This window comes from Lentzea kristufekii, from assembly GCF_033949925.1.
Lineage (GTDB): Bacteria > Actinomycetota > Actinomycetes > Mycobacteriales > Pseudonocardiaceae > Lentzea > Lentzea kristufekii.
Window position 1 is genome coordinate 169,376 of record NZ_JAXAVV010000002.1, and the last position, 57,671, is coordinate 227,046.

Below are 57,671 nucleotides of genomic sequence, written 5' to 3' on the forward strand. Positions count from 1 at the left end.
GCGGAGTCATCAAAAAAGAAAGAGCTGGCTGGCGCAGCGTTCAACCTCCTTAAAGATCCTCCTTTTCCCATACCGGACTCGTGGGCTTGGACCACTTTGGGCGTAGCGGGAAATGTTGTCGGTGGAGGTACGCCACGCTCAGGGCAAGATGGTTGCTTCACTTATGATCCATCGCTCGGCCTGCCTTGGTTCACGCCTGCTGATCTGGGCGGAAACGCCTCTATGTACGCGCCGGCTAGCAGGCGATTCCTGACCGAGGCCGGCCTCAAGTCGTGCTCAGCGCAACCGCTACCCGCCGGGTCGGTACTCTTCTCAAGCCGGGCACCTATCGGCTATGTCGCGATTCTCGAACAGCCGGCATCCACAAATCAGGGTTTCAAGTCGTTTGTGCCTCGTCGCGGACTCGTGTCCGAGTTCGTCTATTTTTGGCTACGATACTGGGCGCCAGAGATAGATGCGGCCGCGCCGTCGGTGACCTTCCGGGAAGCTAACAAGAAGGCTATGGAACGACAGCCCATTCCCGTGCCTCCTGTAGAAGAACAGCATCGCATTGTTGACAGGGTTGTCCAGCTGATGGCAGTGGTAAGGTCGCTACGTGATCATATCGCAGCATAATTTTGCGGTTTTGAAGCTCGTTTTCGCTAATTCTTGGGTGCTCGACGCGCACCCGTGATGTCGAAGTTCTCGTCGCGGCCCATTGAATGCCAAAAATGCTTAAGAGCGTGTCGCAGAAACTCGTTCCCTGTGTCACCCTCGTCCGAGACGGTCCGGCGGCCTCAGGGCCGTCTCGGTGCCTTCGGGTGATCCGCGGGTCTAGCCAAAGGGCAGCGTGGTCAGCTCTCCGAAGATGCCGCGCGGCTCGTCGGCTAGATGCAGGAGCATCTCCCGCACCGGCGTGCTAAGCGACATCGTGTTGGCATCGACGTCGAGGCCGCCAGCGAACGCCGCTGTGTCGAATACCGTCTGGCGAACACCGATCTGGTAATCGTGGCGAAGTCCGGCGAGCGCCGCGGCCTGGTGGCCCTGTAGGGCTTTGGCTTCCACTACGAGAATCCGGGGCAGGTCGTTTGGAGAGACGCACACCTGGATCGTGACAGGACGGCTCACACCTCGGAGACATCGGCAAGCAGCGCGCTGTCCACGCTGTGCGGCAAGTCAGGTCGTTACGGCCGGACGTGCGGTCGCAGAGCGCGGTATTCGTCGGCTGGTTCTGGGTTTTCGCCTTCGTGATCCCGGCCAGATGCTGCTCGTTGCAACCGCAGCATGCCGATCCGGTACGAGCCGCCCAGCCGTGAGCGGTCAAGTCGGATCGGTGCGAAACGCGTTGGCTGGGGCGTTTGTCAGGTGAGCAAAGCAGTAGCCATGCGAGCGCCCTGTGGCCGACCGCATGGCGCGCGGCCTGTCGCGCCGGCTCGCAGGCAGCGCCGTTTCCGGTCCGATACAGCCAGGACTGGTTGGGCCGGCAACGCCCCGATGTCCGGGCCATCTGTGATTCCCACTCAGGGAGTCACGTCGTCACAAGCCGTCGACGTGCCTTCTGAGCGGCGCGGCGAGATCCGGGTGATCGCCTCTGTCGACGCGGTGCAGCAGACGGGCGGCCACGTAGAACTGGGCGAGCAGTCCGGCGTCGGTCGCCAGCACGTCAGCGAACGTGTCGCGCACTCGCTCAGCGGTCTGCGGCACGAGAAGGCTGTAGCTGAGCAAGGTGGCCGCGTCCGTTCCAACTGGACCGCGACCCCACGATTCCCAGTCCAGCAGACCGAACTGCGGGCCCATCAGGTTCGCCCAGTGCAGGTCACCGTGCACCGTTTCCCATTCGCGCACAACGGGGTTCACCGAGTTCCCGAACTGCTGCTGCATCCGGCCGGTGACCAAGGCCTGGTCGGCGTTGACGCGGTCGGTCGGCATCGCCGCGATCAACTTGCTCGTTCTGCGCAGTTCGGCCCACCACTCGTCTGGGAGGTCGGCCGTGTGGCGCAGGGCGTCGGTGCGGGAGCAAGGTGAGCCAGGCACCAATGTCATCAGCTCGGCGCGTTGGTGTCGTCCGTGTTCCCACTCGAAGACGTCGACGACGCGCGGCTTGGACAGGGCTGTGAAGGCGTTCGCTTCGAGATTTCCGGTCCAGAACTCACCTGCGATCCACTGCCTGTCCTCGGACACCACCCGTAGCCACATCTGCTCGTCGATTCGTCGCACAGGCGCGCTGATCGATCGGTCCAGCCAGCCGAGCGAGGGTTCCCCGATGATGGTGAGGTTGAAGTGCGTCGCGGCGCGATCCAGGTTTTCGTGCATCCACTCCCGGAACTGCGCGTCGGCCTCGCTGAGTTGCGGGCTCAGCGTGTGGCCGCGGTGTCCGAGGACCGGTGAGCGGTCAGGTTGTTCTGGCACTGGATCCCTTCACCTTGGGCGCATCGAGCATGCTCCGCTGTTCGTTCTACTGCTTGGAGTTGCTCTAAGCGATGCGCTGCAAAGTCATTACGCCCTTCGGGTAAGGCATCACACTTCCTGCCGCAGGACTCTCAGATGGGCGTCCCGCAGGTCGCGTCGGGGCTCGACGCCGAGCTCGGCCGCGAGCCGGTCGCGGACTCGCTCGAACAAGCGCAGCGCCGACGCCTGCTGTCCGGTCCTGGCCAGCGCCAGCATCAGCCGTGCCTGCAGGCCCTCGTGCAACGGCTCGTCGTGCGCCAGCGTGATCAACGATGGCGAGAACGGCTCGCCCGGGGTGCGCAGCACCAGATCGGTGTGTGCCAGCACGGCGGCGATCCGGCGCTGGTGCAACGCGATCGCGCTGGGGTGCAGCCGCACCTCGGCGGGCAGGTCGGCGAGCACCGAGCCGCGCCACAACCTGACCGCCTCGCTCAGCCCGGCGAGGTCCGAGCGCAGCAGGAGTTCGTTGAAGCGCACCAGATCCAGCCCGTCGCTGTCGGCGACGAGGCGGTAGCCGCCGTGCGCCCGTTCCACCGTGCTGAACGTCCGCAGGCGCGCGACGTAGTTGTGCACCAGGTGGATGTGCGAATGCGGTGGCGACTCCGGCCACAGCACGTCGATGATCTCCTCGCGCGCCACGATCTGGTTCGGGTGCATCGCGAGCAGCCCGAGCAGACGGCGTTGCATCAGCGGCACCGGCACGCCCTCGACCTCCAGCGGGCCGAGGATCCTGATGCGCGCCGACGGTGTGCGGGTGAAGACCGCCGAGTCGAGACCTACGGTCGACGCCAGCCGGTGCAACAGGTCCGAGCGCGGCGCCGACCCGTTCTCGATGTAGCGCAGCGCGCGCACGCTGACCCGTGCCCGGTCGGCGACCTCGCGCTGGGTCAGGCCGAGCAGGGCCCGCTGGGCGCGCAGTGCCGCGCCGAACGTTCTCGTGGATTTCCCCATGGTGAACACCCCGGTTCCCATGAAACCGCGTCGTCCGCGGATTTTCAGCCCATTCGCTCGGACGGCGGCATGTCATCGGAAGCTTGCGGACTTGCCGGTCGTGTCAACGCAACGCGGCTGGTCAGGGCGTTGTCGCTGGTCAGCTGGCTCGGCTCACCAATAGAGGGGCCAGCTTGCCGGTGGAGAATTGATGGAGAGTCCGCTGAGTCGTTCCTCCTAGCATTCCCCGTACGTCGGAAATCCACAGAAGGGGGAGAACAGCATGCTCGCGAGGAAAGCAGCGGCGTTGCTCGCCGCGGCCGCCGCCGTGGTCGTGTCGGTCGTGGTCGCCCCGTCCGCCAGCGCCCACGTGCCGAACCGGTGCAGCGGCTGGCGCGTCGGCGTCTTCGACCTGCACAACTACGCGGGACAGCACGCGTGCTTCAACACCGGTGCGGGTGATCTCCGCCAGTTCTCGCTCAACAACAGGATCAGCTCGGCGTGGAGCCACGACACGGTGCCGTGGTGCCTCTACGACGGCTTCAGCTTCCGTTCGCCGTTCTCGCAGATGGCTGCCGGCGGCCACTACCCGGTCTTCGACGCGTTCGCGACCAACCGGGCGAGCTCGATCCGGCGCGGGGCCTGTCCGGCCGGCTTCGGCGTGCTGCCTGAGCCCGGTGCCTCTGTCAGTTAGAGGTCAGGACCCTCTCGTAGAACGTCGGCTGGGCTCGTCCCAGCCGACGTTCTGCGGTGACCTTGGTCTGTGGGGAACGAGGTCACCCCAGCGCGGCGACCGTTGCGCAGCATGCCGCCAGCACGAGGCACAGCGGCGAGTAGATCCGCTGGTCGAGCCGGGCGAACTCGGTGTCCTGCCGCGACGACACCACCAGGCCACCCGCGCCGCGCAGGAGGAACACCGCGGCCACGCAGGCCGTCCCCACGACCGCCAGCCAGCTGGGGCCCGGCACCGGCACCACGCCTGCGCGGCCCGCGACGAGGTACGCGGCCAACGCGAGCAGTACCGCGACCGCACCTGTCGCCGGCCCCGTCGGCAGCTTCTCCACCGGAACGCCCACCACTCGGCTGGCGAACTCCTCGGGGGTGCGCAGAGGCCACGGCGAGAACATCCACACCACGTGCAGGGCGCCGACCAGCGTCAACACCGTGGCCGTGACCGAACCCAACACCATCATCGTGCGCCTCCATCGTTCCGTACACCCCTGCACGGTTGACCGTACAGTACTGTACGGACGTGGCTCGGCTGTCGAAGCAGGACTGGCTCACCGCGGCACTCGTCGCCCTGGCCGAGGGCGGTGTGAGCGCAGTGGCCGTGGTGCCGCTCGCCCAGCGGCTCGGCGTGACGCGAGGCAGCTTCTACTGGCACTTCACCGATCGGACGGCGCTGCTGCGCGACGCTCTGGATTGGTGGGAGCAGCAGGGCACCATCGCGGTGATCGCTCGGGTGGCGGCCATCGCCGACCCGCGGGACAAGCTGCGCCGGCTCTTCCGGATCGCGATCACCGAGGATCCGGCGAGCGGACTGGAACCCGCGCTGGTGGCGCATGCCGACGACCCGGTGGTCGCGCCGATCCTGCGGCGGGTCACCGAACGCAGGGTCGCGTTCCTGGCCGAGGCCTACGCGGAACTCGGACTGCCTCCGGAACGCGCCCGGCAGCAGGCCGTTGTCGCCTACTCCGCCTACGTCGGCTGGGTGCAGCTGAGACGGGCGACGCCCGACGTGCTGCCGGAGGTCGTCGACGACCCGGAGGCCCTGGCATACCTGGTGGACAGCCTCACCAGCCTCGACGGACCCGGTGGTGGTTAGGGTCGGGTTGTGGATCGAATCGCGGGATCGTTGTACGGGCTGGCTTTCGGGGACGCGCTCGGCCGGCCGACGGAGTTCCTGACCGTGGGGGAGATCGATCGGGAGTTCGGTCCTGCCGGGCCGGATGACCTGGTGGGCGATCCTGCGCTGGTCACCGATGACACGCAGATGGCGCTCGCGGTCGCGTGGGCGCTGCACGGTGTCGACCGGTACACCGCTGACGTGCTCGAGCCGCGGTTGCGGGAGCGGTTCGTGGCCTGGGCGCACAGCCCGGAGAACAACCGCGCGCCTGGGATGACGTGTCTGCGCGCGTGCGGGGGACTGGCGGAGGGCGCGCCGTGGGTGGAGGCGACCATCGCTGGGTCCAAGGGATGTGGCGCGAACATGCGCGTGACTCCGGTGGGGCTGGTGCCCGGGCTCGACCTCGACGTGCTTGCCGGGGTGTCGCAACTGCAGGCTGCGATGACCCACGGCCATCCCACGGCCCTGGCCGCGTCCGAGCTCACCGCCTGCGCGACGCGGCTGCTGGTCGACGGCTTCGAACTGGCCGACGTGCCCGCCGCGCTGCTCGCGCGCTGTGGTGAACGGCGCTCGGTCTACCTGGAGGAGTGGCTGGGATCGCTGTGGCAGATGCCGGGCGCGACCACTCCCGCTGACTTCATCGCCCGCGGCTGGGACGAGTGTGCCGTGGTGCTCGAACGGCTGGTGGCTGCTCTTGCCCGGCCTGACGACGGCCTGGACGCGTGCCTTGCCACCGGCGAGGGCTGGATTGCCGAGGAGGCGCTGGCCACCGGCCTGTACTGCGCGGTCCGGCACGCCGACGACCCGGTCCGTTGCCTGGTGCGGGCGGCTCGGACCAGCGGTGACTCCGACTCGATCGCCGCGCTGGCCGGGGCGTTCGTGGGGGCTGCGCACGGCCTGGCCGCCTGGCCGGCGGACTGGGTCGCACGCATCGAGTACGCGGACCAGCTGGCCGCGCTTGCAGCCGGGGCGCACGAGCGGACGTCCGGACAGGACAAAGCCCGGCCGGATGGACCATCCGGCCGGGCTCTGTAGGTCCTTCGTGCCGCGGGCGGCAGGGCGGGACTAGGCGGGGACGATGTTCTCCGCCTGCGGGCCCTTCTGGCCCTGCGTGATGTCGAAGGAGACCTTCTGGCCCTCCTGGAGCTCACGGAAGCCCTGAGCGGCGATGTTCGAGTAGTGGGCGAAGACGTCAGCGCCGCCACCGTCCTGCTCGATGAAGCCGAAGCCCTTTTCAGCGTTGAACCACTTGACGGTTCCGGTGGCCATGGTGCACTCCAAGCATGAATTTGGCGCCCGCACTGTGCGGGGCCGTGTGATCCGTCATGGCCGGAGACGCTGAACAGCAAAACGCCCGTGACCTGCGATCACGGGCGAACGGTACTTCGGAACCATGACAGATGCCACTACCGTACACCGGCTGGCCGCCACGTCCAGCATCGCAACGCCTAAACATCGAAGATCGTGTCGAAGATCGCGTTCCGGCCTGACGACGACGACCGGCGCGCGGCTGGGCAGCGAGGTGGCCGGCAGCAGGAAACGGGCAGGTCACGCTTTGCCGTGGCGGTCCAGCAGTGCGCGCAAGGCGGCCATCTCGGCGGCCAGCGCCTTGCGTCCCGCGGCCGTGACGCTGACCCAGGTCTTGGGCCGCTTGCCCTCGTAGCCCTTCTCGATCACCGGCAGACCGGCCTCCTCCAGCACCGCGATGTGCCGCGAGAGGTTGCCGGCGGTGAGGTTGAGGGTGGACTTCAGGTAGGCGAACTCCACCCGTTTCACCTCGCCCGCGATGGTGAGGATCCCCAGTCTGTGCCGCTGGTGGACGACGTCGTCAAGCGCCGCCGTCGGGTGCTCCGTCACGACGAGGTCCTGCTCGTCGCGAGTGCGCCCAGTCCGCCGAGCACGAGGACGGCCGCGAGCAGCAGGACGCCCATGGCGCCGCCCAGAGCGTCGTTGTCCATGGATGAATTGTTGACGATCAACGCACCGGCCGTGAACACCACCGCGATCACCGAGCACAACACGCTGCGCTCGATCCACGCCAGCGTCAGCAGGCCGGCCGCGATCGCCATGAACTGGGCGCCGCCGCCCATCCCGAGGTCGATGCCGACGTCGGGCAACTGCAGCAGCGACAAGGCGACCGACGCCAGCAGCAGGCCGGCGGGGACGAACAGCGGCCGCATCCGCCGAGCGCGGAACGCGAGCACGGCCAGGCCGAGGAGCACAGCCATGACGATGGCGGCAACGTGGGGCAAGGGGTAGAACAAGGTGTACTTGAGGATCACGCTCGTGCTCAGCGGAATCCCGAACAGCACCGCGACCAGACCGAGCAGCGCGACCCGGACGTACGAGCCGGTCGGGGTCTCCACGCCGACGCGCCGGGCGCGCCGGCGGTACCACCACACCGTGGCCAGCACGGCCACGAGCAGCGCGCCGAGGCAGTAGAGCGACAGCGCGAGCGGGTGCACGACCTCTGTCTTCAGCCTGAGGTGTGCCAGCGGGCTGATCCACGGGCCCGGCCCGCCGTCGACGAGGTGGTCGGTCGGGTGGGGATCGGCCTGGGAGAGCGGCAGCGAGAGCAGAGACAGGATTCCCATGAGCAGCAACGGGAACCCAGTACCCGTGCCGGTCGTCCCGGGTGCGTTTGCGCAGACCGGCCAGTTCGTCGAGCAGTTCGCCCGGATCACTCGTCATCTCGTTCCCCCAATGTGCTTGTGACGCAGTCTGGTTTGTGGCGAGTGGACGGCCACCGATCGCGCCCGAGGGGAAGCTGGTCCGGGACCAGGAGCTGGGCCGGGGGTGTCCTCCAGCGCGAGCTCCGCGACGAGTTCAGCGGCTTTGGGGACGGCGTTGTCCACCGCGGGAGGCTGGGTGTGGCTGAACCGGCTTTCGAAGTGGGTGCTGGGCAGCGCCGCCGTGAGCTGGCCGAGCGCGGGCAGGACGCCGGTGATCAGCCGGCCAGCCGCAGTGAGCGGGCGATGGGCTCGGCGTGGCGCGTGTCCCAGTCCTCGGAGTCGTAGTCGACCGGGTCGGTGTCGAACCCGGCCTCTCGCATCAGCGGCAGCAGCGGGTCCAGGCCGTCGCCGGGGTGCGGGTCGGGCCAGCTGGGGTTGAAACGGGCGTGCCGTTCACGACGTGGCTGAAGCACGGTGAGGCGTAGTCGTGCCGCAGGATCCCGACGGCCTCCGTGCCCCGGGACAGGGCGTCGACCAGGGACTCGACCTCCCAGCCCGTCGGCTGGGCCAGAACCGTCCACTCGCGAGCGCGAAGATCTCGCTCAGGAAGGGCTCCTGGCCGGCAAGGGCGTCGGCCCAGGACAGGTCCTGCTGCTCCACGTGGTTCCCCAGAACGGTGAGTGACGCTCGTCGCCATCCGCCGATTCGGGTTGGAGAGGGCTCAACGCCTAGGGTGCTGCATGTGTCGCAGTGCGGCCTCGCCCGGTTGCCTGGGTGCTTCCACGAGCGCGGTCGCTACCGGGGACAATTGCCCCCGACCGTTCAGCTCCAGGAGGATTGTTGATCCACAAGTTCTCGGTTCGCTCCGCGGGGGTAGCGGAGCCCGACATCCGTGAGCTCGGCCGATCGTGGGAGCTCGACGACCTCGAGGTGTGGCGCGACTACTACGTCGAGTTCGAGACCTCGCCCGGCGCCGCCGCGCTCGCCGAGGTGGCCGCCGTGCTCGGTGACCAGCTCGACGTCGAGGTCTTTCTGGACCAGCCGCTGGACGCGGGCGCCGTTCAGGTCGCCTACAAGCGCGGTGTGGTCGACAACGAGAGCGACTCGATCATCACGGTGTGCGGGCTGCTCGGCGTCGAGGCCAAGGCCGGCAAGGTCGCCACCAGCTACAGGTCCGCGTCGCCGCGGCTGCGGGACCTGGTGGTCTCCACGCGGTTCAACGCGACCATCGAAGAGCTGCACGACGAGGAACCGCACTACGACACCCTCGTGCCGCAGGGCCACTACGAGTCGGCCGTGCAGTACGACCTTCGTGGGCTCGACGACGCGGCGCTCGCCGAGCTCGGCACGGCGGGTGGGCGCAACCTGTCGCTCGCGCAGATGAAGCACGTGCAGCACGTGCAGAACGCGCTCGGGGACGAGTTCGTCACGGACGTCCTGCTGGAGGCGCTCGACGCCCGGTGGAGCGACCACTGCGCGCACACCACGTGGAAGTCGCTCGGCAGCCTGCTCGGCCGGCTCGTCCAGGCCGCCAAGGACGTCGACAACCCGAACGTGCTGAGCATGTTCCACGACAACGCCGGCGTCTGGGACTTCTACGACGGTCACGCGATCGCCATCAAGGCCGAGACGCACAACGGGCCGTCGGCGATCTCCGGCTACTTCGGCCAGCTGACCAAGCTCGGCGGCGTGTTGCGAGACATCCTGGGCACCGGGCTCTCCGCCGACCCGATCGGCAGCTTCGAGTACACGGCCATCGGTGAGCCCGAGGCGCCCGCGCCCATCAAGGGCCGGCCGGACGCGCGCAGGCTCGCCGGCGAGACGATCCGGGCGATCAAGGAGTACGGCAACACCTTCGGCGTGCCGATGATGTCGTCGCGCATGACGTTCCACCCCGCGTACCGCGCCAAGCCGTTCGCGCTCGGCGGCAGCATCGGCCTGCTGCCCGTGTCGGCGGCGCAGCGCGGCACGCCGCGGCCCGGTGACTTCGTGGTGCTGATCGGTGGCCTGACCGGTAACGAGGGCATCCACGGCGCGTCCGCGAGCTCCGCCGGTGCCGTCATGGACACGGCCGCCGTGCAGATCGGCGCGCCGCTGGAGCAGGTCAAGTTCCGCAAGGCGCTGATCGAACTGCGCGAAGCGGGTTGCATGAGCGCGCTCACCGACGTCGGTGGCGCGGGCCTGAACAGCGCCGTCGGCGAGATCGGCGAGGCGTGCGGCGTGTGGATCAACACCGCGCTGGTGCCGTTGAAGACGGCGGCGCTGCCGATGTGGCGGATCCTGCTGTCCGAGTCGCAGGAACGCATGCTGCTCGCCGTGCCGCCGGAGCACCAGGAGCGGGCGAAGAAGATCCTCGACCGCCACATGGTGCGCTCGACGGTCATCGGCCGGTTCGCGGACACGGGTCGCTACCACGTGTTCCACGCCCCGGACCTGACCGAGGAGGCGCTGATCGCGGGCGCCCCGGACGTCGTGCCCGCCCACCAGGGCGAACTCGGCTTCGACGTGGCGTACGACCTGCTCGACATCGAGGTCGAACGCCAGGAGGTCGGCCCGCCGCCGCGCCCGACGGGTGTGCCCGAGTGGCCCGAGCTGGCGCCCACGCAGCTCGCCGGGCTGCTGGAGGAGGTCGTCGCCGACGCGGAGGTCGCCTCGCAGCACTTCGCCGACTCGCAGTACGACTCCACGGTCCAGGGCAACACCTGGTACGGCCCGCACTACGGCACCGAGCACTCGGTCCGCACGGCCTACTGGGCGGGCACGCCGGTCGCAGGTTCGCCCGCCGCCGCCGTCGTGAACACCGCGTTCAACCCGTGGATGTTCGAGGCCGACCCGGTCGCCGCGACGCGCCAGATGTTCTGCTCGGTGCTCGCTGGCCAGGTGCTCGCCGGCGTCGCGGTGAACGACGTCTGCATGTGCGACAACTTCTACACCCCGCACCTGTCGCCGCACTGGCGTGAGTGGCTGGTCGGCATGGTCGACGAGCTCGCCGTGCTGGTCCGCCACTTCGGCGTGCCGCTGATCTCGGGCAAGGACTCGTCCGCGGGTTCGGTGCACACCGACGAGGGCCTCGTCAGCGTGCCGCCCGCGGTGTTCCTGAGCGCACTGGGCAAGGTGCCGCACACCGACGCCCTGCTGCGCGAGCAGTGGACCACGCCGGGCAACGTGCTGGTCCGCGTCGGTCTGGCCACGAGCTCGCCGGTCGGCACGGTCGCGGCGCGCAAGCTCAGCCTGCCGGCCGGTGCGCTCGACGACCTGGCACTGTCCGATGTGGACAGCTACCTGAGCGCGCTCACCGCGAGCAGGAACCTGCTGCGCAGCGGTGCCCGCATCGGTGCCGGTGGCGTCGCGGCCACGCTCGCCCAGGGCGTGCTGGCCAGCGGTATCGGCGTCAAGCTGGAGTCCGCGACCACCGAGTCGCTCTTCGCCGAGCACCGCGTCGGCGCTGTCGTCGAGGTCGCCCCCCACGACGTCGCCGCCCTGCCCGCCGAGCTCAGCCCCGTCGTCCTCGGTGTCCTCGAAGGCACGCTGGAAGGCACCGGAATCGTGCTCGACGGCATCGACCTGTTCGCTCCGGCCGCGCGCGACGGCTGGCTCAACTCGTTCACGGCGAGGATCGCATGAAGCCGACCGTCAACGTCCTGTACCTGCCCGGCACCAACTGCCAGGAGGAGACCGTCCGAGCGTTCGCCGAGGTGGGCGCCGAGCCGCGGATGCGGTTCGCGGCCGACCTGCTGGCGGGCACCGAACGGCTCGACGACGCCGACATCCTCTGCATTCCGGGAGGGTTCTCGTTCGGCGACCACCTCGGCGGTGGCGCGGTGGCGGCGGCGTTGCTGCGCAGCCACCTGGCGGACCAGTTCGAGGCCTGCCGCACGCGTCCGCTGATCGGCATCTGCAACGGTTTCCAGATCGCCGTGCGCGGAGGCTGCTTCGGCAAGGTCGGCCTGAAGGTCAACAGCGCCGGGACGTTCCGCAACGAGGAGAACCAGCGGCACGTCGTCGACGGCGACAACGACAGCCCGTGGCTCACCGGCCTGGGCGGTCAGACCCTGTCCTTCCCGTGCGCGCACGGCGAGGGCCGGTTCGACCCGGGCAGCGAGACCGAGGGGTACCGCGTCGCACTGCGGTACGAGAAGGGCTTCAACCCGGACGGGTCGTTCGAGGACATCGCGGGCATCACCAGCGCCGACGGTCTGGCGTTCGGGCTGATGGACCACCCGGAGCGCGCGATGGACCGCGAGGTCCGGCTGGCGTTCTTCTCCAACGGCGTTCGCGCGGTTCGGTAGCGGCAGAACGACTTGGTGCTGGCCCTACCGCGAGCGCGGGGGCCAGCGCCATGGTCGCGGCCTGATCACCACGGCACCGTGGTGATCATGAAATCACTTCTGATCGCGGCCATGGTCGCGCTCTCGCCCTTACCTCCGCTGCAGCCGGAACTGCTGCGCGCGGCCATCGCCGACCTGGACAACCCGGCGGCGACGTCCGCGCAGCTGCGCGTGTCGGGTTCGGCGGGGTGCTGGTACGGCACCGAAGGCGTCGCGGACCGGCGGACGCAGCGCCCGGTCCGGCCGGACGACAGGTTCCGGATCGGCAGCGTCACCAAGGTGTTCGTGGCGACGGTCGTGCTGCAACTCGCCGCCGAGCAGAAGATCGGCCTGGAAACGCCTGTCCGGCACCACCTCCCGGACCTGCCGCCGACGCTGGACGAGGTGGAGGTCGGCCAGTTGCTCGACCACACCAGCGGAATCCCGTTCGAGGTCGGCTTCTCCGACCTGAGCACGCCGGAGAAGGTCCTCGAACACCGCTACGACCGGTACGCGCCGGACCAGCGCCTGAAGATGATCCCCGCCACCGAGCCGAAGTTCACCCCCGGCACGCAACAGGAGTACCGGGGCATCAACTACGTGCTCGCTGCGATGATCATCGAAAAGGTCACCGGCCACGGCTACGGCCACGAGGTCGACAAGCGCATCGCACGGCCCCTCGGGCTCACCAAGACCTATGTGCCCGGCCGCAACGAGACGAGCATCCGCGGGGCCCACGTCCACGGGTACCTGGACGTGCCCGGTCAGGGCCTGGTCGACGTCTCCGACTTCAACACGTCGAAGTCCTACGGCGAGGGCGACATCATCTCCACGACCGGTGACCTCACCCGGTTCGCTGAGGCGCTGTTCGACGGCGACCTGCTGCCGCCTGCCTTGCAGGAGAAGCTGTTCACGCGCCCGAACGTGTCCATGGTGGACGGTCGGCCCGCCGCCTACAGCACGGGACTGCAGACGTTCACCATCAACGGCGTCACGGTCTGGGGGAAGACGGGGGAGCAGTACGGGTACAACGCGGGCCTGTTCTCGACGCGGGACCAGCAGCGGCGCATCGCGTACTCGTTCACGCCGACGGCTCGCAACGACGCCCAACAGCTGATGACCTTGCGCATCGCCAACGCCGTCACCAGCCCCGCAGCTGGTCGGCCTTGATGCCGTACTGCGCCATCTTGCGGTAGATCGTCGCCCGCCCGATGCCGAGCTCGGCGGACGCCTGCGCGATCGTCGCGCCCGGCGCGGTCAGGCAGCGCACGATCTCGTCGCGTTCCAGGGCCTGCAGCCTGCTCAGCCGGTGGCCGACGCTGGTGAACACCTCGGCGGGCAGGTGCTGCACGTCGATCACGTCCGAACGGCCAGCGACGAGGCCGCCCACGCGGGCAGCGCGTCCACGTCCGAGACGACGACGCAGGTGTCGGTCTTGCCGAGTTCCGGGGTCCACAGCCGCAGCCACGAGCCGACGTCGTCGGGGGCCGGCGGACGGGCGTTGAGCAGGCGTTCGCGGGGACGGACGGTGCGCAGGGCGAGGGTGGCCAGCGCGGTCTTGCCCGCTCCCGGTTCGCCGACGACGGCCACCACCCGGTCGTTCCGCATGGCCTCCACCGCAGTGATCGTGCACCCGCTGATCACGTGCGGCCTGTGCCGGGCCTGCCGCAGCGGCGACGACGACGTGCACTGCACCGCCTCGCAGTTCCCCGGCATCGACACCGCCGGCGGCTACGCGGAGTACCTGAGGACGTCGGCGCGGTCGGTCGTGAAGATCGACGACGCGCTGGAACCCTCCGACGTGGCCGCGCTGGCCGACGCGGGTCTCACGGCGTACCACGCGGCGGTCAAGGCGGCACGCAGGCTGCGGCCGGGGGACCGGTGCGTGGTGATCGGCGCGGGCGGCCTCGGGCACATCGGCGTGCAGGTGCTCAAAGCGCTGACCGCGGCGGAGATCGTCGTCGTGGACCGCAACCCGGACGCGGTGAAGCTCGCCGAGACGATCGGCGCGGACCACGGCGTCGTCGCGGACGGCTCGCACGTCGCGGCGGTCCTCGACCTCACCGGTGGGAACGGCGCCGAGACCGTGATCGACTTCGTGGGCGAGGGCGGCGCGACCCGCGACGGCGTGGCGATGCTGTGCAGGGCGGGTGACTACCACGTCGTCGGCTACGGCGAGAACATCGACGTGCCGACGATCGACATCATCTCCACCGAGATCAACCTGATCGGCAACCTCGTCGGCTCCTACAACGACCTGTGCGAGCTGATGGTGCTGGCGGCGCAGGGCAAGGTGACGCTGCACACCCAGAAGTACCCGCTGGACCGGTTCCAGGACGCGATCGACGACCTGGACGGCGGACGGGTGCGGGGCAGGGCGATCCTCACGCCCTGATTCCACCCGGGAAGGGCCCATTAGAATCGGGCCGTGGACTTGGCGCGGGTGCGGAAGCGCTGTGAGGAAGAGATCCGGCGACTGCGCATCGGCACACCGCTCGACGTCACGGCCCTGTGCGAACGGCTGGCGGAGCAGCGCGGCAGGCCCCTTCACCTGCTCGCGCTGACTTCGCGCACCTCCAACCCGTCCGGGCTGTGGGTGGCCGCGAAGAAGGCGGACTACATCTTCTACGACGAGTCCGTGGGCGAGGCGCATCGCGCGCACATCGTCCTGCACGAGATCGGGCACATGGTGTTCGAGCACGCCGGGGTCGCCGAGCTGGACGACCTCACCGCGCGCCTGCTCGCACCGAACCTCGACCCGAAGGTGGTGCGGCAGCTGCTGTGCCGTGACAGCTACGACAACGAGCACGAGCAGGAGGCCGAGCTGTTCGCCACGCTCGTGCTGATGCGGGCCGGGTTCGAGGTCGTGGGCACCGTGGAGCCGGACGTCGAAGAGGACGCCGCGCTGGCCCGGCTGCGTGAGGTGCTCAGTGCTTAGGGCCTTCCACATCCTGGTCGTGGTGCTGTTGTGGGCGAGCACCGCCTACCGCGTCGTCGTGCTGCTGCGGCGGCCGTCGAGGAGCTTCGGCAACGCGGCCCTCTGCCTCGCGCTGTTCTTCCTGGCGCTGGGGTTCACGGTCGGGCTCCCGCCGCTCTACCTGCGGATTCCGTGGCTGGCCGAGGGGGCGAGCCTGGTCCGGCTGGTCCAGCACGGCCTCATCGTGGTCAGCCTCTTCTGGCTGCACGTGTTCGTGGCGCACTCCGGGGGCCGGTCGGTGCGCGGGACCGTCGTGCGCGCCGTGACGGCGTGCGCCTCCCTCGCCGCGATGATCGTGCTGTTCCTGCTGGCGGCGCCCGGTGACGACGCGGAGGACTTCGTCGGGGCGTACGCCAAGGCGCCGTTCGTCACCGAGTACCTGCTCGTGTACCTCGGTTACATGGCGTACGTCCTGGTGGACGTCTTCCGGCTCACCCGCCACCTCGCGGGCAGCGCCGCGGAGGGCCCGATGAGGTTCGCCCTGCGCCTGTGGTCGATGGCCAGCCTGGTCGGGTTCGTCTACGCGGCGCACAAGGCCGCGTACGCCCTGGCGGCCCGCCTGGACGTCCCGCCGCCCTGGTCCGAGGGGCCGGTGTCCACCTCGACGGGCGGCATCGTCCTGGTGCTGTTCCTCGTGGGCCTGACCGCGTACCGGTGGGGCCCTCAGATCGAGCAGTACCGCACGTACCGGGTTCTCCGGCCGTTGTGGCGGGCCTGCTACGACGTCATGCCCGGTGTCGCGCTCATGCCGCCGGACGTCCGGGTGCCGATCGACCTGCGCCTGTACCGGTGCGTCATCGAGATCCTCGACGGGCGGCTGGCGTTGCGGGCCTACTGGGACACCCGGATCGCCGACCAGCGAGGTGAGGCGGCGGCGCTGGTGGCCGCACTCGCGGCGAAGGCCAGGGAGGAACCCGTCGAGGCGGGCCCGGCCTCCCTGCCCGCCCTCGACGTCGCCGGGCTGACCGCCCTCGCCCGCGAGTTCAGGACTCTTTCGGCGGCAGGCCTTCCAGCTCGCGCACGCGGTTGATGACCTCGGTGATCGTGTCGAGGCTGCGGTCCGACAACCCGGCCGCCCGCATCGCGACCTCGCGTACGCCGTTGTCCTTCAACGCGGTGACGAGCGCGATCTCGCCCTCCACCTGCTCGCGCACGGCGTCGTCGAAGAAGTACGCGGCCGGCACGCCGAAGAACGTCGCCAGCGCGGTGAGGTGCTTGAGCGTGGGGTTGTCGCGCTGACCGGTGCGCAGGTACCAGAGGTAGGACGCGGAGATCGTCACGCCCTGGTCGCGGGTGATCGCCTCGGCGACGTCCTCGTTGCTGTACTCGCGCTGCCCGGACGCCCGGATCGAGCGGAACAGGTACTCCAGCCGTGCGGCCAGGGTGTGCGGCTCGGGCTTCTCGCGCTCGGTCATCCAGCCCACCTCACGTTTTGACTGGTGTGAATCGAGACGATACCGCATTCACGCCTGTTGACGACCAGGGGTGGTTCAGGCTTAACTTGCCCCCGCCTCAACTGATGTGGATCTGCCCGACTCGCGGTTCACCTCAGTCAACGGTGCGCCAGGACGGCACGGCCGGCCCTGGACCAGCGGCGGTGAGGCGGGGCCACGTCACTGGGGGTGGCGTGGCCCCGCCCCCCGCCGGGGCCACGCCGGGCATCTACAGCCGCACCAGGTTCGACGGTCGTCGTGGCGGTTCGGCGTCCGCGGCGGGGAGATCGTCCGGCAGCCAGGAACGCAACGCCCTGCCGAACATCAGCAGCGTGCGCCAGGTGTCCCAGAGGGCGATCAGCGACGCCGACAGCACCACGGCCACGGCGACGGCCAGCACTCCACGGGCCTCCAGCAGCACGATGACCGCCACGATCGCCCACAGTTCGACGACGGTGAAGACGACGGCGAGCACCACCTGCTCCGTGTGCTTGCGACGCGCCCGCAGGACCTGAGTGCGCGAGTCGGGGTCGGGCAGTGAACGGCGCTTCATGACGGCTCCTGCGGGCTCGGCGAACTGAGCATCCAGGAAATCGTCAGAGGCCGCGGATGTCTGCGTCAGATGCCACACAGCGTCAGATCCCGCAGAGCGTGCGCAATTCTTCCTCACGAAGAATTTCTATGCCGTTGCGGCGGGTGAGGATGATTCCGCCTTCGCGCAGAACTTTCAACGTGCGGGCGAGCGTTTCGCGGGAAATACCCGCAATTCCGGCCAGCTCGCGCTGGGAGAGCGGCACGGTCGCGATCAGGTCGTCCGCCTCCCGGTGCGCGAGGTCGAGCAGCATCGCGCCCACGCGGTGCAGCGACGGGCCGGTGCGGAGGTCCTGCTGGCCGACCATCGCCCGCTGGCGGGACGCCACGACGCGCAGGATCGCCCACGTGATGCCGGGTCGCACGTGGCACAGCGACTTCAGCGCACGAGGGGAAATCACCAGGCCACTGACGTCGTCCACCGCGGTCAGCGTGGCGGAACGACGGCGGCCGTCCACGGCGGAGAGCTCGCCGATGATCTCGCCGGGGCCGCGGACGGCGAGCACCGTCTCCTCGCCGGTGACGGTGAAGCGGCTCACCCGGACCCTGCCCCGCGACACCACGAGCACGTTGCGCGACTGGTCTCCCTGATGGCAGATCACCGAACCGGATGCAAATTCGACACGAGTCGCGGTGTTCCGCAACGCTGTGCGATCGGCCTCGTCGAGCATCCCCCAGAAAGACCGGTCGATCATCATGCTTCTCATGATTCCGGCAACCGCACGCCCCTGACTGCCCCGATTGATCTAAATCAGGCCGGAATGCACCCACATTCAGATCAACTCCGGATAATGGACCCTCGCCCATGCCGGTAGGGAGAACCCGTGGAACAGACACCACGCGCCGAGCCGCGGGCCGTGCTGGCTGTCGACGTGGAGAAGTTCAGCGACCCCAGCCGGACCAACCACCACAAGCTCGTCGCCCACGGCGGACTCTACGACGCGCTGCACGCCGCGCTGCGCGAAAGCAACATCGAGGAGCACTCCTGGCACCAGGAGGACCGCGGCGACGGCGCGATGTTCCTGTTCACCCCCGAGGTGCCCAAGCAGGTGCTGTCCGAGTTCCTGCTCCGCCGGCTGATCGCGAACCTGCTGCGCTACAACGCGACGGTCACCCAGGAGGCGCGCATCCGGCTGCGGATCGCGCTGCACTTCGGTGAGGTCACGTTCAACGCCAAGGGAGCGGTCGGCGACTGCGTGAACCTCACGTTCCGGTTGCTGGAGGCCGACCCCCTCAAGTCCGCGCTGGCCGGCTCGTCCGCGGTGCTCGCGGTGATCGTGTCGAAGGCGTTCTACGAGGAAGTGCTGTGGCACGACCCGGCGGCCGAGCCGCTCGCGTACCGGGAGATCGAGGTCGCGGTCAAGGAGACCAGGACGTCGGCGTGGATCCGGCTGTCCGCCGAGTCGATGCACGCCGCCGCCGCGCCCGCGCCGGCCCCGGTGGCACCGGCGGAGATCGACGACGGGGCCGTGGCCGGCGGCGGTGAGTCGCTCGGCGTCCTGGCCGAGCTGATCGCCAGGATGCCGCTGATGGGGCGGATCGAGGGCCGGAGGTTGTGCCTCCAACTCGTCAACAGCGCGCTCGAACCGCGGCTGCGGGTCGCCGAGTTCGACGACGCCCGGCTGCACGTCTTCGCGATCGTGCTCGCCTGCGGACGCAGGCCGGGTGCGGTGCGCACGTTGCTGCAGGCCCTCCGGCAGTTGCAGCCCGAAGCCCAGGAGCTGCGGCAGATCAGCCGCCTCGTCGAGGACATGGCGACGCTGGAGCTCTTCGGCGACGAGGACCGCCGCACGATCACCGATCTGTTGCGCGACACCGACTTCCCGCAGCTCGCCGAGTGCTACCGGGTCGCGGCGGGAAGCCAGGCCGCGCCCCTGCCGCCCGGCCGGCACGACACCGTCGACGTGCTGAACAGGCTGGAGCGGATGAACGCGCGCCCCGACGGCGTCCCGCCCGCGCTCGCGTTGCTCGAACACCTCGCGTTGCACGCGGGAGACGTGCTCTCCCAGCGCCTCTGGCAGTTCTCCGAGGACCAGGCGCGCGCCATGGGCCTGCACGCGGACCTGCTCGCGTTGCGCGGGTCGATCTCGGTGGAGACCACGGAGACGGTCGCGCCCGCCGAGGCGTCCCTGGTGCTGCGGCTGCAGCCGCACGGCGTCGAACCCGGCCGCTACCTGCTCTCCGAGTGGTGGCAGGTGAACTCGGCGACGTGGGCCCCGCAGCGCGGCCGCGACTACACCGGCAGCCTCGCCGAGCTGCAGGCGCGGGTGGGCGAGCTGGTCGGCCGGATCGAGGGCTGGGCGGAGAACGCGAGCAGCGTCTCGATCGAGATGATCCTGCCGAAAGACCTGCTCAACCTGCCCGTCGACCAGTGGATCTCGTTCTCCGACGAGGTGGCTACACCGATCGGGGTCGACTACCTGGTGTCCCTGAGATCACTGGAACGGAGCAGGGAGAAGACGAAACACCGCCGGTGGAAGCGGCGATGGACAAACCTGCAGAACCACCTCCAGGCAGGGGACAGTCCCATCGACGACGCGGTGCACCGCAGCCAGCTCGACGGCCCCAGACACCTGCAGAAACTCGGTGCGAAGCTCGCACTCGCCGAGAACGTCGTGCTGCTCGTGCTCGCCGACCCGCCGTCCGCCCGCGACAGCGTCGGCAGGATGGAGGTGGCGATCGCGCTCAAGACGGGTGTGCCCGTGCTGGTCTGGCACCGGGAGGACTGCGCCGGCAAGGCGTTCCGCACCGCCGTCGACGACCTGCTGGCGGACGGCGGGCTCGGCAAGCTGCTGGAGAACGTGAAGAAGCTGCGCGGCCAGGCCCAGTACGCCGACGACTGCGACGTGCACCCCGGCAGCCACATCAGCGTCCTGTGGGACGACCCGGCCCGGCAGGTGGAACCCCTGCCGCAGGAGGTGGTCGCGCCTTGACGCGGACCGACGACTGGCACATCTACACCGGCACCGGGCAACCGGGCGCCGAGGTGGACCTGCGGACCGACCTGCCGGAACCGCCGCCGTGGCGGGTGTTCCGGGGCGGTCCCGCGCTGCCCCTGCCGGCCGGCGGGGAGAACGAGAACACCCGGCGGATCGGCGCGCCCGGCGCCGACACGTCCTACCCGGCGGACCGGCACGAGATCGACATGGTCAACGCCGCCCTGCTGCTGCGCAGGCCGTTGCTCGTCACCGGCGGCCCCGGGACCGGCAAGACGTCGCTCGCGTTCCGGGTGGCCAGGGAGCTCTCGCTGGGACCGGTCCTGACGTGGCCGGTGACGTCGAGCACCAAGCTCCGGCAGGACGGCCTCTACGAGTACGACGCGATCGGCCGTGTGCACGCTTCCAGCGCCAGGGCGAGCGGTGTGCTCGACGAGCCGACCGACATCGGCGACTTCATCCACCTGGGACCGCTGGGCACGGCGCTGCTGCCGTACGAGCTGCCGCGGGTCCTGGTGGTGGACGAGGTGGACAAGGCCGACCTCTCGCTGCCGCACGACCTGCTCGCGGTGCTGGAGGACGGGGAGTTCCTGATCCGCGAGCTCGCCCGCGTCGCACGCCGGACGCCGAAGGTCGTCGTGCACACCGCGGATCCCGGTGGCAGCGCGGAGATCACCGAGGGACGGGTGGTGTGCCGCGCCTTCCCGTTCATCGTGTTCACCAGCAACCGGGAACGCGAGTTCCCCCCGGCGTTCCTGCGCAGGACGCTGCAGCTGGAGATGCAGCCGCCGAACGAGGAACAGCTCGCGAGCATGGTGGCGGCGCACTTCCGCGACGCGTCGGGCGGTTCCGCCGAGCTGATCCGGAAGTTCCTGCGCCGCAGCGAGTCCGAGGGCGGACTCGCGATCGACCAGCTGCTGAACACCATCCAGCTCGCGTCGTCGAGCGGGCTCACCGCGGACCGGGTCGCGTGGGAACGCCTGCGCGACGCCCTGTGGCACCGGCTTTCCACGACGGGGTTCGAATGAGCGCGGCGGAGCGCGACCTCACCGCGAGGGAGCTGGCGGACGCCCTGTGGCTCGCGAGCCAGATGTGGAACGCGAGCAGGGAAGTGGCGGGACCGGCGGCCGTGCCGGCCACGCCGGCACGGCAGCACGTAGTTCTGCCGATGGCACTTCCGCCTCCCGAGGACGTTCCACCGGCTCTCCGGTCCACCACGTCTCCGCACGTTCCCACCGGAGCCACACGGTCCACAAAGGACGATGTTCCGCCTCGGTTCGCTCCTGGCACGCGACCACAGCACGAACCGGGCGCCGCACGAACGGTCACCGAGAACCTGCCCCACACCCGCGCGATCTCCCGGGCGCTGCGACCGCTGGCACGGCTCGTGCCCTCGGACCACGAGGTGGAGTTCGACGAGGAGACCACCGCGGTCCGCGTCGCCGAGACCGGCGTGTGGCTGCCCGCCTTCCTCCCCGCGCTCACCCGGCCGTTCGAGATCGCGCTCGTCGTGGACACGGCGTCGCTGGAGATCTGGCAGCGCGAGATCGCGGACTTCCGCGCGGTGCTGGAAACTGAGGGCGCTTTCCGGACCGTCCGGCTCTACTTCGTCGACTTCGACCAGGAGAGCGCCGGCGACCTGCTGGTGCGCGTCGGCGCGCCGGACGGCCCGTCCCGCGGCCCGGCGGAGCTGCTCGACCCGTCCGGCGGCCGCCTGGTGCTCGTGGTGACGGACGGGGTCGGCAGGGCGTGGCACACCGGCGCGGCCGACCGCGTCATCGGCTACTGGGGCCGGTCGATCCACGTGTCCGTGATGCACCTGCTCCCGCACGAACTGTGGAGCTGGACCGGCCTCGTGACGACGAGGGTGCAGCTGCGGATGCCCGACGCGGGCGCGCCGAACGCCCGCATCCGCTACCGCCTCGCCGACCCCTCCGACGAACGACCACCGGACACCGCGGTGCCCGTGCCCGTGCTGGAACTGCGCCCGGACTGGCTCGGCCACTGGACCCGGCTGGTCACCGGCGACGGCCCCGCCGTCCGCCTCACCACGTTGTTCGCCGACCCGAGTGCCAAGGAGAGCACCTTCGAGGTCGACCCGTTGCCACACCTGAGCCCCGCCGACCGGGTGAGCCGCTTCCGCACCATCGCCTCCCCGCCGGCGTTCGCCCTCGCGGGCCTGCTCGCCGCCACCCCGGTCCCGCTGAAGCTGCCGGTGATGAGCGCGGTGCGCCAGACCGTGCTGCCCGGCACGAAGCTCTCGCACCTGGCCGAGGTGCTGCTCGGCGGCCTCGTCGAACGCGACGAGAGCACTTCTTCTCCCGGCACCTACGAGTTCCGCGAGGGATTGCGTCAGGAATTGCTCTCCACCTGCTCGCGAGCCGACACGGCCCGCGTTCTGCGCACCGTCGCCGACTTTCTGGGACCCAAAGCCGAAGCGGCGCGCGGCATCAAGGAAGCGCTCGACGACCCGGACTCCGCCATTTCGGAGGCGACCCCGGAAAGTCTCCCCCATCTGCGCCTGCAACAGGTGATCTTTCGTGCGATGAGCGGGCCCTACGTCAAACGGTCTAACCGTATCAGGGCGATGATCACGGATCTCACGGCCGACCGGGTAGAACCGGAGACCGAGTCCGCTGATTCAATCGCGCGCGTGTCTGCTCCCGCCGAAGAGGAATCTCCCTCACAAATATCGACGATCAATGCAGCTGACCCAGGAGGGACAGTGACGGTACGAGATGAGGCCTCGTCCACGATCCTGAGTCAGCAAGGTGACGCTCCACGCGCGTGGTCCGTCCCTCCGCGCAACTTCAACTTCACCGGGCGAACCGCCATGCTGGCGGCCCTCAACACCCGCTTGACCTCGGGTGACGCGAACCCGACCGCGGTGCTCCCCGAAGCGCTGTACGGGCTCGGCGGCATCGGCAAGTCGCAGGTCGCGGTCGAGTACGCGTATCTGCACGCGGACGACTACGACGTCGTCTGGTGGATTCCCTCGGAAGACCCGACGCACATCCGCTCGGTTTTCGTGGAGCTGGCCGCACAGCTCGGAATCCCGAACACCGGCGCGGTCAACTCCGTCATTGCCGCGGTACGGGAATCATTGCGTCGCGGACATCCCTATCGGCGCTGGTTGCTGGTGTTCGACAACGCGGACAAACCCGAGGACGTCCGACCTTTTTTCCCCACCGGTGGATCGGGACACATCCTGGTGACTTCACGGAACACGCATTGGTCCAGCGTCGCGCAGACGGTCGAGGTCGACCTCTTCAGCCGAGCCGAGAGCAAACAGCTCCTGCAGCGGCGCAACCAGGGTTTGACCGACTCCGACGCGGAACAGGTCGCCGATGTGCTCGGAGACCTGCCCCTCGCGATCGAACAGGCGGCGTCCTGGCTCCGGGAGACCGGCATGAATGCCGGCGAGTACCTGTCGCTCTTCGCGCGCAAACGCGCGGAACTGCTCGAAGCCGGATTGCCCGTCGACTACCACGTCCCCGTCGCCGCCGCGTGGAACGTGTCGTTCGACCGGCTGAGCGAGGAGAACCCGGCGGCCCTGCAGCTGCTGCAGGTGTGCGCGTTCTTCGCTCCCGAGCCGATCAGCCGCAGCCTCTTCATCGAGCTGCAGGGAATCCCGGTGCCGGACGAGCTCGGCGAGGCGCTGCGCGACCCGTTGCTGCTCGGCAAGGCGATGCGGCAGATCAACAAGTACAGCCTGGCGCAGATCGACCAGAGCAAGGGCACGATCCTGCTGCACAGGCTGGTGCAGGGTGCGTTGTTCGACCGCATGACACCGCAGGAACGCGCGCAGATGCGCCACGCCGCCCACGTGCTGCTCGCCACGGACGACCCCCGCGGCCCGGCCACCCAGAACAACTGGCCCAAGTACATCGAACTCCTGCCGCACGTGCGCGCGTCGAAGATGCAGGAGTGCGACGACCCGTGGGTCCGGCGCACCGCGTTGCACAGCGCTGTCTTCCTGGCGGCGTGGGGCGACGACCAGAGCGGTCTGGACTACGGACGCGAACTGCTCGCCTACTGGAGCGAGCGGTTCGGTGAGGAGAAGCCGGACACGCTGTCCACGGCGAAGCAGGTCGGCGTCTGCCTGCGCGCGCTCGGTCGCTACACCGAAGCGCTCGCGGTCGACGAGCGCGCCTATGCGGTGGCGCGGGAGAACCTCGGTGAGGAGTCCGAGAACACCCTGGTGCTCGCCAACATGGTCGCTCAGGACGTGCGCGCGCTCGGTGAGTTCACCAAGGCGTGGCAGCTCAGCGATGGCGCGTACCGCACCGCGAAGGCGGTCTACGGCGAGGAGGACGGGCTTTCCCTCGCCGCGGCGGACAACCTCGGGATCGCGCTGCGCCTCGTCGGGCGGTTCGCCGAGGCCCGTGACATCGACCAGGCGACCTGGGAGCACCGTGCCCGCATCCTCGGAGACGAGCACCGGTTCACGCTCTCGATGCTCAACAACCTCTGCCTGGACATCCGTGAGTGCGGTGAGTACGTCCAGGCCAGGGACATGCTCGAGACCGCGGTGGCGAAACACCGCAGGCTCTTCGGCGACGACCACCCGGACACCTTGCGGGCCATCAAGAACCTCGCTGTCGCCCGGCGCAAGGCGGGTGACCACGCGGGAGCGCTGCGCCTCTCGGAGGAAGCGGTGCTCAGGTACGCGAAGCGGTACGGCGACAACTACCCCGGTTCGCTGGCCGCGTCGCTGAACCTCGCGGTGGACCTGCGGCAGGCGGGTGCGCTGACCGAGTCGAGGGCACTGGGCGAGCAGGTGCTCGCGGCGTACGCGGAGACGCTCGGCGAGAACCACCCCTACGTGCTGGCGGCCAAGACGAACCTCGCGGTGACCCTGAGGCTCATGGGAGAGCTCGAAAGGGCCGCCGAGCTCAACGAGGACGCGTTCGTCACGATGCAGGACGCGCTGGGCTACGACCACCCGTTCACGCTCGTCTGCGCCACGAACAGGGCGAGTGACCACGCGGCGTCCGGCGACTTCGAGAGGTCCTACGCGCTCAACCAGAGGGTGCTCGAACGCTCCCAGCGGGTGCTGGGCGAAGACCACCCCTCGACGCTGGCGTGTCTCGCCAACATCGTCCTGGACCTGCGCGGACTGGGCCGCACCGCGGACGCCGAGTCGCTTCAGATCGACGTGATCAGCAGGTTCCGCCGCGCGCTCGGCAAGGACCATCCGGCGACCGTCGCGGCCGCCAGCAGCACCCGAGCGGACTGCGACCTGGAAGCACTGCCGACGGGCTGAGCGATCACCTCCCGACCCACGTGGCGAGCACGCGTGGGTCGGGGAACTCACCGGTCCGGTGGAGGATCTCGGCGTGCACCGCCATGACCACGGCGGGTACGCGCAGCAGGGCCCGCGACGACGGATCGGCGAGGCCGAGACCGATCCACGCGGACACGTCGTCCGGGCGCGCGGCGATGTCGGCGGCGTAAAGGTGCGCGGCGGCCTCCTGCTCGCCCGCCAGGTGGCGGAGGTCGGCTGCCGTCACACCGGTGAAGGCGTCGCTCGCGAAGCCGGACGGTGCTCGCAGCTGGAGTCGACGCAGTTCCATGCGCGGCAACGGTGACGCCGGCCGGGGCGTCAACACCGGGACCGGCAGTGCTCCGCGGGGCCGCCCGGCCAGCCAGTCCTCCGCGAGCCTCTCGACGGCGGCGGGCTCCGGTGTCAGGTGGCGAGCCAGCCACGTGGCGCGGTGGTCCTGTGCGGCGAGCCGTGCCGCGTGATCGGCGGTGCCGCCGACACGGATCCGGCTCCACAGCGCCAGTCGCGCCGCCATGATCGTGGCGAAACGGCGCCCGGCCGCGGTCAGTTCGTCGCAGTCACGCAGAAACCGGGCCGCGTGCGCGGTCTGGCGGCACCAGTAGGCGAACTCGAAGTCGGCGCGCTCGGACGGGGCCGTCTCCCGATGAGTCCGCCAGAAGTCGGTCACGCCGAGAAAGGCGTACACCCCTTGGAAAAGCCCGCTCACCGGCCGCGGATCGTCGCGCCACGGCGCGTAGCAGTACGCGCTGCCGCCCACGGGGCACAGTGGTTCCATGGTCGCGAGCGCGGCGAGTTTCGTGTGCTGCACCTCGTGTGTGAGCGTCTCGGCGAATGCCGAAGGGTCAGGTGGAGGCGACATCAGCACCGCCCCGTACGCGTCCGCGGACGAGCCGCTGTAGGGAATGCCGCCGTCCCTCGGTGGCACCGGCACCACGGTGCTCACCAGCGCGCTGAGCGCCTCCGCGTGTTCGGTGCGCAGCAACGACCACGCCTCCTGGAGCCCTTGTTCCCAGAGCGCGACCTCGACACCGGTCAACCGGCGAGGTCCGGCTGTGGCGCGGTAGTCGCGGTGCGGTTCGACGTCGTCCAGCAGGGGAGTGAAGCCACCGGCGCCGATCCGGCGCACGGGCAGCCAGCCGTCGTCGTCAGGTACGCGAATCGTGTGGTCCCCGAAGGACAGGCACAGCACGCCCGCCCGGCGTTCCGCTCGTGCCACCGCCCACGTGCGCACCTCCGGGAAGGTCGCGACGCCCAGCGAGGGCAGCGAGATCACGCCCCGGCTCACCGGGACGTCCAAGGAGAAGTCGAGATCGCTCAGATGAGCCGCGACCACGGCCACGCACCTCAGGTGGCCGACGTTCGCCCACAGCGGTCCCGCCGACTCGGCGGTCCCGTGCAGTCTTCGCAACACGTCGGTGAGCCACACGCCCACCTGGGGCAGCAACAGGGTTTCGCGCACGAGGCCGGGGGACTTCCGCTGCGCCTCGACGAGCAGGTCCCACGCTTCGTCGACCCCGAGCAGAAGTGACCGGCCGGCGACCTCGTCCAGCAGAGCGCGCAGAGCGACCAGCCGGGCGCTGAACTGGCCGTCGTCCAGCACCGTCAGGACCGCGTCATCACCACCGCCCCAGGCGAGTTGGTCGACGAACCGAGGCGGCAGCCGATGAGAGGTCAGCACGTGATCAGCGGTACCAGCTTCCGCTCGTCCCACCGCTCGGGCACCTGGGCACCGCTGCAGTCGTTCTGTCCGCCCGAGTCGCTCATCCGCGCCGCCCGGGCTCCCGGATCAGCGACGTCGAGCAGCATCGCGCGGACCGACGCGGCCACCGACTCGTCGGTCGTGTGCCTGAGTTCATCGAGAGAAATGCCTGTCAGGTCGACGAGTGCGCAGTTCACCTCTGGAGCCTCTTCCACGGGTTCCCTCCCGACTACCGACCGTGACACCGATGTCACTTGCATCATGCCCAATCGACCTGGTGTATGGGAGATCCTTTCGCGTACATGGGTGCTGCTCCATCTGCGCCACCACGGGGAATTTCGGCACCATGGGTGATGTTCGGTCACCCCAGGATCTCATGACCAGCGGAAATCCTTGTAGGAGGCCAAAGTGGACAATTCATGGACACGGATTCCCGTCACAGCGGAATATCGTGGTGTCCTGTCGGCGGAACCCGTTGTGTGCCAGGTGCTTTCCCGGCGGCCGAGTGCCGTCGTCCAGAGTTGAGCCTTGACCGAGGTCGTTCGGGATGTAACGCTCCGCGTGGGCGGGGGGATGAGAGTTCCATGGGTTTGGTCACCTTCGAAGGCAGGGACGTCGGCTTCACCGACGCCCTGTCCCGTGTCGCCGAGCAACTGACACCGCTCGGTGCCGCCGGCCGCTGCGTCGCCGAGACGTACGCGCTGACTACCGAGATCCGCCGGGTGCACGAGGCGAAGGCCGTGGACGACAGGGAGATCAGGCTGGCGGTGCTGGACCAGCGCCGCCGGGAGTCCACCGCCACGCTGCGCGGCATGCAGAAGGAGCTCGGCAGGGCGGGAAAGAGCGCTGCGGCGCTGCGGGAGTGCATGGTCAACATGCAGCGCGCGACCGTCAGGCCCGGACTGGAACTGGCGGAACGCCGTGCCTACATCGACCTGACGCAGCACTTCACCACCATGCTCGTGCAGCACCACTCCGAACTCACCGGCGGCGTCGCGGACGTCATCGACAAGGTGCTCAACGGATCCGGCGCGGTCGCCCTCGCACCCGCCCGCCGCAAGCCGCGCCGCACCCGGTGAGCGGCAACCGGCGGGGCTGTGGCTGCGCGTTCGCGTTCCTCGCCCTGTTCTTCGCGATGCCGCTGGCGGTCGTGCTGGTGTCACCGGCGATCGCGGCGCGCATCGTCGTCGACGGCCGGCCCGAGCACGCGGTGTACCTGCAGGAATGGCTCTGGGGCTCGGCCGTGTCGGTGCCGCTGGCCGCGCTGGCGGTCCGGTTCGTGCTGAGCCGCCGCGGGCGGCTGCGCGGCTCGCCACCGGTGCGCCGCTGGTCCGGGTTCCTGCTGCGCGGCCTGGTGCTGCTCGCCGCCACGAACGCCTTCGTGTTCCTGCGGAAGGAACCCTCCCTCCTCGGTGACCACGTCATCGACGACGGCACATCGCTCTTCGGCAGCACCGCGCTGATCGGCCTCGCCGTCCTGGTCGCCATGAGGCTCTGGGACCGTCGCGCCCGCAGGGTCACCGTCGAGGAGGTGCGCGCGGCGGCCGCCGAGGCCGACCAGGCGCTGCGGCGCGTGCGCGCCCAGAACGACCAGGTGCGCCGCCAGGCCCAGCAGGTGCGGGCACGCGTGGAGAAGCTCCAACGAACGGAGAAGCTCCAACGGTCGGAGCGGCCCGACGTCGAGTTCCACTCGCTGCGCGTGTTCCACCGCGAGTCCTACCAGTGCGCCGACACCGCGCACATCGCCTACCACTCCGCGCAGACCTCGTTGCGCACGATGGCGAGCCTGGTCCGCCACGCCCGGCGCGCGCCTTACCAGTTGACCGTGAGCAGTCGCGCCCGCGCCGAGATGAGGGCCGCCGCGGCCCACCTGGCCCGCTCCCAGGGCGAGCTGCGGACGCACGTGGACGAGGGACTGGGCATGGTGCGCACGTTGAACGCCAACACCTCCGACCTCAAGCACGAGATCCGCGACCACTGCGGCCGGCAGGGCCGCGAGTGGTTCGAGGCACTGGAGGAACGCGTCGAACAGGCCCGCGAAGAGCGCCGGGTGGCAAATCGCTTTGGAGGAGGTCAGTAATCTCCTCGTCACGGCCTCACGTGAGAGGGTTAGGGCGATGCCTGGCGTGTTCGTCAACTACCGCACCGGTGACGGTGAATGGGCGGCTGCCCTGGTCAAGCGGGAGTTGAGCGCGCGCTTCGGAGCCGGCCAGGTCTTCTACGCGAGCCAGTCGATCCGCCTCGGCGAGGACTTCTCCCGCGAGATCCTGAGCGGCCTGCGCCGGTGCGAGGTCCTCCTGGCCCTCATCGGCCCCCGCTGGGTGAACGCCGTGGACCGCGAGGGCGTCCGCCGCCTCGACAAGCCCGACGACTGGGTGCGCCGCGAGATCCTCGAGGCCTTCGACTGCGGCCTGCGCGTCATCCCGGTCCTGATGGACGGCATCGACCCGCTGCGCGAGGCCGACCTGCCCGACGTTCTCCAGCGCGTCGCCCGCTGCCAGTACCTGCGCATCCACCACCGCAGCGACGACCTGGACCTGCCCCGCCTGGTCGACGAGCTGGTCGAACTGGTGCCGGAACTCGTCGCACCACGCTCGTCCTCCACTCCGCGTCCCGGCCGCCCGGCCGAGGGCGAGCTGCGCAGCCCGATCACCGAGTTCCGCCAGGCCCTGTCCGAGCCGCTCGGACTGTCGGTGCACGAGCGCGTCCAGGCAGCGGCATCGGCGGTGCTCGAACTGCTGACGGAGTCGCGGTACCCCACCTCCGGCCACCTGGACGACAGCGAGCTTCCCTCCGCGCTGGAGAAGCGGCTCACCGCCTACGAGCACGACATGGCGCCGCTGCTGCGCCTGGTGGCCATCGGCGTGCGCTCCGGCGACCGGCGGCACGACGAGCTGTGGACCGCCCTGGTCGAACGCTTCCTGCGCCCAGCGCCGCGGCACCGCGGCGCGCAGGACGTGTGGGTCAACGCCTCGTCCTACCCGGCGTTGCTGCTGACCTGCGTCATCGGTGTGGCCGCCGTGGCGGCGGGCCGGGAGGAGCTCCTGCATCGTCTGCTGTGCCGGACCTCGGCCACCACCGCCGACGGCCGGTCGACACCGGTGCTGCGTGAGCTGGCGCTGCGCAACGTGGTCGACCCTCGGCACGCGGCAGCGCTTCCCGCATGGGGCGGTACGCCTCCTCATCAGGCGCTGAGTGTGCAACTGAGGCAGGTGCTCAGCCGCGTGTTCTTCAACGTCGTCGACGGTGCCGCGTTCGACTGGGCGTTCGCGGACTACGAGTTCCTGCGCAGCCTGCTGGAGCTGCACGACGCGCCCTTCTCGTCGCTGGGGGAGTTCGCCGTGCGCCTCGACCACGACGACTCGGTCATCTACCAGCGCAACGCCGCGCGGTTGGACGCCGACTCGGCGCTGCTGCGCGCCGGGGCGTTCGACGGCGACCCCGCACAGGTCGCGGCGGCCTGGCGTGAGCTGCGCCAGGCCACCCGTGCCCGTTACCACTGATGATCAGCTGAGACCGTCCAGCACGGCCAGGCTGAAGTTCTGGCCTGAGGTCACGGCCAAAACACCACGGCTGCATTCGGGCGGAATCGTCGCCTGACCGTCGGTATTGCCTCCCCAGCCGAACGCGGACCCGTCCGCCTTGAGCCCGAGATAGGTGTCCCAGTAGGTGCTGACCGCGACGACACCGCTCTGCGCTGTCGCCGGCATCGGGTTCGGCCGGACGAAAGGTGAGCCCAGCGCGCTGGTCGCGACGACCGAACCGTTCTGCAGCACGGCGAGGCAGGTCCACTCCCCGGCGGCGATGGTGACCGCGTCGTGCACCGGCTGCCAGTTGCAGGGGCGCGTCCCCCAGGTGACCACGGTGCCGTCCGCTTTCAACGCCATGCTGAGCTGATGCCCCGCCGAGATCGCGATGACCCCGCTCTGGGCTTCGCGTGGCACCGGGTCAGAGCCGTGGCCCCACGTGATGACCGAGCCGTCTGCCTTCAGCACGAGGTTGTGGGACGACCCGGCGGAGATCGCCACCACACCGCGCTTGGCCTCTTCGGGGATGACTTTCAGCTCCGACCAGGGAGGGTCGCCCCACTCGACGATGGTGCCGTCCACCTTCAACGCCAGGTTGTTGGAGCTGCCGACGGAGATCGCGACCACGCCGCTGGACGCCTCGGCGGGCACCGTGATCTCGTCGTAGAGCTGGCTGCTCCAGGCGATGACGGATCCGTCCGACTTCAACGCCACGACGTGGTTGTGACCGGCTTCGATCGCGATCACACCGCTGGACGCCTCCGGAGGGATCTGCAGGGCGTCGTTGTTCATGTCGCCCCAGCCCTTCACCGCGCCCAGGGCGACGGCGAACTGCCGGGAGGACTGCGACGTCCGAGTTCCCTTCGTGATCGTGAGAGTGACGGTGTACCTGCCCGGCGTGGTGAACCTGTGGTCGAACTCGGCGGTGCTGGCGGTCGTCTCGGCTGTGACCGCGCCGATCCTCGTCGCGGTCCACCGCCAGCTGTCCGGCTGCTCGGTGGTGTCCGCACTGAAGTGCACCGGCTCGCCGATCACCGGACGAGGCCGCTGGACGGTGATCCCGGCGATGCCCGGCGGTGCCCCTGGCCCGGTGATGGTCACCGTGATCTCCGACTGAGCCGTGCGCCCGTTCTCGAAGGCCGCGGTGGCGCGGACCGGAAAGGTGCCGGGCCGCTGCCAGCGGTGACGGATGGTGGTGCCCGACCCCGCCGGGGAGCCGTCTCCGAACGACCAGCTGGTCGACCTGGCGGTGGCGTGCGGCAGGACCAGCGTCAGCTCGAACTCGTCGCCGACCACACCGTGGGGGCGCGGACTGACCAGGATGGACGCCGGGGGCGGTGGCCCCGGCGTCTGCGGTGTGGCCCGGTCGTTCCGGCCGGGGAGTCCCAGGCGGCCCTCATCCTCGTGGTGATCGACCTCCGTCACCTGACCGGCCTGCCCGTGCTGGTCGGGTGACGGCCGGACCTCGCCGTCGGCGGAGTCCCCGGTGTGCTTGGTGACTGTGCGGACGTCACCGCGCAGGTCCAGCACCCCGGCGGTGTTGCCGTCGGGGTCGTTGAAGAAGACGACGTCGCCGCGAGCGATCAGCTCGAACCTGACCGGCTGGTCGAACAGCTGGCGCCGGGCGACCACTCTGGTGCGGGAGAGGTCGACGATCGTCGCCTGCCCGGTGGACCGGTCCGGCACCACCGCGTGGTCGCCGATCGCGATCGGGCTGCCGAGGTCGGCACCCGCGGCACCGACCTTCACGGGCGCGGCGCAGCCTTCGCCGAACGTGCACGAGACCAGTTCGCCCCGGCTGCCCATCGCGACGAGCAGCCGGTCCCCGTCAGCGGACCCTCCGATCACCACCGTGTCGTCGGCGGGCGTGCCGAGCCGCACCGATCTCGTGACCGCACCGGTCATCGGGTCGAGCAGCTCCGCCGTGCCGCGAGCGGGATCCACCAGCGCCACCCGGCCACCGGTGGTCGTCAGGCGCCCGGTCTTCGTCGCGGTACGGGTACGCCGCCGGTCCTCGCTCAGCCAGACCAGCTCGCCGGTCGTGTCGTCGATCGCCCACACCCGGCCGCGATCGTCGACGGCGACGTTACCGGGCCTGATCGACTCCGCCAGCCGCAGGGGTTCGCCTCGCGGCGCCAGCGTCGCGGGGTCGACCGCAGTCGTCATTCCACTGTGGACGTCGACCACCCACAGCGCGTCCTCGGAGGGAAGGACGACCAGTCCCTCGCTCGCGGGAAGGACCGCCTGCGTCGGCGTGACCCGTTCAGTGGCGCCGTCGACACCGCTCAACCGGCCGGTCTTCCGGTCGAGCACCACGGCCGAGCCACCCCGCTGGGTGACGGTCAGCGCCGTGCCGGGGGCGGCGACGGGCACGTGGGTCATCACCTCGGCGGCGGCGCCGTCCACCAGCGTCACCTCGCCGGTCTGGCCGGACGCGAGCCACACCGCGCTCGAGTGCATGCGCACCTCTGCCTGGTGATAGCCCGGACCCACCACCAGAACGGCCGCGGCGGCGGCGACGGCGGCGAGCGCGGCCCGCAGCCGGGTACGTCGGGTCAGCATTCGCATCGGTCAGTCGATCTCTTCCAGCAGAACCAGGGTGAACATCGAGCCCGCCGAGAAGGACAGCACACCGCGGTTGTAGGCGGACGGCACCATGAACACGTCCTCTCCGACCAGCCCCCACACGAACAGGGTGCCGTCCGTCTTCATCGCCACGGCGTGTTCGTGGGCGAAGTCGACCGCGACGACGCCGCTCTTCACCTCGTCCGGCAACCGGTACACGTGGGATTTCACGTAGCCCCAGCTGAAGAGCGAGCCGTCCGGGCGCAGTGCCAGGCCGACGTTGTAGCCCACGGCGATCGAGCGCAGGCCGGGGATCTGGCCTGGCAGCGGCACCGGTGACCAAGGTAATTCGCTGCCCCAGACGACAATGGAGCCGTCGACCTTCCACGCCACACTCGTGTGATGGCCGGCGGTGATGGCGATCACGCCGGTCAACGCCGCCTCTGGCACCGCCACCTGTCCCTCGTGGTCGGAGCCCCAGGCCACCACGGAGCCGTCCGACCTCAACGCCATGCTGTGATTGGCTCCCGCGGCGATCGCGATCACGTCGCGCTGGGCCTCTTCCGGTACCTCTGTCTCCTTCCAAGCGTTCTCACCCCAGGCGACGACGGAGCCGTCGGCTTTCAACGCCAGACTGTGGTGTTGCCGTGAAGAGATCGCGATCACGCCGCTCAAAGCCTGCGGCGGTACGTTCAGCTGCCCGTGTTCGTTGTCGCCCCAGGCGATCACGCGGCCGTCCGCTTTCAGCGCCAGTGCGTGCTGCTGCCCCGCCTCGACCGCGATCACGCCGCTCGAGGCCTCCGCTGGCACGTCCAGCTCGTGGTAAAAGTTCTCGCCGCCCCAGGCTTTGACGGCGCCTCGTCCCACGGTGAACTGCCGCGACGACTGCGCGGTCCGGGATCCCTTGGTGATGGTGAGCGTCACGACGTAGTGGCCAGCCGTGGTGAACGCGTGGCCGAACTCGGCGGTTCGCGCGGTGATCTCGGGCATCTGCCGCCCCGGCCTGGTGACCGTCCACTCCCACCTGTCCGGGTCCCGGGTGGTGTTCGCGCTGAAGCGCACCGACTCGCCGATCACCGGCTTCGGCCGCTTGACGTCGATCGCGGTGATCGCGGGCGGGGCGTCCGGCGGGTCCACGATCACCGTGGTCTCCGCCACGGCCTGCTTTCCCGAGCCGAGGGTGGCGGTAGCGCGGACGGCGAAGGTGCCCGGATTCGCCCAGGTTTGCCGGACCGACGTGCCGGAAGTGTCGGCTCCCTCGTCGAATGACCACCGGGTGGTGGCGCTGACGGGAGGCTGGAGCACCATGGTCAGCTCGAACTCGTCACCGACCACACCGCGGTTGCCGGGCTTCACCAGGATGGACGCCGTGAGGCCTTGAGGCGTCCGGTCGGACTCACCGGTGTGGCCGGGCAGCCCCAGGCCGGCGTCCGGCTTCTGGCGGCCGGTCTTCACCTGCTCCGACCGCCGGGGCTCGTCGGGAACCGACGGGAGCTCGGGCGTGACGGGGTCCTCGACGTACTTGGTGATCGTCCGCACCCCGCCCCACAGGTCGAGCACGCCGGCCTTGCTGCTCTCCGGGTCGTTGAAGAAGACGATGCCGTCGCGGGCGATCAGCTCGTACGGCCCTGGCTGCTCGAACAGACGGCGCTGGGCCACCACTCGCGACTTGCCCAGGTCCACGATCGTCGCCTGCCCGGTGGAGTGGTCGGGCACCACCGCGTGGTCGGAGGCTTCGACCGGCGTCCCGATCTCGGCGCCCGCCGCGGCGACCCGCACCGGAGCGGCACAGGAACCGGCGTCGAAGCTGCACGCGATCAGCACACCGCGCGAGGGAACCGCGATCAGCACCCCGGCCTGGCCGGCGGAGCCGCTGACGACCACCTCGTCGTCAGGACTGAGGTCCAGTCGCAGGGATCGGCTGACACCGCCGGTCTCCGGGTGGAGCAGCTGAGCCGTGCCGTGCTCTGGATCCACCAGCGCGGGCAGTCCACGCGTGACCACGAGACGGCCGTTCTTGGTCGCCGCGGCACGGACGCGCCGCTTTCCCTCATTCAGCCAGACCACGTCGCCGGTCGTGTCGTCGATCGCCCACACCCGGCCGTCGCCGTCGACGACCCCGCTGTTCGGCCTGAGCCTCCCGGCCAGGTGCTCGGGTTCGCCGGTCCGCGCCAGCGTCACGGGATCGACCGAGGCGATCATTCCACTGTGGACGTCGGCCACCCGCGGCGCGTCCGGCGAGGGCAGCACGACCAGGCTGTCGCTCGCGGGCAGGACCGACACCGGTGCCGAGGCCTGTTCGGTGGCACTGTCGACGCGGCGCAGCGCTCCGGTCGCCTCGTTCAGCACCAGTGCTGCGCCGCCCTGCTGGGTCACGTGCAGCGCCGTGCTCGGTTCGCCGACCACGACCTGTGCCTTCACTTCGGCGGAGGCGCCGTCCACCAGCGTTGCCTGGCCGACCCCGCCGGACGCCAGCCAGACAGCGCCGGAGTACATCCGCGCCTGGGAGGTCTCATAGCCGGGCCCCACCACCAAAGCGGCGCCCGCGAGCACGGCCGCGGTGGCGAGCGCGACTCGCGCGTGTGTCGGTTTCATCGGTATCGCCCCGTTTCCAGGCTTTCCGCCGCTAGCCTCCTGCGTCGTGCAGCGGCCCACGACGACCACAGCGGAACCGGGTTCACCGCCGCGCGAACGCGTGCGGCCGAGACGCGTGCCGGGTAGAGCCCGGCGTTCAGCCGCCCGACCTGCGCCCAGGCCTGGTCGGCTTTCTGCCGGTCGACGTGCTCCGGTGCGTAGATCGCCGCGGTCGCCAGCTCCGCAGTCGCGGTGATCGGGTTCGCCACGTCGCCGAGGCTGCCTCGCACGTGCTGGGCCACCTCGTGGAACGTGAGCGAGACCGGCGGCGAGATTCCGCGTTCGGTCAGCCGGTCGAGCTGTTCGTGCCAGGCGCCGAGAACCCGTGCCGCGTGGTCGGGATCGCCGCGCCGCCGTTTGCGCCGAAGGGCCTTGCCGAGCACCACGAGTCCACCCGCGGTCAACAGGAGCAGGACCGTCGACGGCACCACCATGAACGTGCCGTTGAGGACGTCGCTCCAGCGGAATGCCCACTCGTCAGGTGCGCCGGCCGCCTGCGTCTCCGCTGGCGGTGCGAGCTCCGGCGCTGTGGACGGCGGGGCCGGCTGCGGTGGGACCACGCGAGGCGGCTCCACCCGAGTCTCGCGCGGCTCGTTCATCTGGCCTGTCCCGGTGGGGTCGTAGCCGATCCAGCCGTACCCCGCGAAATGCACCTCGGGCCACGCGTGGGCGTCGGCCGTGGTGACGTGGAAGACGCCGTCCTGAGGTTTGGCCAGGCGGTACCCGACCGCGACTCTGGCGGGGAAGCCCCACATCCTGGCGATCACCGCGAACACGGCGGCGTACTGCTCGGCGTACCCACCGCCAGCCTTCCCCGACGCCACCACGCGCGCTAGTGCCGCGTAGGAATGCCCCGGCGGCCGGTCCATTCGGTAGGGCATGACCCGCAGACCGGCCTCCAGGTAGCTGAGCCGGTCGCGAGGACGCGTTGACGGGAGCTCTTTCGTCACCTCCGATGCCAGCGTGCGCAGGGCTTCCGGCATGCCGTCGGGAAGTAATGGCGAGCCGGTCCGCACCGGGGTCGCTTTGGCCAGGTCGCTGTCGTGCAGATAGGTCTCGGCGGTGAGGTCGTAGCCGAACCCCGGGGAGGTGGGACCTGTCCTCACGAGCACGCCCGAATCGGGGTCGAACCCGAATCGGCCCCCGGTCTCGCCGCGCGCGTCCAGGGAGGACGGCCAGCCGATCACCGGCAGGTACGGGCCGGTGAGCTCCTGCAGTTCGACGCGCACCTTGAGTTGCTTGCGGCGCACCAGTTCGGGGTCGACGGCGAGGCGGCTCCCCGCCACGCGATAGGTGTCGTTCGCGGTCCATGTGGTGCCGTCGAACGTGTCCAGCGCGGCCGTGCGGATCCTGTCGAGCCTTGCGGCGGTCGCGGGGTCCGTCCGCACGGTGAACAACGGGCGGGTCGGGTTCTCGTTGAGCTGTTTCTTCAGTTCCGCCAGCGGGGTGAGCGTGTCGGTGTTCAGCACCGGCGGGGCGAGCACGTCCCGCAGGTCGAAGCGGTGATCGCCGGACGCCAGTGGCAGCGTTCGGCCGCCCGCAACACCGAACAACGCGCTCGCGGCGACCATCGCGGCCACGAGGGCGAGCGCGACGACAGGCCTGCCGGACGGGCGCCCGGCACCCGCCGCGCTGCCGCGGTGGGTGCGGACCGCGATCAGGAGCAGGGCGGCGAGCAGGAAGATCGCGGTGGCGGCCGGGTGTCCGCCTGTCTGGTCGCCGACGACGAGCAGAGAGAACAGAAAGGCTGCCAGCGACGGTGCGAGCGGTGCCAGTGGGTGTCGCGTCCACAGGACGAGCAGGACCGACGAGAAAGCGCCGGCCCACGTCACCAGCGCCGGCGCCGCCAGCAGTTCGGGCCACGTGTCGGCGGGTGCGGTCACCGTCAGCAGGCGGTTCCAGCTGCCGCGCAGCCCACCGAAGATGGCGGAGGCGGCGCCGCCGAACACGCCGTAGACCATGACCAGGGCCAGACCCACGGCCCCCAGCGCCACCGTGGTCCACGTGCGCCGGTGGCCTGCCACGGCCGTCACCGCGCCTGTCAGGCACGCGCTCATGAGTGCCGGGAGGTAGCCGTTGGTGGCGAAGAAACCCTGGTACACGAGCACTGCCGCCGCGCAGGACAGCACCGCGAGTGCCACCTCGGCCGTGCTGCCCGGCGTGAACCTCCGCCGGTTCATCGCAGCACCAGCCGGTTCCAGTTCGTGGCGAACTGCTCGCTGCTCGCCGCGGCGACCGCGAGCACTCCACGCGGCCTGGCCGGCACCGCGGTGTCCGGCGAGACGAGCTGGGCCAGGCTGACCGAGAGGAACCGGGGACGCAACGACATCAGCAGCTGGGCCGCCTCGGCGTCCGTGCGACCGGTGACGACGACGAGGGCGACGCCCTGGGTGTCGGCGACCACGTCTCGCACCAGGTCGGACAGCGCGGCGAGCCCTCGATCGGCGCTGTCCCGCTGCACGGCGGACAGGAGCTCCAGCGCGGTACCGCTCGACTCCCGCTCGGCCCCGCCGGTGGTGCGCAGGTGCAGCGGCAGGCTCGATACCTCGGCGGCGACGCAGAACGACGCGGCGACGCGGACCGCGTCCTCGAAGAGCGTCCCGGTGTACGGCGCGGAGCTGGTGTCCAGCACGATCAGCTGGCGCGGCTCGTCGGGCACCACCACGTGGCGCGCCATGACGGTGCCGGTCCTGGCCGTCGCGCCCCAGTGGATGCGCCGCCAGTCGTCTCCGGGCACGTACTCCCGCAGGCTGTGGAACGCCGCCCCGCCCAGCGGAGCGTTGCTGGTCGTGTGGCCTTCGGCGTCCTGCGTTCCGCCGAGCGTGTTCATGGCCAGCAGGTGCACGCGCGGGTAGACGTGCACGACGAGTTCACCCCCGGCCGCGCGGCCGCGCTGCAGCAGCCGCATCGGGTCGGAGTGCCCGAGCCGCACAGGTGGGATGACGTAGCGTCCGCGCCGCCCGACCGGAAGCGGGTAGCTGACCGTGCACCCGTGGCCTGCGGCCAGCGCGGGCACGGTGACGGTCGTGCGGTCTGCCCCGAGCGTCTCAGTGATCACCAGCGGCGGGCTTCCACGCCTGCCCACGTTCGTCACGGTCAGCGTGCCCTGGGCGGCGCTGCCCTCGAACACACGCCTCGGCCGGACTTCCCGCACGGTCGTCAGCTTGGGCGTTGCCAGCAGCCAGAAGACAGCGACCAGCAGGGCGCCCGCCGCGGCCAGGCCGAGCGTCACCAGTTCCGGGTAGTCGGCCCACGTGCCGGCGGCGACCAGGCACACGGCGGCGACCGCCATCCAGGCACCGGTCGAGGTCAGCCCGGTTCTGCTGAGCCGGGAAGCGGCGCTCATCGGCCCGCCGGCACCGGTGCGGTCGCCAGGACGTCCCGGAGCACCGATTCGGTCGTGCGTTGCTGGATGCGGGCTTCCGGGGTGAGGAGCAGGCGGTGGTTCAGCACCGGCACCGCCACCGCCTTCACGTCGTCCGCCGTCACGTACGGACGGCCCGCGGCCAGCGCGTAGGCCTGTGCCGCGGTGATCATGGCGATGCCGCCGCGCGGGCTCACTCCCAGCTCGACGTCCGGGTGGACGCGGGTGGCGCGGACCAGGCGGGCCACGTACTCGCGGAGGTCGTCGGCCACGCGTTGCTCGCGGACGGCGCGGATCATCAGGCGCAGGTCGTCCAGCTCCATCACGGACTTGAGCTCGTCCGGGCGGCGGCGGGTGACGCCGTAGGACAGGATGCTGACCTCGTCGGCCAGGTTCTCGGGGTAGCCGATGCTGATGCGCATCATGAACCTGTCCAGCTGCGCTTCCGGCAGGGCGTAGGTGCCCTGGTGCTCCACCGGGTTCTGGGTGGCGATGCACAGGAACGGGTAGGGCACCGGGATCGGGCGGCCGTCGACGGTCACCTGGCCCTCGGCCATGACCTCCAGCAGCGCCGACTGGGTCTTGGGGGAGGCCCGGTTGATCTCGTCGCCCAGCAGGATGTGGGTGAAGACGGGGCCCTGGCGGAACTCGAAGCGCGAGCGGCCCTGGTCGTACACCTGCACACCGGTCACGTCGGACGGGAGCAGGTCGGGGGTGAACTGGATCCGCTTCACCTCCGCGCCCGCGATCGACCGCGCGATCGCCTTGGCGAGCGAGGTCTTCGCCACGCCCGGTACGTCCTCGATCAGCAGGTGTCCCTCGGCGAGCAGGCACACGAGTGCCAGCCTGACCACCTCGGGCTTGCCGCGGATGAAGTCCTCGACGTTCGCGGCCAGCGCCTCGAACCTGCGCTGGAAAATCGCCGCATCGGACACTTCGACGCCCCCATCGTGCTGGTGTTCGGTGAATCGTCAGTGGAGCTGACTGCGCAAAGCCGCGTTCAGGCGGGGGTAGACCTCGCTGACCGAGGCCTGCTTGCGCTCGCGGCCCAGGAGGCGGGCCAGCTGTTTGAGGTCCTGGCGCACGGTGGCCGAGTCGACCAGGTCGGCGGCGTCGAGGACCTTCGCGGTCAACGCGCTCGCGTGGTCGATGTCGCCGGCGGAGGCGTAGGCGAGGGCACGGCGGGCACCGAAGCGCGCGTGGGTGCGGTGGGCGCTGTCCGGCACCAGGGACAGCTGCCGGTCGAAGACGTCCGCCGCCTCGCGGGACTGGCCGAGGTCGTGCAGGCACCAGGCCTCGACGAGGCTGATCAGGTCGGCGCCGCTGACCGAGGCCGAGCCCATGACCATGCCGTCGGCGGTGTCCGCCCTGGCGAGCAGGGCGGCGGCACGGTCGAGCGCCCGCCGGCAGTTGTCGTAGTCGCAGGCCAGCGCGTGGCCCTGGGCCTCGCGCAACGCGGCGAGCCCCTGGACGCGGGGGGAGGTGCCCGGTGCGGCCTGCGCCTGCTGGGCCAGGTCGACGGTGCCGGCGGCGTCGTCGCGGTAGAGCGTGATCAACGCCTGCCTGATCAGCGAGTACGTGGCCATCTCGGTGTCGCCGGCCGCGGCGCCCATCTCGACGGCGTTGCGGGTCCACCACATCGCGGCCCTGTCGTCGCCGGCCTCCTGGGCCATCCACCCGGCGTACTCGCTGTAGCGGGCGGCGAGCCCCAGCAGCTGTTCGCGCACGGGCGCGGGTGCGCCGTTGGCCATGCCGCGCAACGTGTGGGTGTGCACCGTCACCATCGGCAGCACCACGCTCGGGCTCGTCGTCTGCCCCAGCTTCCTGACCTCGGTGAACAACGAGCGGAACGCCGCCAGCGTGCCGTCGTGGGCCGCGCTCGCGGAGGCGGCGCGGGGAGTCCCCAGCGTCAGCCCGAGCAACGAGGCGGCGCCCGTCGCGATCGCGTCACGCCGAGGCATCGGAACCATCCAGCTCGAGCCGTCCGGAGCCATGCTCATCACCCACACTTCGCCGTCGCCGTCGCCGTCGGCCGCGACGGCTGCGAGCGGGCTCGCGGGGGCGGGCTGGTCCACCAGGGCTGCCAGACGTCCACCGGCTCCGAGAACCGCGTCGCAGCGCCGGGCCAGATCAACACCTGGTTGCTTGAAGCCAGTCTCGATCTTGCCCAGATAGCCCTTGCTGTAGTGGACCTGCTGCGCCAGCGCCGCCAGCGACAGGCCCGCCGCGGTGCGCAGGCGCCGCAGCTCCACCCCAAAGACATCCGACTGCTCAGCCATTCGTCCCCGCCCTCGACCGCCGCCCCCGGCGGCCGGTGAATCGACCGTTGCAGACTACTGAGCCGCTGGTCGCAGGCCCAGTCCCCCCGGAGCGCCGACGTCAGCGGACGCCTGGCTGTCTCCGAGTCTGATCCGCCGTCCCGCCGAATCCCAGGCGTCTCCCGTCGCCCGCGTGATCGGGAGACGGGAGACCCCTGCCCCGCGAAGCCGTTGCGGGACATGCTGATTCCGGACGGCACCGCAAGACGCCGTCCGGTTTCTGGGGGGTGTGGCGGCAGGCCGGGGCTGGGGGCTCAGTCCTGCCGCCACAGACAAACGTGCAGAAGGGGAACAGAAGAGTGAACAGGGACTGGACGGGCGCGCCCTCCTGACCACGCGTCACCCGGTCGTGCACCTGGTCAACTGCGCCGAATCGGCGCCGGAAGATCACGGATGTGCTGAACTAACGGCATGGGCACGCGCACGATCCGTTACACCGCACTACTGGCCTGCATCGCGGCCCTCACGGCCTGCACCGCGCCGCCCGAACCGCCGGTGGCCTCGCCGGGACCGCGGCTGGACCCGCAGGCGGTCAACTACGACAACCTGGACTTCGTGAAGTCACGGCCCGAGGTGTTCGACAACAAGTGCGGCACGCTTCCGCGTGACCTCCAGTCGGTGCTCGGACTGGAGTCGAAGCCCGCCGACGGCATGGGTGGCGGCTGCAACGCGCGGGAGCCGTGGGGGAACCTCTCGATCCACCTGTTCAGCCCGATGTCGAACCGCAAGTCGAAGGCCCAGTACTTCTCCGACGCCTGGAACGGCGACCTCGGCGGGGGCGGCTACTTCCAGCGGTCGATCCTGCTGGACCGCTACTACGCCATCACCAAGATCGCCGGTTCGGTCAACGACAGCTGCACGGTCACCGTCGACACCGGCTCCGAGCAGCCGTTCGAGGTCACGGCCTCGATGGACTTCGACGAGAGCATCGCCCTGTCGGCCCAGGACGTCGACCAGCCGATCGACCGCGCCCTGCGCGAGTTCTGCCCCAGGGCCAGGGAAGCGGCGGAGAAGCTGCTGCCGCTGATCGACGAGAACGGCGGCAGCCGGGCGGGCTGAGCCTCAGCCCGCGTCGCGCCGGCTGAGCACCACGAGCGAGACGGCCAGCAGCGTCAGCCAGATCACCAGCGACGAGATCGTCTGCGGCCATCCCGCACCGTCACCGGCCATGTGCCAGGCCGCCTCGAGCGGGTAGACCAGCCCGAAGACCTCCGGCAGCGCCAGGCGGGCCACCGCCAGCAGCGGCACGACGACGAAGAACACCGTCAGCGAGCCGCCCGTGTTCGGGATGAGCAGCGAGACGATCAACGCCGTGAGCAGCACCTGCGCGGTGGCCAGCATCGTCACGCCGAGCACCCAGCCAGGCCGTGAGCCGAGCAGGTAGTTGTGGTTGAGGCCCTGCGCCGCGGTCTTGATCAGCAACGGGTACAGGACGAACGTGAACATCGAGCACGCCAGCCACACGCCGGCGAGCACCGTGCCCTGCGCCAGCAGGTAGCGCAGGCGCGAGGGCTGCACGAGGAGCGTGGGCTGCACGCTCTTGTACTGCCACTCGCCGGCGACGAGCTTGATCACGGTCGCGAAGACCAGCAGCAGGCCGAGCTGGATCACCATGAGCATCGGCTGCAGCTGCCTGCCCGCGCTCGCGAGGTTCGTCTGCGGCAACGTGAACAGCGCCATCAGCCCGACCAGGAACACCGGCGCGCAGGCCATCACGATCTTGTCCGACCGCGTGCCGACGAGCTTGCGCGCCTCCACCGCCACCAGCCGCCAGAACGACGACGACCGGGCGGCACGGGCGGCCCACGGGCCGGGTGCGGCGGGAGGCGCCGCCTGGTGCTGTTGCCACGCGGCCGGATGCCCGACGGTCATGACCTACCTCCACTGGTCAGGCGGAAGAACAGGTCTTCCAGGCTCATCTGCTCCTCGCGCAGCCCCAGCAACGGGATTCCCGCGGCGAAGGTGACGTCGGAGATCTTCTCGACCGGCGCGTGCGCGGCGATGAAGCCGTCCGGCGCCGGCTGGATGGCGACGCCACCCCGCTGCAGCGACTCGGCCAGGCGGTTCATGTCCTTGGCGCGCACCAGCGAGCGGGAGGACGTGGTCAGGCTCGCCAGCGGCCCGTCCGCCACGATGCGCCCGCCGCCGATCACCAGCACGCGGTCGGCCGTCTGGTCCACTTCGGACAGCACGTGGCTGGACAGCAGCACGGTGCCGCCCCGGGAAGCGTGCCCCCGCAACAGGTTGCGCACCGCGCGGATGCCCTCGGGGTCGAGACCGTTGATGGGCTCGTCGAGCACGAGCAGCGGCGGATCGGTGAGCAGCGCGTGCGCGATGCCGAGCCGCTGCCGCATGCCGAGGCTGTACTTGCCGATCTTGCGGGTGGCGGCGTCGGCGAGCCCCAGCATCTCCAGCACCTCGTCGGCCCTGCGGGCGGGCACGCCGGACAGCGTCGCGGCCATCCGCAGATGGCTGCGGCCGCTCCGTCCGGGATGGACGGCCGCCGCGTCGAGCAGCACGCCCGCGACGTGGGAGGGGTTGGGCCACGCGGTGAACGCGCGCCCCGCGATCGTCGCCTGGCCGCGATCGGGCCGGGTCAGCCCGGTGATCATGCGCAGCGTCGTCGACTTGCCGGCGCCGTTGGGCCCCAGGAAGGCGGTCACGGTGCCCGGTTGGAGCTCGAAGCCCACCTGATCGACGACGGTACGACCCTCATAGGCCTTGGTCAGCCCCCACGCTGCAAGCACCTACCCACCGTAGCGGTAGTCACTGTCCGTCGCGGGCTGATTCGCCGTGTCGCGATGCAGTTGCACGGGCCGGTTCCGGTGAAGATGTTCCCGGCGTGCTTGATCGCCGGCGAAAGCTTTTTCGTCCCGCGCCGGATTCCGCCCGGCAGGTGTGGGAGAACGCGCCGACCGAGTCCGTCGACCAGGTCGAAACGGAACAAAACGCCGGTGTTGTCGTCGCCGAACGGATCGAGCGGGCGGCTATCGGCGAGGTGTGCACCGGTGGCGGATTGGGCGGAGGCGCATGCGGGCAGAAATCAGGCAGGAAACCGCCGGTGCGAGTTCGCGGTGTCCGGGCTGCCGGTTCGTCCGCGCGACTGTGGCCGAGGCCACTGCCGTGGCGGTCACCGGCCTCGTGCTCGTCTGCGTGGCGGCCGGTGCGGCATTGGCGGGCATCGGCGGTTCCGTCCGTGCCTCGATCGGGTCATTTTGGCGAGCGTTCCCCCGGTGCTGCTCGCGGTGGTCGGGACCGGAGCTGTCGCTGTCGTGGCGATGACCAGCGGTATCACCGCGTCCTGGGCGACACGGGAGAGTCCTGGCCCGCTGATCACCACGAAGGAATGACGTGTGATGATCACGCCGGTCGTCGTGATCGTCATGCGAATTCCCGAATAAGAGCTGGTGACGGATAGCGACGATTGGTCGCGCTCCGTTCTCGCGTAGAAGACGCCGTGCACCCCTGTCAAGTTCGCCGTCATTAGCGCCGCGTTTCCACAGTTCAGTTAGCAAAAGCCCTGCTCGCATCCTTTCACCCGCTCGGTCACGGCGGCCCGCCCTGCCTGGGAGAGCGCGTTCATCCACCACAACGAGCGCGGGCGATCCTCGGAACGGGGGTGTTGCGTTGCGCATCCGACTGAGTACTCTGCACTCACCCCCTCAAGATCATCGCTGTTGGTCATGTTGATCATGTGGTGTTATCTTTCCGTCGCCAATTCGGGTGGTCGTGGAGCGTTGTGAAGCTGAAGAACGTGCCTGAGACGAATTACAAGACAATTCGTTCTCGGCTCACTGGTGTCGTGGTGGTTCCCAGCGTCGTCCTTCTGGCCATGTGGGCGTTGTTCTCGTCCTACACGGTGTTCGAGGGCCTCTACCTCCAGCTGGTCGCCTCCGGTGCCCGGGACGCGTCGATCCCCGCGGTCCAGTCGTTCGCGTCGCTGCAGAAGGAACGCGAGCTGTCCATGACGAGCCTGAGCCGGTCCGGCTCCAGCACGTCGGCGTTGCTCAAGCAGCAGCAGGACACCGACAAGGACGTCGAGAAGATGAAGTCGGCGTTCGCGGAGCTCGCCTCCCAGGCGCCGCAGGAGATCGTCGACGGCATCAACAAGCTCAACGGACTGCTCGACCAGCTGCCGGAGCAGCGGGAGCGGCTGGAGTCCGGTGCCACGTCCAAGGACGAGGTCTACCGCTACTACAACAGCGTGCTCGACGCCGGTGGCTCGCTGTTCGGCACGCAGGCCCGCATCGTGCCCGACGCCGAGACCGTGCAGGGCGCACTCGGTGCGCTGCAGTACTTCCAGGCCTCCGACGCCATGTCGCGGTCCAGCTCGGTCGCCGCGGGCGCGATCGTGACGGGCAGGTTCACGCAGGAGGAGCACCGCGAGTTCGTCAGCCTCGTCGGCGCGTACCACTTCACGCTCAACGTCATCGAGCCCACGTCGCTGCCGAACGTGCGCGAGCACTTCAAGCAGCTCACCGGCAGCGCCCCGTACCAGCAGCTGGTGACCCTGGAGAACCGCCTCCTGCAGAACGCGGAACGGCCCATCGGGCAGCAGGTCACGCTGGCGGACTACGAGAACGCCACCCGCGCGGTGTCGCAGGAACTCACCACGATGGTGCAGGAGCAGTCCACCGGCGCGGTCAACATCGCGATGGCGAACGGCAAGGAGAAGTTCACCACCGTCCTGATCGGCAGCCTGATCGCCCTGATCGCGGTCATCGCCGGCATCTTCGTCGCGGTGCGCGTCTCCAACCGCCTGGTCAACAAGGCGTTGATCGTCCGCCTGATCAGCCTGAAGAGCGACTCCCTGAAGCTCGCGCACGAACGCCTGCCGGACATCGTCGAGCGGCTGCGCGAGGGCAAGCACGTCGACGTCGCCGCCGAGGTGCCCGCGCTCGACTACGGCAACGACGAGATCGGGCAGGTGGCCGACGCGTTCAACGCGGCGCAGTACACCGCCGTCGCCGCGGCGGTGAAGGAGAGCCAGACCCGTGAAGGCGTGAACCGGGTCTTCCTCGACATCGCGCGCCGCAACCAGGGCCTGGTGCACCGCCAGCTCAAGATCCTCGACAAGCTGGAGCGCGAGGAGGAGAACCCAGACCACCTCGACGCGTTCTTCCAGCTCGACCACCTCGCCACCCGCGCCCGCCGCAACGCCGAGAACCTGATCATCCTCACCGGCGAGCAGCCGGGCCGGCAGTGGCGCAAGCCCGTGCGCATGCTCGACGTCGTGCGCGCCGCCGTCGCGGAGACCGAGCAGTACGCCCGCGTGAAGGTGCACCCGGTGCCCGAGGTCGCGCTGGTCGGCGCCGCCGTCGCGGACACCATCCACCTGATCGCGGAGCTCGTCGACAACGCGACGTCGTTCTCCTCGCCTCGCTCGCAGGTCGAGATCCACAGCAGCGAGGTGCCGCAGGGTCTCGTCATCGAGATCGAGGACCACGGCCTCGGCATCAAGCCCGAGGACCGAGAGCTGCACAACAAGATGCTGGCCGCGCCGCCGGACTTCGAGGCGATGAGGCTGCGCGGCGAGTCCCGCCTGGGCCTGTTCGTCGTCGCCCGGCTGGCCGCGCGCCGCCACATCCACGTCGAGCTGCGCGACTGCCCGTCCGGTGGCACCATCGCGCTGGTCCTGATCCCGTCCGAGCTGATCGTCGGCGAGGCGGGCGCGGTCGACCCGGCGGACTCCCAGCAGATGCCCAAGCCGACGTTCCGCCAGCAGGCGCTGCAGCAGGCCTCGCGGTCGCCGGAGGCCCTGGAGGCCTCGGTCCCGATGCAGGGCGACCTGGTGCGCGACTCCCGGCCGGGCGAGAGGCCCACCGAGACCTTCCACCTGGACGACTTCTGGGCCGGGAGGGCAGTGGGAAACGACCTGACCCCAGGCCCGGACAGGGACCTGGACAGCAGCAGCGGGCACATCGAGCTGCCCCGGGACGACCGCCCGGCCGGGGTCTGGCCGGCCGACGACCCGGCGGAAGGTGAGGCGACGACGCGTCAGAACACCCGGCCGGAGCTGCCACGCCGCAGGCGTCAGCAGCACCTCGTACCGCAGCTGGCCAACGACGAACCCCGGCCGATGCCCGAACTCGCGGAGTTCGACCCCGAGGAACGGGCGGAACGCACCCGCGACGGAATGTCCGCCTTCCAGCAGGGCACGCGCAGCGCCCGCCAGGCCGACGACGTCGTGGAACCGTGATCACGAAACTGAAAGGGCTATTTCCGTGGACGACCTGACCGGCGGGCACCCCGAGCTCAACTGGCTGCTGGAGGACCTCGTCGCGAGAGTGGTCGGTGCCCGGCACGCGGTGGTGCTCTCCGCGGACGGCCTGCTGCTCGCCCACTCTCCCGAGCTCTCCAAGGACGACTCCGACCACCTCTCGGCGATGGCGTCGGCGTTCCAGAGCCTCGCTCGCGGCACCGGACGGCACTTCGGAGGTGGGCAGGTACGCCAGACCATCGTGGAGATGGAGCGCGCGCACCTGTTCGTCACAGCGGCGGGGCAGGGCGCCTGTCTCGCGGTGGTGGGCGACGAGGACGCGGACATGGGCATGATCGCCTACGAGATGAACATGCTCGTGAAGCGAGTCGGCGCGTACCTCTCGTCGGCGCCCAGAACACTGGCGTCGCCCAGGATGCCCAACCCCCTCGGGTTGTCATGAGCAACTCCTCCGACTGGTGGTACGACGAGGCGGCGGGCCCCATGGTCCGCCCGTACGCGATGGTGAGGGGCCGCACCAGGCCCAAGCCCGCGGGCGAGGACCTGACCCTGACGACCCAGGTCCGGGCGCTGCGCACGACGACGGACCAGAGCGCGCTGTCGGTGGAGCACCTGGAGATCATCAAACTCTGCCGGAAACCGCTTTCCGTCGCCGAGGTCGCCGCATACCTGCACGCGCCGCTGGTCGTGGTGAAGGTGCTCCTGAGCGACCTCATCCAGCGCGGTGACGTCATCACCAGCGGCCCGGCCACCACGGTGGCCCCGGTCGACATGAACCTACTCCAGAAGGTGCTCGATGGTGTCCGTGCAATCTGATCGGCCCGATTCCGGGCAGGGCGGGGAAGAGCTCCTCGTGCCCTCGTCGGTCAAGATCGTCATCGCCGGCGGTTTCGGCGTCGGCAAGACGACGATGGTCGGCGCGGTCAGCGAGATCACCCCGCTGCGGACCGAGGAACTGCTCACCGAGGCCGGCGAGGAGATCGACGACCTCTACGGCGTCGAGGGCAAGACCACCACGACGGTCGCGCTGGACTTCGGCCGCATCACGATCAACCCCGAACTGGTCCTCTACCTGTTCGGCACCCCGGGCCAGGACCGCTTCTGGTTCCTGTGGGACGAGCTCGCGATCGGCTCGATCGGCGCCGTCGTCCTGGTCGACACCCGCAGGCTCGACGCGGGCTTCGGCGCGATCGACTTCTTCGAGCGCAGGGGCATCCCGTTCGTCGTGGCGGTGAACTGCTTCCAGGGCAGCCACTCCTACACGGCGGAGGAGATGCGCGTGGCGCTCGACGTCGCGGAGACGGTGCCGCTGGTGCTGTGCGACGCCCGCGACCGCGAGTCGTGCAAGGCGGTGCTGGTCCGCGTGATCGAGCACGCGATGAACCGGCTCGACGTGATGGCCTGACACAGCTGTTCCTGAAGCCCTTGGCGCCGTGCGCCAAGGGCTTCAGCACGTTCCAAGCACCTGGCCCGGAGTCTTGTGGGAAACCCCGGGGCTCTCGTCGGTGGCTACGGGCGTCTGCAAGTACCACCAACTCTTGATCGAATCGCCGTCTACTGCACCCAACCTGTTCGCTGTCCGTCGGACTCGGTTCCGTTCCGGTAAGTCCGGTCGACGCTGTTGGCGGTAGTCAAGTGCCTGTTGATGCCGGGTTGGTAGTACTTGCAGACGCCATCAGGGCCAGGTGACGGCCGGTCGGTGAGGAACGAACAGGACCTCTGGCAACGTGCTCAAGGCCTGATCTGCTTCAGCCTGCACCGGAACGGCCTGAGGATCGGCGGGATCTCGGTGAGCCGGTAGCCGGGCACCTGTTCGGGGTTCTTGGCGATTCCCGCCAGCGTCTCCGCCACGTACTCCAGGTGGCTGCGGGTGTACACGCGGCGCGGGATCGCGAGCCGCACCAGTTCGAACGGCGCGGGCGTGATCAGGTCGCCGGAGGAGTCGATGTCGCCGAGGTAGAGCGAACCCACCTCGGCACAACGGATTCCGCCCGCGAGGTAGAGCTCCGACGCGAGCGCGTGGCCGGTGAAGCGGCTCGGCGGGATGTGCGGCAGCAACCTGCCCGCGTTGAGGTAGACCGCGTGCACGCCGGCCGGCCGCACACTGTCCACACCGGCCTCACGCGCGCAGTCGGCGAGGTACGCGGTGGCCTCGGCCCGCTCGCGCAGGTACAGCGGATCGGTGACCTCCATCAGGCCCTGCGCGCACATGTCGAGGTCGCGGCCGGACAGTCCGCCGTACGTGCTGAACCCCTCGGTGGCGATCAGCAGGAGTTCGCACTGCTTGGCCAGCTCGGTGTCCTGCAGCGCGAGCATCCCTCCGATGTGGACGATGCCGTCCTTCTTCAGGCTCAGCACGCAGCCGTCGGCGAGGCGGAACGCCTTCTTCGCGACCTCGCGTGGACTGTGGTCGCGGTACTTCTCCTCCCGCTGCGTCACGAGCCACGCGTTCTCGGCGAACCGGGCCGCGTCGAGGATGAACGGCACGCCGTGCCGGCGGCACAACTTCCGCACGGCCTTGAGGTTCGCCATCGACACCGGCTGCCCGCCGCCGCCGTTGTTGGTGATCGTCATGAGCACCAGGCCGACGTCCTCGGGTCCCTCCAGCAACTCCTCGAGTGCGACGAGGTCGATGTTGCCCTTGAACGGCTCGTCGCTGTCGAGGTCCGCGAAGGCCGGCGACGGGAGGTCCCGCACCACACCGCCAGCGAGTTCGACGTTCGCGCGGGTGGTGTCGAAGTGCGTGTTGCTGACCGAGAGCTGTCCCGGCTTCAGCAGCGCGCTGAACAGGATCCGTTCCGCTGCACGGCCCTGGTGCACGGGCAGGATGTGCTCGTACCCCGTGAGTTCCTCGGTCACCTCGCGGAACCGGAACCAGGAGCGGGATCCCGCGTAGGTCTCGTCACCGCGCATACCGGCGGCCTGCTGTTCCGCGGACAACGCGCCGGTGCCGGAATCGCTCAGCAGGTCGATCGTGACGTCTTCCGCCGTGAGGTTGAACTGGTTGTACCCGGCCTCGGCGTAGCGGCGTTCCCGGTAGTCGCGTGTGGTGATGGGAATGGGCTCGACGACCTTGATGCGGTACGGCTCCACGGCGGTGGCCTTTCTGGTGCAGCGTTAAGCGGAGAGTGCGGTGGTGCGGGGTGGCGTGACGTCGTAGGCCTCGGAGGACAGGTAGACCGAGACTCCGGGCTTCGGCAGGCCCAGGCGCAGGGACACGTGGGCGATCAGCCCCACGCCGTCGCCGAGCGGCCTGCGGACGAGGCTCGCGAGCGCCATGACGAACGGCGTGGTGTCGAGCCCGCACCGCGCCATGATCGCCAGCACGCGTTCGCACGCCTCCAGGTCGTCCTGCACGTAGTCCCGCACCGGGATGTAGAGCGAGTAGCCGCTGGGCCGGTCGGTGTCGCCGGACAGGAACGTGTAGCTCGACATCAGCGGGCGCCGGGTGAACGGTTCCGTGCCGCCGCGGGCGATCTCGCAGACGTCCGCCAGGAGCGCGGGGTCGACGTCCGGGGTCGCCGCCGCGGCCCGCGCCACGTCCGCGATCATCGCGTCGGCGTGCGACACGTAGGTCTTCACCCGCGCCCGGTGCTCGTCCGTGAGGTCGAGGGCGAAGAAGGAGAACCGGTCCAGCCCCTCGCGCCGCAACCCGTGCTCGGCGACGACGGGGAAGGCCGAGTGCAGGCCGAGGCGGGCTAGTGCCTCCGCGACCAGGCCGGTAGCGCGCTCCCGGCCGCGCGCGTCGGGGTTGAGGTAGACCTTGACGGCCGGCGCGCCCGACGGCTGCACGATCAGCGAGTACCAGAACGTGAACTCGCCCTGCGGGTCGTCCGGCAGGAACAGGTCGCGCACCCGGTCGAACTGCCCGAGCCGCAGTTCGTACTGATCCACGAGCCGGTCCAGCACGCCGAGCGCGGCGGTCAGGTTGGCCTGCCTGCCCGGCTGCTCGGCGAGCGACTCGACGATCATGCGAACGGCGGGCCGTTCGTTTTGGGCCAAAGCCACCGAGAATTCGACGGGAGAGTGGTCGTCGGCGACGAATGAGGGCCATTGGGGAACTGTGGAGAGGGGTGCCCGGCAGCCGGGGCCTAATGCCTCACCCAGCAGTTTTGTCGCCGTATTAGCGGAGTCCGCTAAACCGACGGCGCGCAGGAGGTTGCGTAGTTGGCCAATGGCGAAATCATGCAACGAGACGGCTGGCGCGCTCAAGATGGGGCACTCCTGATCGGCCGGGGAATCAGGTCGGGTCGCAATCCTGACGGGGTGGAATCGCGAAGTGAATTCTCTCAACCAGCCACATACCCAGGTCAAGAGCCAAGGGGGTTGCGTGCGACACTCTGGACTGTGATGAAGATTGCACCACTCGGTCTATTGACTTGACCGTTTTGACTGATCTCGCGGGCAATTGCGTCTGCGAGTACGGGTGTGCTATGCGCGGACGCCAATGGTGCCGCAGAGTAAGGTTTGTGCCAATAGTGGCCCGCGTGGTAAAGCGTCCGCATCGCGCCCGTTTGTCCCGGTGCAAAGAAACGGGGGTGCCCGCGCCGCGGACACCCCCGTTCGGGGCTTGTTCGGAAACTGCTCAGCTGCTCGACTTCGCGCACCGCGCTTTGCCGGGGCAGCTGCGGATCATGCGCACCGACGGTGCCTCTTCAATCGTGCCGGGCGGATTCACCGCGCCGTCCGGCCACTGCACGGAGATCGCGATCGACGACGCGTTGTTGTCGTAGTTCTTCTCCAGCAACGCGCGGTCGGAGTTCACGACGTTCACGACGTCGTACACACCGGACTTCACGTGGGTCAGGTCGAGCCACTGGAAGTCGACCTCGTGCTTGTAGTCGTCACCGGACCCGACCGAGATGCCGAACATCACGTCCAAGGCGGACGGGTTGTGGTGTTCGCACATGTGACCTTTCAGGCGCTGCGCGAGCTTGCCCTCCGGGCTCTCCGGATTCTCCGGCCGGTGCGGGAGGTCGTCGGACACGGTGTAGCGGTCGCCGATGCAGAAGCCGTTCTTGCGGTCCGTCTCGACCACCCTGCCGTCCGGCGCGCGTAGCTGGAAGTACTCGAAGTTGAGCAGGTGCCAGTGCGTGTGCGTCGGAGCGGGTTCGTAGTAGGCGCTGGACTTGGTCTCGCGGCGCGCCTCGTTGTACGACCCGGCGATCGAACCGTCCACACCGGACTGAACGGCCTGACGCACGTTCATCGTCGGTGTGGCGGTGCTGTCGCGGTGGGCGTGCAGCAGCAACGGACCGTCGCCCACGTTGTCGATCGAGGTGGTGAACCGCAGCCGCACGGCCTGCGCGGTGCCGCCGCGGAACATGCACTTGCCGCGCGGCGCCGAGGCGTCCTCCACGAGGCACACGTCCCAGGCGCGGCACAGCAGCGGGGAGCCGTCGTAACCGCCGGGGCAGCCGATGGGTGCCTGGCGGAGATCGGGCAGCAGCGGCGCGGGGTCGGCCTGGACGTGCTGCGAGGAGACGAGGTTGACCGCGGTGAAAGTCAGTGCTGCGATGACCGCGCCGATTCTGCTGACCATGCGGTGTTCTCCTGGGTCGAGGAACTCCTGGCGTCGCGCAGGAGCGTGGCCGTCACCGAGCGCGAGAGCTCGACGCTCGAGTTCCAGCTGGTGACATCGGGGTAGACGTGGGCCGTGGTGGCGAGCAGCAGCCGCGTGCCGGGCACCTCGACGGCCGGGCGCTTCGTGAGGTACCCGAGCGGGTAGACCGGTTCGACGAACGGTGCCTTGAACACGCGCACCTCGTCGACGTCGTCGGCGGTAAGTCCTTTGTGGAGGCTCAGCAGCTGCTCGGTCCACCGGCGGGCGATGCTCTCGGAGTCCTCACGGTACAGCGCGGACTCGCGATCGGTGTAGTGCATGACGTACACGAGGTGCCGGTCGCCGTACCGCTCGGAGCCCGTCAGCGGGGTCATCTCGATCACGCCGTCGAAGTCCGTGCCCGAGCGGATCACCGGCGCCCAGTAGTGCCCGGACAACGGCTTGCGCAGGAAGAACAGGGTGTTGACGACACCCTGGTACGGGAGCCGGACGTCGGGCAGCAGCGGCACGAGATCGGGGTCCGCGATGGCCCGCAACGCCGGCAGCGGGACCGTGGAGACCGCGTGGTCCGCCTCGATCGTCTCGCCGCCGGACAGCGTGACGAGCACCCGGTCCTCGCCGGCTTCGAGCCGCCCGACCGGGGCCGAGGTGCGGACCTCTCCGCCGTGCGCCTCGATGGACGCCCTCAGCGCGTCGATCACGCTCTTGTAGCCACCGGCCGGGTAGCCGCGCACCGACTCGTTGCTCTCGCGGCCCAGGCGCTGCCACACGTACAGGGCGGGCACGTCGCCGAACGCGGCGCCGAACTTCGCGCCGAACAGCGGCGCGAGCAGCAGCTCCCAGATCTTGTCGCCGTACAGGCCGCGCAGCCAGTCCTCGGTGCGCATGCCGTCGAGGTCCTTGCCCTTGCCCAGCCTGCGCAACAGCAGCGAGACCACGCCGAAGCGGATCCGGTTCACGAGGCTCAGCGGCCGGAACCTCAGCAGGTCCAGCGCCGAGTTGAACGAGCGGTGCTCGCCCTCGACGATCATGCCCATCGAGGTGGGGTTCCAGCCGACGCTCTCGCGCAGGCCGACCTCGTCCAGCAACGCCAGCAACGCCGTGTCGGTCGGCATCACGCAGTGGTAGAAGCGTTCCACCGACCGGCCCTGCGAGGTGAAGAACGTGCCGAGACCGCCGAGCTGGTCGCTCGCCTCCAGCAGCGTCACGGCCATGCCCTCGCGGGCGAGGCGGTGCGCGGTGGCGAGGCCGCAGATGCCCCCGCCGATCACGACGACGCGCTGCGGCATCAGAGCTTCCGGAACGGCACGGGCGCGAGGCGGTCACGCGTGAGCAGGAGCAGGTACTGCTTGAGCGTGCGGCCGAGTCGGAGCTTGCTGGCGCCGGGCTTGCGGTCGTAGCGCAGGTGCAGCGGGATCTCGCTGACGATCGGCCCGCAGTGCCGCAGCTTGAGCAGGAGCTCGACCATGCAGGCGAAACCGCGTTCCTCGACCAGGCGCTCGCCCCAGTGCGCGGTGGCCCGGCGCAGCAGGCTCACCCGGTAGGCGCGGAAGCCGCTGGTGAAGTCGCGGACCCCGTCGAAGTGCAGCACCTTGCCGAACACGACGCGGGCGCCGCGGGAGAGCAGCCTGCGCCACTGCGGCGCGGTCGAGTCGTCGCCGCCCGCGACGAAACGCGAGCAGATCACGACGTCCGCGCCCGCCTTGATCTCGGCCAGCATCGCGGGGAACACCTCGGGGTCGTGCGTGTCGTCGGCGTCCATGACGATCAGCACGTGCTCGGGTGCGGCCTCCGCGAGCGCCGCCCGCAGTCCTGACTGGACGGCCTGGCCGAGCCCGAGGTTGACCGGGTGGGTCACCAGGCGGACGTCGAGCCCGTGCACGCCGGTCGCGCTCTCACCGGTGCCGTCCGACGACCCGTCGTCGACCACCCACACCGTGATCCGGTCGGCGAGGTCGGTGCGGGCGATGCGCGCCAGCAGGGACGGCAGCGCCACGGCCTCGTTGTAGGCGGGCAGGACGACGTGCACATCGCCGCACGTGCGAATCGGCTTCTGCACGATTGCGACCGGTTCACCGGCCGAATGCCGGATGCCGTGTTCGTCGACTCTCACTCTGGCGCCCCCTCTTCGGTGGCTCGTGGTTGATGGCGTGAATTATTGACACGGCGTGCTAAAGCTTTGAGTGCGGCCCTGGGTGAGTTCAGGGCAGGAACAACGTCGAAACCTCACCATCTGCGTTCGCGCGGGACACTGAAGAGGGAATATTGATACCCGAAGAGATGATTTCTCAGAGTTCATTCACCCTTTCGTGCGCTCCTGCGACCACGACTCCTTCGATCGGATGATCTTTCAATGAGGCGATTCTCGGCGGTTGCCGTTCCAGCTGGACCATTCCACGCGCGCGAGGCTGATCCCGGACGCCCGCCGCAGCGCCCCCTCAAGCCGTCCTCGGTGCGCCGGGACCTGCTCAGCCGGGTGAACGCGGTCGCGGTGCTGCTCGTCCTCGCCGACGCCGTGACGCTCGCCGTGGTGTGCGTGCAGCGCGGTCTCGGCTGGGGCTGGGGCACCGCGGTCGTGGCGGCGGTGATCACGATCAGGGGAGCCTGGCGGCTCTACCGGCGGCGGCTGTGGCTGTCGTGGCTGCAGGACCTGCCCCGGTCCGCGGCGAGCACGGCGCTGGCCTTCGCGCTGCTGACCGGCATCGGCCTGGCCAGCGGTTCCGACGCGGCCGAGCTGGCCGCCGCGCAGTGGGCGATGATCGTGTTCGCGCTGGTCATCGAGCCGGTGCGGTGGTGCGTGTTCGCGTTCGGCCGGTGGTGCCGCCGCCGGTTCGACCGCTGCGACCGCACGATCATCGTCGGCGCGGGCGAGGTCGGCGTGAACCTCGCGAGGACCATGCTGGAACACCCCCAGTTCGGCCTGCGGCCCGTCGCGTTCGCCGACTCCGGCCCCGATCCGGACCGGCAGCCGCCGATGCTCGAGGTGGTCGACGGCGACCTGGCCGACGCGATCGTGCGGCTCAAGGCCGGCACCGTAGTGCTCGCGTTCTCGCACACCCGCGACTCACCGCTGGTGGACGCCGCGATCACCGCGCACCGGCTCGGCTGCTCGACGCTCGTGGTGCCCCGCATGTACGAGCTGCACCCGGACGGCCCCGGCATCGAACGGCTGCGCAGCTACCCGCTGATGCGCCTCGGCACCGCGCCGACCAGCAGGCCCACCTGGTGGATCAAGCGCGCGGCCGACCTGCTGCTGGCCGCGGTCGCCCTGGTCGTGCTGTCACCGGTGATCGGCCTGTGCGCGCTCGCGGTGCTGGTCGAGAGCGGCCGGCCGCTGTTCTTCCGGCAGGTCCGCGTCGGCATGGACGACCGCACGTTCACCCTCTACAAGATCCGCAGCGTCCGGCAGTCCGGCGAGGACGACTCGCAGGTGAAGTGGTCGGTCGTGGGCGACTCCAGGGTCGGTCCGGTGGGCCGGTTCCTGCGCCGCACCTCGCTCGACGAACTGCCCCAGCTCTGGAACGTGCTGCGCGGCGACATGTGCGTTGTCGGGCCACGCCCGGAGCGTCCCGGTTTCGTTCGCGAGTTTTCGTCCATTCACGAGCTATATTGGGCGCGCCATCGCGTTCCGACCGGCTTGACTGGACTAGCCCAGGTGCACGGTCTGCGAGGTGACACTTCCATCGCCGACAGGTCTCGATACGACAACTACTACATCGCGAATTGGTCGTTGTGGCTCGACCTGAGGATTCTACTGATGACAGCGGGTGAGTTGTGTTGTCGGAGAAATCGCTGATACGTCGATTCGCAGCTGTCGCTCTCGTACTTCTTTCGAGTGCATGTGCGGTCAGCGCCGCCGAACCGGACCCGATCATCACGGGGCCGATGCCGAAGGCGCTGGCGCCGTGCGCGTGGTGGTACGGGATCGGCGACTCGCCCACGCAGTGGGAGATCAGGGCCGCGGCCAAGCACTACGACGTCGTCGTGCTCAACGCCTGGGAGACGGCGGCCATGCGCAAGCTGCACGAGCTGAACCCCAAGGTCAAAGTGCTCGTGTACAAGGACTTCTCCAGCACGCGCAACTACTACGGCGCCGTCGAGGCCGACCGCGACGCCCGGTACCTGCCCACCGGGATCGGCTACCACGCCGCGGAGAAGAACCAGCCCGGGTGGTTCGCGATCAGCACGCTGGGGCAGCGCATCGAGTGGGACGGCTACCCGAAGCACTGGCAGATGACGGTCTGGGACCCGGCCTACCAGAAGGCCTGGGCGGACGCGGTCGTCGGCGAGGTGCTGCGCGAGGGCTGGGACGGCGTGCTGGCGGACAACGACTTCAGCTCGCTCAAGTACTACTCGAGCGCGGTGATCGCGGGCA

Annotated in this window: 50 protein-coding genes and 1 pseudogene (2 of these 51 running past the window's edge); 23 read left to right on the forward strand and 28 right to left on the reverse strand. The window is 69.6% G+C overall.

Going from position 1 to position 57,671, the window contains the following annotated elements:
• Positions 1-615, forward strand: partial view of a restriction endonuclease subunit S gene (locus tag SK571_RS04295; RefSeq protein ID WP_319982708.1) — the 3' portion only. 987 nt of this gene lie to the left of the window's left edge; 615 of the gene's 1,602 nt are visible here — the last part of the coding sequence; the start codon falls outside the window, past its left edge; the stop codon is at positions 613-615.
• 198 nt (positions 616-813) lie between these two features.
• Here the strand turns inward: SK571_RS04295 and SK571_RS04300 are convergent, their stop codons facing one another.
• The 3 genes from SK571_RS04300 to SK571_RS04310 all read right to left on the reverse strand — a co-directional run bounded on the left by SK571_RS04300 (position 814) and on the right by SK571_RS04310 (position 3,378).
• Entirely contained in the window at positions 814-1,107 is a 294-nt protein-coding gene (locus SK571_RS04300; protein WP_319982709.1) for a hypothetical protein, read from the reverse strand.
• A 408-nt stretch (positions 1,108-1,515) separates the two neighbouring features.
• Positions 1,516-2,337 carry a phosphotransferase gene (locus SK571_RS04305; RefSeq protein WP_406601949.1) on the reverse strand — a complete coding sequence of 274 codons (822 nt, stop codon included), beginning with the start codon at positions 2,335-2,337 and terminating at the stop codon, positions 1,516-1,518.
• Positions 2,338-2,496: 159 nt separating this feature from the next.
• Positions 2,497-3,378, reverse strand: coding sequence for a BTAD domain-containing putative transcriptional regulator (locus tag SK571_RS04310; protein WP_319982711.1), 882 nt, complete (start codon positions 3,376-3,378; stop codon positions 2,497-2,499).
• A gap of 262 nt (positions 3,379-3,640) precedes the next feature.
• Here SK571_RS04310 and SK571_RS04315 point away from each other — a divergent pair, with 262 nt between their 5' ends.
• Positions 3,641-4,051 carry a peptidase inhibitor family I36 protein gene (locus SK571_RS04315; protein ID WP_319982712.1) on the forward strand — a complete coding sequence of 137 codons (411 nt, stop codon included), beginning with the start codon at positions 3,641-3,643 and terminating at the stop codon, positions 4,049-4,051.
• 82 nt (positions 4,052-4,133) lie between these two features.
• On the opposite strand, the gene SK571_RS04320 is transcribed toward SK571_RS04315, so the two are convergent.
• Positions 4,134-4,550, reverse strand: a complete 417-nt coding sequence (locus SK571_RS04320) for a DUF3995 domain-containing protein (RefSeq protein WP_319982713.1) — start codon at positions 4,548-4,550, stop codon at positions 4,134-4,136.
• 59 nt (positions 4,551-4,609) lie between these two features.
• Between SK571_RS04320 and SK571_RS04325 the strand changes: the two genes are divergently transcribed.
• Positions 4,610-5,182 (forward strand): TetR/AcrR family transcriptional regulator, encoded by a 573-nt coding sequence (locus tag SK571_RS04325; RefSeq protein ID WP_319982714.1) that lies wholly within the window; start codon positions 4,610-4,612, stop codon positions 5,180-5,182.
• Positions 5,183-5,191: 9 nt separating this feature from the next.
• Positions 5,192-6,238, forward strand: coding sequence for an ADP-ribosylglycohydrolase family protein (locus tag SK571_RS04330; protein ID WP_319982715.1), 1,047 nt, complete (start codon positions 5,192-5,194; stop codon positions 6,236-6,238).
• Positions 6,239-6,268: 30 nt separating this feature from the next.
• Here SK571_RS04330 and SK571_RS04335 read toward each other — a convergent pair whose 3' ends face one another.
• From SK571_RS04335 to SK571_RS04350, 4 genes are all read right to left on the reverse strand, one after another.
• The gene (locus tag SK571_RS04335) at positions 6,269-6,472 is read right to left on the reverse strand and encodes a cold-shock protein (protein WP_030475722.1); all 204 of its coding nucleotides are present in this window, start codon (positions 6,470-6,472) and stop codon (positions 6,269-6,271) included.
• A gap of 279 nt (positions 6,473-6,751) precedes the next feature.
• Positions 6,752-7,060, reverse strand: a complete 309-nt coding sequence (locus tag SK571_RS04340) for a transcriptional regulator (RefSeq protein WP_319982716.1) — start codon at positions 7,058-7,060, stop codon at positions 6,752-6,754.
• A complete protein-coding gene (locus tag SK571_RS04345; RefSeq protein ID WP_319982717.1) occupies positions 7,057-7,797 on the reverse strand; it encodes a hypothetical protein in 741 nt (246 codons plus the stop codon). The genes SK571_RS04340 and SK571_RS04345 overlap by 4 nt, the downstream gene beginning before the upstream one ends.
• Positions 7,798-8,150: 353 nt before the next feature.
• Positions 8,151-8,348, reverse strand: coding sequence for a hypothetical protein (locus tag SK571_RS04350; RefSeq protein WP_319982718.1), 198 nt, complete (start codon positions 8,346-8,348; stop codon positions 8,151-8,153).
• A gap of 367 nt (positions 8,349-8,715) precedes the next feature.
• On the opposite strand from SK571_RS04350, the gene SK571_RS04355 reads away from it, so the two are divergent.
• The 3 genes from SK571_RS04355 (at position 8,716) to SK571_RS04365 (ending at position 13,352) form a co-directional block, all read left to right on the forward strand.
• Positions 8,716-11,499 (forward strand): AIR synthase-related protein, encoded by a 2,784-nt coding sequence (locus SK571_RS04355; RefSeq protein WP_319982719.1) that lies wholly within the window; start codon positions 8,716-8,718, stop codon positions 11,497-11,499.
• Complete coding sequence (locus tag SK571_RS04360) at positions 11,496-12,164, forward strand: phosphoribosylformylglycinamidine synthase subunit PurQ (RefSeq protein WP_319982720.1); 669 nt, start codon at positions 11,496-11,498, stop codon at positions 12,162-12,164. The genes SK571_RS04355 and SK571_RS04360 overlap by 4 nt, the downstream gene beginning before the upstream one ends.
• 87 nt (positions 12,165-12,251) lie before the next feature.
• The gene (locus SK571_RS04365) at positions 12,252-13,352 is read left to right on the forward strand and encodes a serine hydrolase domain-containing protein (protein ID WP_319982721.1); all 1,101 of its coding nucleotides are present in this window, start codon (positions 12,252-12,254) and stop codon (positions 13,350-13,352) included.
• On the opposite strand, the gene SK571_RS04370 is transcribed toward SK571_RS04365, so the two are convergent.
• Together SK571_RS04370 and SK571_RS04375 are read right to left on the reverse strand one after the other, a co-directional pair.
• A complete protein-coding gene (locus SK571_RS04370) occupies positions 13,324-13,542 on the reverse strand; it encodes a helix-turn-helix domain-containing protein (protein WP_319982722.1) in 219 nt (72 codons plus the stop codon). The genes SK571_RS04365 and SK571_RS04370 overlap by 29 nt on opposite strands.
• Complete coding sequence (locus tag SK571_RS04375; protein ID WP_319982723.1) at positions 13,539-13,790, reverse strand: ATP-binding protein; 252 nt, start codon at positions 13,788-13,790, stop codon at positions 13,539-13,541. Before SK571_RS04375 ends, SK571_RS04370 begins: the two co-directional genes overlap by 4 nt.
• A gap of 13 nt (positions 13,791-13,803) precedes the next feature.
• Between SK571_RS04375 and SK571_RS04380 the strand changes: the two are divergent.
• From SK571_RS04380 to SK571_RS04390, 3 genes and pseudogenes are all read left to right on the forward strand, one after another.
• Positions 13,804-14,577, forward strand: a pseudogene (locus tag SK571_RS04380) (zinc-binding dehydrogenase); the annotation flags it as partial.
• 33 nt (positions 14,578-14,610) lie between these two features.
• A complete protein-coding gene (locus SK571_RS04385) occupies positions 14,611-15,120 on the forward strand; it encodes an ImmA/IrrE family metallo-endopeptidase (protein ID WP_319982724.1) in 510 nt (169 codons plus the stop codon).
• Entirely contained in the window at positions 15,113-16,189 is a 1,077-nt protein-coding gene (locus tag SK571_RS04390; RefSeq protein WP_319982725.1) for an MAB_1171c family putative transporter, read from the forward strand. Before SK571_RS04385 ends, SK571_RS04390 begins: the two co-directional genes overlap by 8 nt.
• On the opposite strand, the gene SK571_RS04395 is transcribed toward SK571_RS04390, so the two are convergent.
• From SK571_RS04395 to SK571_RS04405, 3 genes are all read right to left on the reverse strand, one after another.
• Positions 16,143-16,574, reverse strand: a complete 432-nt coding sequence (locus SK571_RS04395; protein WP_319982726.1) for a helix-turn-helix domain-containing protein — start codon at positions 16,572-16,574, stop codon at positions 16,143-16,145. The genes SK571_RS04390 and SK571_RS04395 overlap by 47 nt on opposite strands.
• Before the next feature lie 247 nt (positions 16,575-16,821).
• Positions 16,822-17,145: a hypothetical protein gene (locus SK571_RS04400; RefSeq protein ID WP_319982727.1), complete on the reverse strand. Its 324-nt coding sequence runs from the start codon at positions 17,143-17,145 to the stop codon at positions 16,822-16,824.
• Positions 17,146-17,227: 82 nt separating this feature from the next.
• Positions 17,228-17,881: a Crp/Fnr family transcriptional regulator gene (locus tag SK571_RS04405; RefSeq protein ID WP_319982728.1), complete on the reverse strand. Its 654-nt coding sequence runs from the start codon at positions 17,879-17,881 to the stop codon at positions 17,228-17,230.
• Between the two features lie 126 nt (positions 17,882-18,007).
• Here SK571_RS04405 and SK571_RS04410 point away from each other — a divergent pair, with 126 nt between their 5' ends.
• The 3 genes from SK571_RS04410 to fxsT are packed head-to-tail and all read left to right on the forward strand — an operon-like array spanning position 18,008 to position 25,385.
• Complete coding sequence (locus SK571_RS04410) at positions 18,008-20,116, forward strand: VMAP-C domain-containing protein (RefSeq protein ID WP_319982729.1); 2,109 nt, start codon at positions 18,008-18,010, stop codon at positions 20,114-20,116.
• A complete protein-coding gene (locus tag SK571_RS04415) occupies positions 20,113-21,147 on the forward strand; it encodes an AAA family ATPase (protein WP_319982730.1) in 1,035 nt (344 codons plus the stop codon). Before SK571_RS04410 ends, SK571_RS04415 begins: the two co-directional genes overlap by 4 nt.
• A complete protein-coding gene (fxsT, locus tag SK571_RS04420; protein ID WP_319982731.1) occupies positions 21,144-25,385 on the forward strand; it encodes an FxSxx-COOH system tetratricopeptide repeat protein in 4,242 nt (1,413 codons plus the stop codon). The genes SK571_RS04415 and fxsT overlap by 4 nt, the downstream gene beginning before the upstream one ends.
• Before the next feature lie 4 nt (positions 25,386-25,389).
• Here fxsT and SK571_RS04425 read toward each other — a convergent pair whose 3' ends face one another.
• Both SK571_RS04425 and SK571_RS04430 read right to left on the reverse strand, forming a co-directional pair.
• Positions 25,390-27,084 carry an HEXXH motif domain-containing protein gene (locus SK571_RS04425; protein ID WP_319982732.1) on the reverse strand — a complete coding sequence of 565 codons (1,695 nt, stop codon included), beginning with the start codon at positions 27,082-27,084 and terminating at the stop codon, positions 25,390-25,392.
• Positions 27,078-27,320 carry a hypothetical protein gene (locus SK571_RS04430; RefSeq protein WP_319982733.1) on the reverse strand — a complete coding sequence of 81 codons (243 nt, stop codon included), beginning with the start codon at positions 27,318-27,320 and terminating at the stop codon, positions 27,078-27,080. Before SK571_RS04430 ends, SK571_RS04425 begins: the two co-directional genes overlap by 7 nt.
• A gap of 369 nt (positions 27,321-27,689) precedes the next feature.
• Between SK571_RS04430 and SK571_RS04435 the strand changes: the two genes are divergently transcribed.
• From SK571_RS04435 to SK571_RS04445, 3 genes are read left to right on the forward strand one after another with little or no spacing between them, the layout of a single operon-like run.
• On the forward strand, positions 27,690-28,184 hold the full coding sequence (locus SK571_RS04435) for a magnesium transporter CorA family protein (protein ID WP_319982734.1): 495 nt from the start codon (positions 27,690-27,692) through the stop codon (positions 28,182-28,184).
• Positions 28,181-29,185: a hypothetical protein gene (locus tag SK571_RS04440; protein ID WP_319982735.1), complete on the forward strand. Its 1,005-nt coding sequence runs from the start codon at positions 28,181-28,183 to the stop codon at positions 29,183-29,185. The genes SK571_RS04435 and SK571_RS04440 overlap by 4 nt, the downstream gene beginning before the upstream one ends.
• Before the next feature lie 37 nt (positions 29,186-29,222).
• Positions 29,223-30,608, forward strand: coding sequence for a toll/interleukin-1 receptor domain-containing protein (locus SK571_RS04445; RefSeq protein ID WP_319982736.1), 1,386 nt, complete (start codon positions 29,223-29,225; stop codon positions 30,606-30,608).
• Between the two features lie 3 nt (positions 30,609-30,611).
• On the opposite strand, the gene SK571_RS04450 is transcribed toward SK571_RS04445, so the two are convergent.
• From SK571_RS04450 to SK571_RS04475, 6 genes are read right to left on the reverse strand one after another with little or no spacing between them, the layout of a single operon-like run.
• The gene (locus SK571_RS04450) at positions 30,612-33,200 is read right to left on the reverse strand and encodes a PKD domain-containing protein (RefSeq protein ID WP_319982737.1); all 2,589 of its coding nucleotides are present in this window, start codon (positions 33,198-33,200) and stop codon (positions 30,612-30,614) included.
• 3 nt (positions 33,201-33,203) lie between these two features.
• Entirely contained in the window at positions 33,204-35,792 is a 2,589-nt protein-coding gene (locus SK571_RS04455) for a PKD domain-containing protein (RefSeq protein WP_319982738.1), read from the reverse strand.
• On the reverse strand, positions 35,789-38,011 hold the full coding sequence (locus tag SK571_RS04460) for a transglutaminase family protein (protein WP_319982739.1): 2,223 nt from the start codon (positions 38,009-38,011) through the stop codon (positions 35,789-35,791). Before SK571_RS04460 ends, SK571_RS04455 begins: the two co-directional genes overlap by 4 nt.
• Positions 38,008-39,177 (reverse strand): DUF58 domain-containing protein, encoded by a 1,170-nt coding sequence (locus SK571_RS04465; protein WP_319982740.1) that lies wholly within the window; start codon positions 39,175-39,177, stop codon positions 38,008-38,010. The genes SK571_RS04460 and SK571_RS04465 overlap by 4 nt, the downstream gene beginning before the upstream one ends.
• On the reverse strand, positions 39,174-40,130 hold the full coding sequence (locus SK571_RS04470; RefSeq protein ID WP_319982741.1) for an AAA family ATPase: 957 nt from the start codon (positions 40,128-40,130) through the stop codon (positions 39,174-39,176). The genes SK571_RS04465 and SK571_RS04470 overlap by 4 nt, the downstream gene beginning before the upstream one ends.
• 36 nt (positions 40,131-40,166) lie before the next feature.
• Positions 40,167-41,474 carry a helix-turn-helix domain-containing protein gene (locus tag SK571_RS04475; RefSeq protein ID WP_319982742.1) on the reverse strand — a complete coding sequence of 436 codons (1,308 nt, stop codon included), beginning with the start codon at positions 41,472-41,474 and terminating at the stop codon, positions 40,167-40,169.
• 450 nt (positions 41,475-41,924) lie between these two features.
• On the opposite strand from SK571_RS04475, the gene SK571_RS04480 reads away from it, so the two are divergent.
• Positions 41,925-42,572: a DUF3558 domain-containing protein gene (locus SK571_RS04480; RefSeq protein WP_319982743.1), complete on the forward strand. Its 648-nt coding sequence runs from the start codon at positions 41,925-41,927 to the stop codon at positions 42,570-42,572.
• Positions 42,573-42,575: 3 nt separating this feature from the next.
• Here the strand turns inward: SK571_RS04480 and SK571_RS04485 are convergent, their stop codons facing one another.
• A complete protein-coding gene (locus SK571_RS04485) occupies positions 42,576-43,385 on the reverse strand; it encodes a hypothetical protein (protein ID WP_319982744.1) in 810 nt (269 codons plus the stop codon).
• On the reverse strand, positions 43,382-44,260 hold the full coding sequence (locus SK571_RS04490) for an ATP-binding cassette domain-containing protein (RefSeq protein ID WP_319982745.1): 879 nt from the start codon (positions 44,258-44,260) through the stop codon (positions 43,382-43,384). Before SK571_RS04490 ends, SK571_RS04485 begins: the two co-directional genes overlap by 4 nt.
• Positions 44,261-45,315: 1,055 nt before the next feature.
• Between SK571_RS04490 and SK571_RS04495 the strand changes: the two genes are divergently transcribed.
• From SK571_RS04495 to SK571_RS04510, 4 genes are read left to right on the forward strand one after another with little or no spacing between them, the layout of a single operon-like run.
• Positions 45,316-47,712, forward strand: a complete 2,397-nt coding sequence (locus SK571_RS04495; protein WP_319982746.1) for a sensor histidine kinase — start codon at positions 45,316-45,318, stop codon at positions 47,710-47,712.
• A 25-nt stretch (positions 47,713-47,737) separates the two neighbouring features.
• Complete coding sequence (locus tag SK571_RS04500; protein WP_030475700.1) at positions 47,738-48,175, forward strand: roadblock/LC7 domain-containing protein; 438 nt, start codon at positions 47,738-47,740, stop codon at positions 48,173-48,175.
• Positions 48,172-48,549 carry a DUF742 domain-containing protein gene (locus tag SK571_RS04505; RefSeq protein WP_319982747.1) on the forward strand — a complete coding sequence of 126 codons (378 nt, stop codon included), beginning with the start codon at positions 48,172-48,174 and terminating at the stop codon, positions 48,547-48,549. Before SK571_RS04500 ends, SK571_RS04505 begins: the two co-directional genes overlap by 4 nt.
• Positions 48,530-49,138 (forward strand): GTP-binding protein, encoded by a 609-nt coding sequence (locus SK571_RS04510; protein WP_319982748.1) that lies wholly within the window; start codon positions 48,530-48,532, stop codon positions 49,136-49,138. Before SK571_RS04505 ends, SK571_RS04510 begins: the two co-directional genes overlap by 20 nt.
• Before the next feature lie 326 nt (positions 49,139-49,464).
• On the opposite strand, the gene SK571_RS04515 is transcribed toward SK571_RS04510, so the two are convergent.
• From SK571_RS04515 to SK571_RS04535, 5 genes are all read right to left on the reverse strand, one after another.
• The gene (locus tag SK571_RS04515; RefSeq protein WP_319982749.1) at positions 49,465-50,826 is read right to left on the reverse strand and encodes a tryptophanase; all 1,362 of its coding nucleotides are present in this window, start codon (positions 50,824-50,826) and stop codon (positions 49,465-49,467) included.
• Between the two features lie 24 nt (positions 50,827-50,850).
• Positions 50,851-52,047 (reverse strand): tryptophan dimethylallyltransferase family protein, encoded by a 1,197-nt coding sequence (locus tag SK571_RS04520; RefSeq protein ID WP_319982750.1) that lies wholly within the window; start codon positions 52,045-52,047, stop codon positions 50,851-50,853.
• Positions 52,048-52,318: 271 nt separating this feature from the next.
• A complete protein-coding gene (locus SK571_RS04525) occupies positions 52,319-53,275 on the reverse strand; it encodes a lysyl oxidase family protein (protein WP_319982751.1) in 957 nt (318 codons plus the stop codon).
• Positions 53,239-54,585: an NAD(P)/FAD-dependent oxidoreductase gene (locus SK571_RS04530; RefSeq protein ID WP_319982752.1), complete on the reverse strand. Its 1,347-nt coding sequence runs from the start codon at positions 54,583-54,585 to the stop codon at positions 53,239-53,241. The genes SK571_RS04525 and SK571_RS04530 overlap by 37 nt, the downstream gene beginning before the upstream one ends.
• The gene (locus tag SK571_RS04535) at positions 54,585-55,409 is read right to left on the reverse strand and encodes a glycosyltransferase (protein WP_319982753.1); all 825 of its coding nucleotides are present in this window, start codon (positions 55,407-55,409) and stop codon (positions 54,585-54,587) included. The genes SK571_RS04530 and SK571_RS04535 overlap by 1 nt, the downstream gene beginning before the upstream one ends.
• Before the next feature lie 339 nt (positions 55,410-55,748).
• Between SK571_RS04535 and SK571_RS04540 the strand changes: the two genes are divergently transcribed.
• Together SK571_RS04540 and SK571_RS04545 are read left to right on the forward strand one after the other, a co-directional pair.
• A complete protein-coding gene (locus SK571_RS04540; protein ID WP_319982754.1) occupies positions 55,749-57,092 on the forward strand; it encodes a sugar transferase in 1,344 nt (447 codons plus the stop codon).
• An 89-nt stretch (positions 57,093-57,181) separates the two neighbouring features.
• Positions 57,182-57,671 carry the start of a putative glycoside hydrolase family 15 protein gene (locus SK571_RS04545; protein WP_319982755.1) on the forward strand. The gene runs 638 nt beyond the window's last position, so only the first 490 of its 1,128 coding nucleotides appear in the window; the start codon lies at positions 57,182-57,184; its stop codon lies off the right edge, out of view.

Bases quoted from the DNA above. Each gene is read 5' to 3' on its own strand.
- SK571_RS04310 (WP_319982711.1), bottom strand. From the start codon at position 3,378: ATGGGGAAATCCACGAGAACGTTCGGCGCGGCACTGCGCGCCCAGCGG.
- SK571_RS04315 (WP_319982712.1), top strand. From the start codon at position 3,641: ATGCTCGCGAGGAAAGCAGCGGCGTTGCTCGCCGCGGCCGCCGCCGTG.
- SK571_RS04320 (WP_319982713.1), bottom strand. From the start codon at position 4,550: ATGATGGTGTTGGGTTCGGTCACGGCCACGGTGTTGACGCTGGTCGGC.
- SK571_RS04335 (WP_030475722.1), bottom strand. From the start codon at position 6,472: ATGGCCACCGGAACCGTCAAGTGGTTCAACGCTGAAAAGGGCTTCGGC.
- SK571_RS04345 (WP_319982717.1), bottom strand. From the start codon at position 7,797: ATGGGAATCCTGTCTCTGCTCTCGCTGCCGCTCTCCCAGGCCGATCCC.
- SK571_RS04360 (WP_319982720.1), top strand. From the start codon at position 11,496: ATGAAGCCGACCGTCAACGTCCTGTACCTGCCCGGCACCAACTGCCAG.
- SK571_RS04365 (WP_319982721.1), top strand. From the start codon at position 12,252: ATGAAATCACTTCTGATCGCGGCCATGGTCGCGCTCTCGCCCTTACCT.
- SK571_RS04375 (WP_319982723.1), bottom strand. From the start codon at position 13,790: ATGCGGAACGACCGGGTGGTGGCCGTCGTCGGCGAACCGGGAGCGGGC.
- SK571_RS04395 (WP_319982726.1), bottom strand. From the start codon at position 16,574: ATGACCGAGCGCGAGAAGCCCGAGCCGCACACCCTGGCCGCACGGCTG.
- SK571_RS04400 (WP_319982727.1), bottom strand. From the start codon at position 17,145: ATGAAGCGCCGTTCACTGCCCGACCCCGACTCGCGCACTCAGGTCCTG.
- SK571_RS04405 (WP_319982728.1), bottom strand. From the start codon at position 17,881: ATGATGATCGACCGGTCTTTCTGGGGGATGCTCGACGAGGCCGATCGC.
- fxsT (WP_319982731.1), top strand. From the start codon at position 21,144: ATGAGCGCGGCGGAGCGCGACCTCACCGCGAGGGAGCTGGCGGACGCC.
- SK571_RS04435 (WP_319982734.1), top strand. From the start codon at position 27,690: ATGGGTTTGGTCACCTTCGAAGGCAGGGACGTCGGCTTCACCGACGCC.
- SK571_RS04445 (WP_319982736.1), top strand. From the start codon at position 29,223: ATGCCTGGCGTGTTCGTCAACTACCGCACCGGTGACGGTGAATGGGCG.
- SK571_RS04450 (WP_319982737.1), bottom strand. From the start codon at position 33,200: ATGCGAATGCTGACCCGACGTACCCGGCTGCGGGCCGCGCTCGCCGCC.
- SK571_RS04455 (WP_319982738.1), bottom strand. From the start codon at position 35,792: ATGAAACCGACACACGCGCGAGTCGCGCTCGCCACCGCGGCCGTGCTC.
- SK571_RS04460 (WP_319982739.1), bottom strand. From the start codon at position 38,011: ATGAACCGGCGGAGGTTCACGCCGGGCAGCACGGCCGAGGTGGCACTC.
- SK571_RS04465 (WP_319982740.1), bottom strand. From the start codon at position 39,177: ATGAGCGCCGCTTCCCGGCTCAGCAGAACCGGGCTGACCTCGACCGGT.
- SK571_RS04475 (WP_319982742.1), bottom strand. From the start codon at position 41,474: ATGGCTGAGCAGTCGGATGTCTTTGGGGTGGAGCTGCGGCGCCTGCGC.
- SK571_RS04480 (WP_319982743.1), top strand. From the start codon at position 41,925: ATGGGCACGCGCACGATCCGTTACACCGCACTACTGGCCTGCATCGCG.
- SK571_RS04485 (WP_319982744.1), bottom strand. From the start codon at position 43,385: ATGACCGTCGGGCATCCGGCCGCGTGGCAACAGCACCAGGCGGCGCCT.
- SK571_RS04505 (WP_319982747.1), top strand. From the start codon at position 48,172: ATGAGCAACTCCTCCGACTGGTGGTACGACGAGGCGGCGGGCCCCATG.
- SK571_RS04510 (WP_319982748.1), top strand. From the start codon at position 48,530: ATGGTGTCCGTGCAATCTGATCGGCCCGATTCCGGGCAGGGCGGGGAA.
- SK571_RS04525 (WP_319982751.1), bottom strand. From the start codon at position 53,275: ATGGTCAGCAGAATCGGCGCGGTCATCGCAGCACTGACTTTCACCGCG.
- SK571_RS04530 (WP_319982752.1), bottom strand. From the start codon at position 54,585: ATGCCGCAGCGCGTCGTCGTGATCGGCGGGGGCATCTGCGGCCTCGCC.